The organism is Olleya sp. KJ81-1, assembly GCF_055808135.1.
The window spans coordinates 1,161,927-1,219,597 of the sequence record NZ_CM147854.1 but is presented as its reverse complement, the minus strand read 5'-3'; the positions used below and the strand labels follow the sequence as shown (position 1 = coordinate 1,219,597).

The 57,671-nt window shown below is 30.8% G+C and carries 59 protein-coding genes, 1 tRNA gene, 1 other RNA gene and 3 pseudogenes (2 of these 64 cut by a window edge); 37 read left to right on the top strand and 27 right to left on the bottom strand.

Going from position 1 to position 57,671, the window contains the following annotated elements; genetic code table 11:
• The 13 genes from AC0L3M_RS05765 to AC0L3M_RS05705 all read left to right on the top strand — a co-directional run.
• Positions 1-1,151 carry the 3' portion of a serine hydrolase domain-containing protein gene (locus AC0L3M_RS05765; protein ID WP_473432172.1) on the top strand. The gene continues 505 nt to the left of window position 1, outside the view, so only the last 1,151 of its 1,656 coding nucleotides appear in the window; its start codon lies beyond the left edge, outside the window; it ends in the stop codon at positions 1,149-1,151.
• A gap of 265 nt (positions 1,152-1,416) precedes the next feature.
• Positions 1,417-3,174, top strand: a complete 1,758-nt coding sequence (locus AC0L3M_RS05760) for an FAD/NAD(P)-binding protein (RefSeq protein ID WP_473432171.1) — start codon at positions 1,417-1,419, stop codon at positions 3,172-3,174.
• 56 nt (positions 3,175-3,230) lie between these two features.
• Complete coding sequence (locus AC0L3M_RS05755) at positions 3,231-3,842, top strand: outer membrane beta-barrel protein (protein WP_473432170.1); 612 nt, start codon at positions 3,231-3,233, stop codon at positions 3,840-3,842.
• A 111-nt stretch (positions 3,843-3,953) separates the two neighbouring features.
• Entirely contained in the window at positions 3,954-4,262 is a 309-nt protein-coding gene (locus AC0L3M_RS05750) for an iron chaperone (RefSeq protein WP_473432169.1), read from the top strand.
• A gap of 100 nt (positions 4,263-4,362) precedes the next feature.
• On the top strand, positions 4,363-4,734 hold the full coding sequence (locus tag AC0L3M_RS05745) for a hypothetical protein (RefSeq protein WP_473432168.1): 372 nt from the start codon (positions 4,363-4,365) through the stop codon (positions 4,732-4,734).
• Positions 4,735-4,772: 38 nt separating this feature from the next.
• Positions 4,773-5,042: a hypothetical protein gene (locus tag AC0L3M_RS05740; RefSeq protein ID WP_473432167.1), complete on the top strand. Its 270-nt coding sequence runs from the start codon at positions 4,773-4,775 to the stop codon at positions 5,040-5,042.
• 241 nt (positions 5,043-5,283) lie between these two features.
• A complete protein-coding gene (locus AC0L3M_RS05735; protein WP_473432166.1) occupies positions 5,284-5,469 on the top strand; it encodes a hypothetical protein in 186 nt (61 codons plus the stop codon).
• A gap of 31 nt (positions 5,470-5,500) precedes the next feature.
• Complete coding sequence (locus AC0L3M_RS05730) at positions 5,501-5,989, top strand: hypothetical protein (protein WP_473432165.1); 489 nt, start codon at positions 5,501-5,503, stop codon at positions 5,987-5,989.
• A gap of 334 nt (positions 5,990-6,323) precedes the next feature.
• Entirely contained in the window at positions 6,324-6,563 is a 240-nt protein-coding gene (locus AC0L3M_RS05725) for a hypothetical protein (RefSeq protein ID WP_473432164.1), read from the top strand.
• Between the two features lie 47 nt (positions 6,564-6,610).
• Entirely contained in the window at positions 6,611-7,177 is a 567-nt protein-coding gene (locus tag AC0L3M_RS05720) for a hypothetical protein (protein WP_473432163.1), read from the top strand.
• A gap of 345 nt (positions 7,178-7,522) precedes the next feature.
• The gene (locus AC0L3M_RS05715) at positions 7,523-7,825 is read left to right on the top strand and encodes an ArsR/SmtB family transcription factor (protein ID WP_292944564.1); all 303 of its coding nucleotides are present in this window, start codon (positions 7,523-7,525) and stop codon (positions 7,823-7,825) included.
• 43 nt (positions 7,826-7,868) lie between these two features.
• Complete coding sequence (locus AC0L3M_RS05710; RefSeq protein ID WP_473432162.1) at positions 7,869-8,138, top strand: CBU_0592 family membrane protein; 270 nt, start codon at positions 7,869-7,871, stop codon at positions 8,136-8,138.
• A 10-nt stretch (positions 8,139-8,148) separates the two neighbouring features.
• Positions 8,149-8,751: a short chain dehydrogenase gene (locus tag AC0L3M_RS05705; protein ID WP_473432161.1), complete on the top strand. Its 603-nt coding sequence runs from the start codon at positions 8,149-8,151 to the stop codon at positions 8,749-8,751.
• Positions 8,752-9,015: 264 nt separating this feature from the next.
• Here AC0L3M_RS05705 and AC0L3M_RS05700 read toward each other — a convergent pair whose 3' ends face one another.
• Together AC0L3M_RS05700 and fahA are read right to left on the bottom strand one after the other, a co-directional pair.
• On the bottom strand, positions 9,016-10,197 hold the full coding sequence (locus tag AC0L3M_RS05700; RefSeq protein WP_473432160.1) for a hypothetical protein: 1,182 nt from the start codon (positions 10,195-10,197) through the stop codon (positions 9,016-9,018).
• A gap of 118 nt (positions 10,198-10,315) precedes the next feature.
• Entirely contained in the window at positions 10,316-11,608 is a 1,293-nt protein-coding gene (gene fahA, locus AC0L3M_RS05695) for a fumarylacetoacetase (protein ID WP_292944575.1), read from the bottom strand.
• Positions 11,609-11,752: 144 nt separating this feature from the next.
• On the opposite strand from fahA, the gene glyA reads away from it, so the two are divergent.
• Entirely contained in the window at positions 11,753-13,027 is a 1,275-nt protein-coding gene (gene glyA, locus AC0L3M_RS05690; protein ID WP_473432159.1) for a serine hydroxymethyltransferase, read from the top strand.
• Between the two features lie 85 nt (positions 13,028-13,112).
• Here glyA and AC0L3M_RS05685 read toward each other — a convergent pair whose 3' ends face one another.
• From AC0L3M_RS05685 to AC0L3M_RS05665, 5 genes are all read right to left on the bottom strand, one after another.
• On the bottom strand, positions 13,113-13,313 hold the full coding sequence (locus AC0L3M_RS05685) for a YgaP family membrane protein (protein WP_473432158.1): 201 nt from the start codon (positions 13,311-13,313) through the stop codon (positions 13,113-13,115).
• A 97-nt stretch (positions 13,314-13,410) separates the two neighbouring features.
• On the bottom strand, positions 13,411-14,964 hold the full coding sequence (locus tag AC0L3M_RS05680; protein ID WP_473432157.1) for a hypothetical protein: 1,554 nt from the start codon (positions 14,962-14,964) through the stop codon (positions 13,411-13,413).
• Between the two features lie 71 nt (positions 14,965-15,035).
• Complete coding sequence (locus tag AC0L3M_RS05675; RefSeq protein ID WP_473432156.1) at positions 15,036-15,419, bottom strand: acyl-CoA thioesterase; 384 nt, start codon at positions 15,417-15,419, stop codon at positions 15,036-15,038.
• A 27-nt stretch (positions 15,420-15,446) separates the two neighbouring features.
• Positions 15,447-16,199: a hypothetical protein gene (locus AC0L3M_RS05670; protein WP_473432155.1), complete on the bottom strand. Its 753-nt coding sequence runs from the start codon at positions 16,197-16,199 to the stop codon at positions 15,447-15,449.
• Between the two features lie 109 nt (positions 16,200-16,308).
• A complete protein-coding gene (locus tag AC0L3M_RS05665; RefSeq protein WP_473432154.1) occupies positions 16,309-17,346 on the bottom strand; it encodes a glutaminyl-peptide cyclotransferase in 1,038 nt (345 codons plus the stop codon).
• An 88-nt stretch (positions 17,347-17,434) separates the two neighbouring features.
• Between AC0L3M_RS05665 and ffs the strand changes: the two genes are divergently transcribed.
• The 3 genes from ffs (at position 17,435) to fsa (ending at position 19,420) form a co-directional block, all read left to right on the top strand.
• Positions 17,435-17,533: signal recognition particle sRNA small type (ffs, locus tag AC0L3M_RS05660), an RNA gene on the top strand.
• A gap of 149 nt (positions 17,534-17,682) precedes the next feature.
• Positions 17,683-18,483, top strand: coding sequence for an SDR family oxidoreductase (locus AC0L3M_RS05655; protein ID WP_473432153.1), 801 nt, complete (start codon positions 17,683-17,685; stop codon positions 18,481-18,483).
• A gap of 283 nt (positions 18,484-18,766) precedes the next feature.
• Positions 18,767-19,420 carry a fructose-6-phosphate aldolase gene (gene fsa / locus AC0L3M_RS05650; protein WP_473432152.1) on the top strand — a complete coding sequence of 218 codons (654 nt, stop codon included), beginning with the start codon at positions 18,767-18,769 and terminating at the stop codon, positions 19,418-19,420.
• 91 nt (positions 19,421-19,511) lie between these two features.
• On the opposite strand, the gene AC0L3M_RS05645 is transcribed toward fsa, so the two are convergent.
• From AC0L3M_RS05645 to AC0L3M_RS05605, 9 genes are all read right to left on the bottom strand, one after another.
• A complete protein-coding gene (locus AC0L3M_RS05645; RefSeq protein WP_473432151.1) occupies positions 19,512-19,928 on the bottom strand; it encodes a hypothetical protein in 417 nt (138 codons plus the stop codon).
• Positions 19,921-20,361, bottom strand: coding sequence for a DUF2452 domain-containing protein (locus tag AC0L3M_RS05640; protein WP_473432150.1), 441 nt, complete (start codon positions 20,359-20,361; stop codon positions 19,921-19,923). Before AC0L3M_RS05640 ends, AC0L3M_RS05645 begins: the two co-directional genes overlap by 8 nt.
• 35 nt (positions 20,362-20,396) lie before the next feature.
• On the bottom strand, positions 20,397-20,906 hold the full coding sequence (locus AC0L3M_RS05635) for a peptide-methionine (S)-S-oxide reductase (protein WP_473432149.1): 510 nt from the start codon (positions 20,904-20,906) through the stop codon (positions 20,397-20,399).
• Positions 20,907-21,271: 365 nt separating this feature from the next.
• Positions 21,272-22,834, bottom strand: a complete 1,563-nt coding sequence (locus AC0L3M_RS05630; RefSeq protein ID WP_473432148.1) for a protein adenylyltransferase SelO — start codon at positions 22,832-22,834, stop codon at positions 21,272-21,274.
• Positions 22,835-22,982: 148 nt separating this feature from the next.
• Positions 22,983-23,675, bottom strand: a complete 693-nt coding sequence (locus AC0L3M_RS05625) for a patatin-like phospholipase family protein (RefSeq protein ID WP_473432147.1) — start codon at positions 23,673-23,675, stop codon at positions 22,983-22,985.
• 8 nt (positions 23,676-23,683) lie between these two features.
• Positions 23,684-24,184, bottom strand: coding sequence for a universal stress protein (locus AC0L3M_RS05620; protein WP_473432146.1), 501 nt, complete (start codon positions 24,182-24,184; stop codon positions 23,684-23,686).
• Between the two features lie 11 nt (positions 24,185-24,195).
• Positions 24,196-24,525, bottom strand: coding sequence for a universal stress protein (locus tag AC0L3M_RS05615; RefSeq protein ID WP_473432145.1), 330 nt, complete (start codon positions 24,523-24,525; stop codon positions 24,196-24,198).
• Positions 24,526-24,614: 89 nt separating this feature from the next.
• A complete protein-coding gene (locus tag AC0L3M_RS05610) occupies positions 24,615-25,664 on the bottom strand; it encodes a response regulator (RefSeq protein ID WP_473432144.1) in 1,050 nt (349 codons plus the stop codon).
• Positions 25,664-26,800 (bottom strand): PAS domain-containing sensor histidine kinase, encoded by a 1,137-nt coding sequence (locus tag AC0L3M_RS05605; protein ID WP_473432143.1) that lies wholly within the window; start codon positions 26,798-26,800, stop codon positions 25,664-25,666. The genes AC0L3M_RS05610 and AC0L3M_RS05605 overlap by 1 nt, the downstream gene beginning before the upstream one ends.
• A gap of 132 nt (positions 26,801-26,932) precedes the next feature.
• On the opposite strand from AC0L3M_RS05605, the gene AC0L3M_RS05600 reads away from it, so the two are divergent.
• The 9 genes and pseudogenes from AC0L3M_RS05600 to AC0L3M_RS05560 all read left to right on the top strand — a co-directional run bounded on the left by AC0L3M_RS05600 (position 26,933) and on the right by AC0L3M_RS05560 (position 33,184).
• Positions 26,933-27,364 carry a hypothetical protein gene (locus AC0L3M_RS05600; RefSeq protein ID WP_473432142.1) on the top strand — a complete coding sequence of 144 codons (432 nt, stop codon included), beginning with the start codon at positions 26,933-26,935 and terminating at the stop codon, positions 27,362-27,364.
• A complete protein-coding gene (locus AC0L3M_RS05595; RefSeq protein WP_473432141.1) occupies positions 27,312-28,391 on the top strand; it encodes an efflux RND transporter periplasmic adaptor subunit in 1,080 nt (359 codons plus the stop codon). The genes AC0L3M_RS05600 and AC0L3M_RS05595 overlap by 53 nt, the downstream gene beginning before the upstream one ends.
• On the top strand, positions 28,391-29,653 hold the full coding sequence (locus tag AC0L3M_RS05590) for an ABC transporter permease (protein WP_473432140.1): 1,263 nt from the start codon (positions 28,391-28,393) through the stop codon (positions 29,651-29,653). Before AC0L3M_RS05595 ends, AC0L3M_RS05590 begins: the two co-directional genes overlap by 1 nt.
• A 2-nt stretch (positions 29,654-29,655) precedes the next feature.
• Positions 29,656-30,330: an ABC transporter ATP-binding protein gene (locus AC0L3M_RS05585; protein ID WP_339809397.1), complete on the top strand. Its 675-nt coding sequence runs from the start codon at positions 29,656-29,658 to the stop codon at positions 30,328-30,330.
• An 82-nt stretch (positions 30,331-30,412) separates the two neighbouring features.
• Entirely contained in the window at positions 30,413-30,625 is a 213-nt protein-coding gene (locus AC0L3M_RS05580; RefSeq protein WP_473432139.1) for a hypothetical protein, read from the top strand.
• Positions 30,626-31,514, top strand: a pseudogene (locus AC0L3M_RS05575) (DnaJ C-terminal domain-containing protein).
• 2 nt (positions 31,515-31,516) lie between these two features.
• On the top strand, positions 31,517-31,813 hold the full coding sequence (locus AC0L3M_RS05570) for a chaperone modulator CbpM (RefSeq protein ID WP_473432138.1): 297 nt from the start codon (positions 31,517-31,519) through the stop codon (positions 31,811-31,813).
• Between the two features lie 7 nt (positions 31,814-31,820).
• Complete coding sequence (locus AC0L3M_RS05565) at positions 31,821-32,729, top strand: mechanosensitive ion channel family protein (RefSeq protein WP_473432137.1); 909 nt, start codon at positions 31,821-31,823, stop codon at positions 32,727-32,729.
• A 5-nt stretch (positions 32,730-32,734) separates the two neighbouring features.
• Entirely contained in the window at positions 32,735-33,184 is a 450-nt protein-coding gene (locus AC0L3M_RS05560; protein WP_473432136.1) for a pyridoxamine 5'-phosphate oxidase family protein, read from the top strand.
• Between the two features lie 78 nt (positions 33,185-33,262).
• Here AC0L3M_RS05560 and AC0L3M_RS05555 read toward each other — a convergent pair whose 3' ends face one another.
• On the bottom strand, positions 33,263-34,033 hold the full coding sequence (locus AC0L3M_RS05555) for an RNA polymerase sigma factor (protein ID WP_473432135.1): 771 nt from the start codon (positions 34,031-34,033) through the stop codon (positions 33,263-33,265).
• Positions 34,034-34,226: 193 nt separating this feature from the next.
• On the opposite strand from AC0L3M_RS05555, the gene AC0L3M_RS05550 reads away from it, so the two are divergent.
• Positions 34,227-35,603 (top strand): sugar porter family MFS transporter, encoded by a 1,377-nt coding sequence (locus tag AC0L3M_RS05550; RefSeq protein ID WP_473432134.1) that lies wholly within the window; start codon positions 34,227-34,229, stop codon positions 35,601-35,603.
• A 255-nt stretch (positions 35,604-35,858) separates the two neighbouring features.
• Complete coding sequence (locus AC0L3M_RS05545; protein WP_473432133.1) at positions 35,859-36,602, top strand: hypothetical protein; 744 nt, start codon at positions 35,859-35,861, stop codon at positions 36,600-36,602.
• Between the two features lie 133 nt (positions 36,603-36,735).
• Here the strand turns inward: AC0L3M_RS05545 and AC0L3M_RS05540 are convergent.
• Positions 36,736-36,820 (bottom strand) — tRNA-Ser (locus AC0L3M_RS05540).
• 206 nt (positions 36,821-37,026) lie between these two features.
• Here AC0L3M_RS05540 and AC0L3M_RS05535 point away from each other — a divergent pair.
• The 5 genes and pseudogenes from AC0L3M_RS05535 (at position 37,027) to AC0L3M_RS05515 (ending at position 43,274) form a co-directional block, all read left to right on the top strand.
• Entirely contained in the window at positions 37,027-37,659 is a 633-nt protein-coding gene (locus AC0L3M_RS05535; RefSeq protein ID WP_473432132.1) for an NAD(P)H-dependent oxidoreductase, read from the top strand.
• A 67-nt stretch (positions 37,660-37,726) separates the two neighbouring features.
• A complete protein-coding gene (locus tag AC0L3M_RS05530) occupies positions 37,727-38,194 on the top strand; it encodes a thioredoxin family protein (protein WP_292944669.1) in 468 nt (155 codons plus the stop codon).
• Positions 38,195-38,301: 107 nt separating this feature from the next.
• Positions 38,302-39,494 (top strand): annotated as a pseudogene (locus AC0L3M_RS05525) (DegT/DnrJ/EryC1/StrS family aminotransferase).
• Positions 39,495-39,534: 40 nt separating this feature from the next.
• Positions 39,535-39,918: a hypothetical protein gene (locus AC0L3M_RS05520; protein ID WP_473432131.1), complete on the top strand. Its 384-nt coding sequence runs from the start codon at positions 39,535-39,537 to the stop codon at positions 39,916-39,918.
• Between the two features lie 59 nt (positions 39,919-39,977).
• Positions 39,978-43,274 carry a DUF3857 domain-containing protein gene (locus AC0L3M_RS05515; protein WP_473432130.1) on the top strand — a complete coding sequence of 1,099 codons (3,297 nt, stop codon included), beginning with the start codon at positions 39,978-39,980 and terminating at the stop codon, positions 43,272-43,274.
• A gap of 71 nt (positions 43,275-43,345) precedes the next feature.
• Here the strand turns inward: AC0L3M_RS05515 and ribB are convergent, their stop codons facing one another.
• The 6 genes from ribB to tpx are packed head-to-tail and all read right to left on the bottom strand — an operon-like array spanning position 43,346 to position 50,719.
• Entirely contained in the window at positions 43,346-44,500 is a 1,155-nt protein-coding gene (gene ribB / locus AC0L3M_RS05510) for a 3,4-dihydroxy-2-butanone-4-phosphate synthase (RefSeq protein WP_473432129.1), read from the bottom strand.
• Positions 44,501-44,550: 50 nt separating this feature from the next.
• Positions 44,551-46,659 carry an LptF/LptG family permease gene (locus tag AC0L3M_RS05505; protein WP_473432128.1) on the bottom strand — a complete coding sequence of 703 codons (2,109 nt, stop codon included), beginning with the start codon at positions 46,657-46,659 and terminating at the stop codon, positions 44,551-44,553.
• Between the two features lie 60 nt (positions 46,660-46,719).
• The gene (lolA1, locus tag AC0L3M_RS05500; protein WP_473432127.1) at positions 46,720-47,355 is read right to left on the bottom strand and encodes an outer membrane lipoprotein periplasmic chaperone LolA1; all 636 of its coding nucleotides are present in this window, start codon (positions 47,353-47,355) and stop codon (positions 46,720-46,722) included.
• 12 nt (positions 47,356-47,367) lie between these two features.
• Positions 47,368-49,791: a DNA translocase FtsK gene (locus tag AC0L3M_RS05495; RefSeq protein ID WP_292944686.1), complete on the bottom strand. Its 2,424-nt coding sequence runs from the start codon at positions 49,789-49,791 to the stop codon at positions 47,368-47,370.
• A 60-nt stretch (positions 49,792-49,851) separates the two neighbouring features.
• On the bottom strand, positions 49,852-50,220 hold the full coding sequence (locus tag AC0L3M_RS05490) for a diacylglycerol kinase (protein ID WP_473432126.1): 369 nt from the start codon (positions 50,218-50,220) through the stop codon (positions 49,852-49,854).
• Complete coding sequence (gene tpx, locus AC0L3M_RS05485; RefSeq protein WP_292944692.1) at positions 50,213-50,719, bottom strand: thiol peroxidase; 507 nt, start codon at positions 50,717-50,719, stop codon at positions 50,213-50,215. Before tpx ends, AC0L3M_RS05490 begins: the two co-directional genes overlap by 8 nt.
• A 214-nt stretch (positions 50,720-50,933) precedes the next feature.
• On the opposite strand from tpx, the gene katG reads away from it, so the two are divergent.
• Together katG and AC0L3M_RS05475 are read left to right on the top strand one after the other, a co-directional pair.
• Positions 50,934-53,165: a catalase/peroxidase HPI gene (gene katG / locus AC0L3M_RS05480; protein ID WP_473432125.1), complete on the top strand. Its 2,232-nt coding sequence runs from the start codon at positions 50,934-50,936 to the stop codon at positions 53,163-53,165.
• Between the two features lie 174 nt (positions 53,166-53,339).
• Positions 53,340-53,810, top strand: coding sequence for an ankyrin repeat domain-containing protein (locus AC0L3M_RS05475; protein ID WP_473432124.1), 471 nt, complete (start codon positions 53,340-53,342; stop codon positions 53,808-53,810).
• Positions 53,811-53,845: 35 nt separating this feature from the next.
• Here the strand turns inward: AC0L3M_RS05475 and AC0L3M_RS05470 are convergent, their stop codons facing one another.
• Positions 53,846-54,751 carry a LysR family transcriptional regulator gene (locus AC0L3M_RS05470; protein WP_473432123.1) on the bottom strand — a complete coding sequence of 302 codons (906 nt, stop codon included), beginning with the start codon at positions 54,749-54,751 and terminating at the stop codon, positions 53,846-53,848.
• Positions 54,752-54,837: 86 nt separating this feature from the next.
• Between AC0L3M_RS05470 and AC0L3M_RS05465 the strand changes: the two genes are divergently transcribed.
• Positions 54,838-55,425, top strand: coding sequence for an NAD(P)H-dependent oxidoreductase (locus AC0L3M_RS05465; protein WP_473432122.1), 588 nt, complete (start codon positions 54,838-54,840; stop codon positions 55,423-55,425).
• Between the two features lie 231 nt (positions 55,426-55,656).
• A complete protein-coding gene (locus tag AC0L3M_RS05460) occupies positions 55,657-55,803 on the top strand; it encodes a hypothetical protein (RefSeq protein ID WP_473432121.1) in 147 nt (48 codons plus the stop codon).
• A gap of 63 nt (positions 55,804-55,866) precedes the next feature.
• On the opposite strand, the gene AC0L3M_RS05455 is transcribed toward AC0L3M_RS05460, so the two are convergent.
• Both AC0L3M_RS05455 and AC0L3M_RS05450 read right to left on the bottom strand, forming a co-directional pair.
• Positions 55,867-57,369: an aldehyde dehydrogenase family protein gene (locus tag AC0L3M_RS05455; RefSeq protein ID WP_473432120.1), complete on the bottom strand. Its 1,503-nt coding sequence runs from the start codon at positions 57,367-57,369 to the stop codon at positions 55,867-55,869.
• 207 nt (positions 57,370-57,576) lie between these two features.
• Positions 57,577-57,671, bottom strand: a pseudogene (locus tag AC0L3M_RS05450) (helix-turn-helix domain-containing protein); it runs 738 nt beyond the window's last position.

The window sequence follows — 57,671 nt, the reverse complement described above, 5'->3', positions numbered from 1 at the left end:
GAGAGCATTTTTATTATTCCAATGCCAATTATATACTACTAGCATCTATTATAGAAAAAGCTTCTGGCGAAACGTATAGCAATTATCTACAAAAAAACATTTTCAATCCACTTAATATGTCTAATACAACTATTAAGGACAATATTTATAAGTCCATAAAAAATAGAGCAATTGGGTATATAGAAGATGATGGTCAGTATTATAAAACACATTTTCATGCTGTAAAATTTGTTGGAGATGGACAGATTTTGACAAACCCTGATGATATGCACAAATGGCACCTTAATTTAAGAAACGCTACAATTGGTTCGCCAGAATTATGGAAAAAAATGCACACAAAAGCCACATTAAATAATGGTAAAAAAATAAATTTTGGTTTAGGTGTAGAGTTTGAAACCTATAATGGACATGAAGCTGTCGGATTTGATGGAATGAGTGCTGGTGGCTTTGTTTCTAAATATCTTTATTTTCCAACCTTAGAAATCGCCTTTTTTACTACTCAAAATAAATTTGAAGACGAATTTAGAGATACTTTTTTTGATTTTGTAGACTTATATGTAACTCCAAATCCTAAAAACGAAACTTTAGACGAAACATATAATTTTATAACACTTTCAAATGACCAATTAAAGCAATATGAAGGACACTACTTATATTACTATAATGATGACGATAAGAAAGCAAATTCAATTCAAGTAAAAAACGATAAACTTATTGCATATACATTAGATGGAGATAAAATTGCAGAGCTAAAACCTATCGGAAATAATGAATTTATATTTTTAATGGGTAACAGTAAAGCGCTTGTTAAGTTTAATTTAGAAAAGGGAAATACCTATTTTACTTATAATGAATTTAATAATGATAAGCCTTGGGTATTTAACCAATTTAAGCCTTATGCACATTCTGAAAAAGAATTAAGTCAATTTGAAGGAGAATACTATAATGCAGACTTTCAATTAGCAAAAAAAATTAGTTTAGATAATGGGTCGTTATATTTATATTATAAAAATGGAGCATACAAAACAGAATTGACATCAATTTCTAAAAACCTATTAGAAATATCTATTAGCCCAATAGCATTTGAAAGAAATGAGAAAAACGAAATTATCAGTTTTACATTAATGGGAATCCAATTTGAAAAGCTATAAAGACTGTGGTTAACATCATTTATACTTTTTGTAACTATATATACTAGTCAACAAATTCCTCGTGGATATTTATCTGTTTTTTTCTAAGTTATAAAAAAAACAAAACAAGAAATAATACCATAAAAGTGCGATTTAGGTTAATATTTCAATTTTAAAAATAAGTCTGAAGGAGTCTGTTATAATTAAATAGCAATTGTATTATGAATAAAATTATTCTTTAAGTATCTTACAATTCATTAGTGCCTTTTCAATTTTAAAATTATAAATGAGTACACCAAAAACTACAGCAATTGCTATCATTGGATGTGGACCAAGAGGTCTTTCAGCATTGGAAAATATAATGATTGCATTATCAAATACTAAATTAAAAACACTTCCAAAAATTTTAGTTTTTGAAAAATCTGCTCAACTAGGTTGTGGTTCTATATATAATTTAGATCAACCAGATACTAACTGGTTAAATATTTCGGAACGTGCTTTAACTATCGCTAAAAGACCTGTAATACAAATTAAAAACACTAAAATTGAAGGCTTTATGTCTTACCATGATTGGACAGGTAAAAGCCAAGATGCTATTTATAATAATAAACATGAAGTGTTTCCTAAACGTTCTGATGTTGGTAAGTATTTAAAAGCGCGCTACACTAGTATTGCTCAAACGTTACAAAAACTTGATGTACTGACCGTTTTTAATTCTGAAGTTACAGCAGTAAAAAGTAACAATCAATCCTTTACAATTACTGTTGACAATGGTAACAATTATAATGCAGACGAGGTCGTATTGACTATTGGACATCAGGAAACCAAAACATCCAAACAATTAAAAGATTGGATAAATTATGCTCAAAATAATAACACAGTTAATTTGTATTTAAAAGCGTATCCTATAAAACACTTACTATCTATAGATTATAAAAACAAAGCTCATACAGTTGGATTTAGAGGTTTTGGACTAGCAACCATAGATGTTATTAGGGCTATAACCAAAGCAAATGGTGGTTTTTTTGAAGTTATTGATACCAACACAAACAAAATGAATTATCATCCAGGAAAAAGCACCTTAAAACTTATACCTTTTTCATTGGATGGTTTACCTATGGCTTGTAAACCTTTAAACTCCAAAATTGATGCGTTATTTACACCAAGTGATGCTGAAATTTTAAGTTTTAAGTCAGAATTATTACAAATTAAAGAGGATGAAAATTATAATAATGGCAACACTTTTTTAATTAAAGCTATTGCGACTATAGTTGCCAATCAATACTTAAAATTAGGAAATCAGGCTTACCAACATAATTTTTCTGTTTCAGCATTAAAAACAATAACAGAAGCCTATCTAAAAGACGAAAATTTTAAACACGAGTTATTACTATCTCACGATAATGCGCCAGAGGTTATTATTCAAGCTTATGTAGATATGGCTACTGCAAAACAGCCAATAAGTTTAGATTATTGCTTAGGTCAAGTTTGGCGTCATTGCCAACCAACATTATACGCAATGATGTCTCACTCAGCTTTACAAGAGGATATAATAAGCAAAGTTATCGCGCTTGATGAGCGTATAAAACGTTACGCTTTTGGACCACCTATTGAAAGTTTACAACAGATATTAGCCTTAACTTATCAAGGTACATTAGATTTAAATTTTGTCAACGATCCTGAAATTAATTTAACAGATAATGGCTGGCAATTGCAAAAACATAACCAAGAAATTACAGTAGACACCATGATTAACGCTGTTTTAGACAGTCCAAAAATCGAAAAAGTAATTTCGCCAATTGTAACCAATTTATTAAATGATAATTTAATACAAGCCATACATAGTAAACTTGGCGTAGACACAAAACAAAATGGATTAGTAGTCTCTAAAAATAAAAAACAAACACTTAATCTAGCAGTTTTAGGTAGGCTTGCAAAAGGAAGCGTTGTTGGTGTTGATGCTATTTTAGAATGCTTTGGACCCAGAATTAAAGATTGGGCAGACGGTTTAGTAGAAAGATTAAAAACAGATCATCCAGCTTAAAATATTTGATCCACATTGACGATTAAAATTATAGATCAAAAAAATAAAAATATGATATGAAATATGTAATCTGCTTTGGCTTTTTAATTAGTAGTTTATTTAGTTATGGACAAACGACAGAAAAAGGAGATATAGAAGTTACTCCAATTATAGGATATAGTGATTCTTACCAATTTTATTCTTTCCTTTTTGGCTCATCATCTGTTTCTGGTATTCAATTAGGAGTTTACGGAAATTATTATTTTAACAACAATTGGAGTTTACGCTCAGGTTTGCTTTATCAAAAAATGGGAACTAACAATGCTGACTTTTTAATTTTTTCTGACAAATATTCCGAAAGGACAAAGTACATTACTGTTCCATTAACTATTAATTATCACTTTGGAGCAAAACAAAACTGGTACATAAATTATGGAATTAGTGTTGGATTTTTAACTGAAGCAGAAGCAAATTATAATGATGGAAATGGTTTTATTAGTATAAATGACTTGGCTAAATCAACTCAATTTGGAATTAATGGAGGTATTGGATATAAATTTCAAATATTACCCAATTTTTTAATGGTCGTTGAAAATTTTAATCTGATTGGACTTACCGACACTACTGAACAAAGAGGTGGAAAGAATTTTTATATGAGTTTTAATGTTGGTGCTGTTTTTAAAATCTAAAAATCACTAATTAACTCTGTGTGACAATTACACAAGCTAATTGACAGAATTTTGAAATTTAATAAACAAATTAAAAACTAAAAATTTAAAATAAATGGAAAAAAAGGACCAATGCCAACCTTTAAAACTATAGATGACTATATTGATAGTCAAGTATTAGAAGCACAATTAATTTTGCGCGATCTAAGAAGTTTAATAAAAGAAGCTGTTCCAGAAACAGTGGAAATCACTAACTATAAAGTGCCTTCTTTTACCATTATTCCAAAAGTAAAACCACAGCAACAAATCATGATAGTTGCTTATGCTAAACACATAAGTTTTTATCCTTATCAAGCAACAGTAGACCACTTTTCAGACCAGTTAAAAGATTTAGAAGTAGGTAAGGGGACAGTCGTTTCCGTTAAACAAGCCTTTACCTAAAGACTTAATTAAACGAATGGTAATTTTTAGAAAAGAAGAACTTTTAGGTAAATAAATAATCCACAATAGTGCATACTAAAAGCACGAGAAATAGAGGTCTATGAGAATAATAATTTTACTTTTAATGGTTATTTTTACTTTACAATCCTGTAATAAAAATGAAGCTAAATTAAGGGATGAAAACTTAAAATTAAATGATGAAATATCTATTTTAAAATCACAAATTGATTCTTTAGGAAATTTACCAACGATACAATTCGAGAAATTAATTTCAGAAGATTTTTCGTTAGACGCTTTAAGGAAGAAAAACTTTTCAGAGTATGTATCTTATTTAAAAAACAACGAATTAAAAACAAAAGATTCAATTTTAATAGAAAAATACTTAACGTTTGCTAAACAGAATAAAGAGTCCTTTTATTCAATGTACGCAATAGATAGAATAAGAGGGATTAATTATCAAAACCACAATTAAACATAAGTCAAATAATTGGAAAATGGCAATGGGAAACTATGACAAATCTCTTACAACCCTTTAAAGGAAGTAAGGATGAACAGATACTATTTCAAAAAGATAAAACACTAAAAATTTTCAATAATGGTAAATTAGTTTCAAATGGTAAATTTGAGCTTATCAGACAAGGTTGGGGAAATTATTATATTGAATTTGAATGTAATAAACTGTATTCAATACAAGTCAAACAAAATGGACTATTAACTTTAACAAAGGGTAAAGGATTTTGTATTGACTGCGGAACAGATGTGTATAGGAAAGTTGAATAAAAAAATCATGATCCATTTCGTGTAAAATTAATTTTTTAGTTTAAGAGTACTTATTTAAATCTTCACAAATATTCTATCTGTAATTTATTTGTTAGTTTTAGTGTATAAATATGCTATTAAATCATCCACAAATTAGTGCTAACTTACTATGTCGTAACTTTTATCCAATTTTCTTGTAAAATTTTATAATACATGTCAAACAACAACCAGTATATTAACAGGGTAGCAAATATTTAACTGAATGAATAAATTAGGAATTATAATTGGACTGTTAATAGGATTGGGTCTTTTTGGTGCCTATAATGTAAAAACCAAAGCAAAACTAAAATCAAATCAGGAGGTATCAGCAACTCAATTTGTGACAAAAATTGAGGAGTTGGGTTATTATAAATACACTGAAAAAAAATATAGACAGTTTAAAAAATGAACTAATTAAAAATTATGATCCAACAAACGAGTTGGTTTCCATTTGGGATGATCAAACTGGTGTTCCTCTTGATTATAGATATTATTGGTGTGATGGCGAAACCGTCTTTGAACTTGGTGGATTTACAGAACTATTAGAACAAGTTAAACCAACTTTTAATAAAATTGGGTTGACAATAAATATAACGGACCATATTGAAGAATGGGATGATAAAAATAAATGGTTAAATCATAGGATAACAATAAACGGAACTAAATATGTAATTTTTAAAAACTTTAAAAATTATGGTTGGGGAGAATCAGTGATGAGATTTGCTCAAATAATAAACCAAGAAGCAGAAAAACAAGGCATTAACGAAAGGGTTTATTTAGCTTCTGGCGCAAATGATGGTCGACTAATCTTTTTAACTAAAGCCTTGTACGATTATATTTATAAAATTTACACCAATAAGCATTGGAAACCTTTAGAAGTGACAGAGTGGATTAAAGTTATGGAAGTTAAACCAATGGAAATAAATTAAAAAACTAATGTCTAAACTATGTATATACAATGATTGTGCTTTATGTCAAAACGAAAGGACAAGTTTTGAAAACGGTCTGACTTGTATTTTGACTCAAAAAAAGCCTAACTTTATAAATACTTGCTCCAAAATTAAATTTGATGAAAAATTTCTAGAAAAATTAGAAAGGACAAACCTAGAGTTGGTAATATTAAGTAATAATAAAAACTCAATTCATCTCACTATATTTTGGACTAGTATTAGTGGGTTTTTATTAATAATTGGAGGGTATAATTTTTAAAAATGGACAATACATAGCGTGTTTATATGGTCAGTAAAACTTGGAATTATTGTAATGGGTTTTACTTTTTTAGGAATGGCGTACTCTAAACTTAAAGCGTTTAAAAAACAAGAAACTAAAGCAAAATTTGAGAAATTAAAAATCGACGAAATATTAAAAAAATACAAAATTGACTATCATCCTACTTTTACTTTTGAAAATAAAACTCACGGAATTCAAGAAGTAAAGGTTAATTTAGAATTTAAGAATTGGATAAAAAATCGAACGACAACTGCGTATAAAATTAATGTTTAAATTTATCCTTAATAAATTATAGTAAAAGAGTCTAATTATCTGATCTTATGAAAGAATATCATAATAGTTTTGAATTTCAAATAAATTATAACGCAGTAACAAAGGACAAGCTTATTCACTATTTTGAAAAAAATAATCTTAAAATTATAAAGGATGAAACCGATCTTGTTTTTGAGAAAAAAGGGTCAATTTTTGATGGCTGGAAACTAAATGTTCTAAATTGGGAATCTAATATTAGAGTCAAAAGTGCTGATAATCATAAAATTGTTATCCATCATACAGTTAAAACCTATGGTTTTGGAGTTATTACACCAATAGCTTTTTTATCTATTTTTGAAACATATATAGACAATTTAAAACAGTATATTATTAGTAATGAATCTTTTGAAAAAAAGAATAATGAATTAGTAAAATTAGGAAGAATTAAATTACTAAAATATTTAGTCATTTTGATCTTAGGTATTTTAGCTGGTTTATATTTTGGAACTGTTTTGAAAAATTTGACTCATATGAAACTATTTGGATATCTCGGGATTTTTTGTGGCGCTTTAATTACTCAAATAGTAATTAACAGTTACCTAATTAAAAATAATAACTCAAAACACCTTGTTTAGCTTTCTGCTAATTAGGGATTAAGCTTAGCTTTCAGTAAGACTTTTAGTTTATACTTAATGATGGCTATGTATGTTGTAGCTAATTTTTAGTTTTCTTGCACAAATTAACCTAATAGGAGTTTAATTACTGACAAGGCTAAAAAGCCATATTAATAGTTACTATTACTAAAGCATTACTAAGTATCCCAAAGGATTTTATAGGCAATTTATATAGTCAGCCAGATGTTTAAAGTGTTCAAATGCCACTTCAAATATATCATTGATTTAAGGGATAGTAAATTAAACATTTTTTAAATAATTACGTTTTCATTTTTATATATCTAGAATTTTCGATATGTTAGCATTATGAATTTGAAAATAGCAACAGAAATTGGTAAATGCTTATCTAATCAAATCCGATTTCAAATATTAGAATGGCTAAAAGAGCCAGAAAAACATTTTCCGCCACACGAAACATTAAAGCATTTTAATGATGGTGTTTGTGTTACCTATATTCAAGAAAAAACAAAATTATCTCAATCTACTATTTCAACGTATTTAACAAATATGGAAAAATGTGGTCTTTTAATAGCTACAAGACATGGAAAATGGTCCTATTTAAAACGAAACGAAAAGACCATTAAACAGTTCACGGAATTTTTAATTTAAAAAAATTAAGCTGTCATATCTATATTTCGCAATATAACAAACTATGAAATTACTAATTGATATTTTAGGTTGGACAGGTTCAGGATTTATAATCTTGGCATACGCATTAACCTTATTAAAAAATAAAAAATGGTTAGATTATGGTAAGTATTTAAATTTGGTTGGAGGCCTTTTTATAGCCATAAACTGTTATTTCTATAATGCAATACCTCCATTTGTGACCAATTTACTTTGGAGTGTGATTGCTACTTTGTCCATTTACAAGTCAAGAAGTAACAACGATAATTGCAATAAAAATCAATGTTTAACTTAAAAAACAAACTATGAAAATTTTAATAATAGGAGGAAACGGAACAATAGGAAAAACTGTTGTTGCGCATTTTAAAGAAAACAACCAAATAATAATCGCTGGACGAAGCAATAGCGATGTAACTGTGGATATTGTAGACAGCAAGTCAATAAAAGCTATGTTTGAACAAATTGGAAAATTAGATGCCATTATTTGTATTGCAGGAGAGGCAAAATGGGACGATTTTAATAATCTTACTGAAGACGATTATTATATTGGATTAAAAAGTAAATTAATGGGACAAGTTAATCTGGTGCGTATTGGACAACAGTATTTAAACCCAAAAGGATCAATAACCTTATCCACTGGTATTTTAGCAGACGATCCTGTTGTTAAGACAACAAGTGCTGCTATGGTAAATGGTGGTATTCATAGTTTTGTACAAGCTGTGGCTCTAGAAATTGAAAACGGAATTAGAGTAAATGTGGTGTCTTCAGGAATGGTAGAAGATGCTTATAAAAAATACAAAGACTATTTTCCTGGCCATAATCTAATCCCTATGAATAAAGTTATAAATGGCTATGTTAGAAGTGTAAATGGAAAGGGAAATGGCGAAATAATTAGAATTTACAACTAACATAAATCAAGTTAATTCCCATTTTTTAAATGAATAAACTAATAATTACACTTATACTTTTAATTAATAACGTCTCATTTGGACAAGATTTTAAAGTTATTAGTAAATATTAAAAATCAGGACAGTTATTCAACATAATAAAAGAAAGGCAAGGGTCGATAAACTGTTGTACAACCTTCCTGTTAATATTAAAAATCAAGTAGTAGCAATAATAAAAAACTCCCAAAGTTATTTGGGAGTTTTGTTTTGGTATAGCACATAAGTTTAACCTCTAAAACTATATCTTGTTATAATATCTTTTAATTTGTATTTTAAGTCTTCTCCAGTGTCATAAACCATTTGTTCATTACTAGGAAAGTGTATAAGTTGGTTTTTTAATAATTGTAAATCTTCAGTATTTAAAGCTCTGCGATCACCTTTTACAGTTCCAAAAGTGTTTTCAAAAACAAACTCACTATCTATTAAAAAATTATCTATTATTTGATTTTGCTTTAAATCTGTATAAACAACCTTAGCAATAACTTGCGTAGATTTAAGTTGATTAACTTCAAAAAATCTAGCTTTAATATTTATAATTTTATCTTGTTTAACATCATTACCTAAACTGTCTTTTACAACATTTCCGTTACTGTCTAAAATATACTCCCAACCATCAATAATATCTTTTTGACGTAATAATTGTCTTTCTGTAATATGCTCTGGAGAGATATTTATACGTTGTAATTGTAGCTCCATTGCATAATCGTAATCAATGGTATGATCTTGATTAGCATGATATGCTGTCCAAAACTGATTAAGGCCATAAGTATCAAAATTTAATAAATCGGCTTCCAAACGTTGTGGTAGTATCTGACGTGTCTGGTTTTGTACAGTAACTAAAACAAAATCTGTCCCATTTAAATGTGCCTCACTTAATAAATCTCTAACATTTTTGTAGTTAGGATTAATCGCTTCAATGGACTGTAACAACTCATAAGCATCACGATTGTAAAACTTATTATCTGTCGTCATTAATTGCTTAGCTTGTCCGTATTTATACTCAGATACTTTAGTTTTATAGTTAATTATTTCATCACTATAATCATTAAAATTAAGTTCTAAATTTTGTCCACTAATTTGTAAAGGTAAAACACGTTTGATTGCATTTTGACGACTATCTAAATCTAAATAGGTGTTATATATCGTTTCATACAACTCTGGATTTCCATCTTTAGTTAAATGGTTTAAATTAGTATGATCTTCGTCAACCACTTTGTAATAGGCATCTTGAAGCATCATTACGTAGCTTTGCTTACGCTTTTTATCTTTGTTGTTTTCTAACTTTTTTAAAGCATTACTAATGGCTAAATCGTAATCACCAGAATGTAATTGTTTCTCGATTTGTTTTCTTCCAACACAAGATGTAAGTACTAGAAGAACTACTGAAATAAGTGTAAATTTTCTCATCTTTTTTGGATTTAATTGGTTTCTATATATATAGAAATTCAATTTACGTGCCAAACCCAAAAAAGAAACCCTTAAATTTTTAAATTTAAGGGTTAACTATTTGATATTTAATAAGTTGTTATTTTGCCTTTTTAGGCTCAAACACTGGTAATAATTTTGTTTTAACTTCTCCAAATCCAATTCTAGTACCATCTTTTTCGCAGTAACCTCTCATAATAACGGTATCATTATCATTAATAAATTTACGCTCTGTACCATCATTAAGTTTTACAGGTTTTTCACCTCTCCACGATAATTCTAACATCGATCCATAAGTATCTGGTGTTGGTCCTGATATAGTACCACTTCCCATCATATCTCCAGAGTTAACTGGACATCCATTTACAGTATGATGCGCCAATTGTTGCGACATACTCCAATACATATGCTTAAAGTTAGATTTACTAACCACAGTTTCTTTAGCCTTTTCAGGTTGTATAGCAACTTCTAAATTAATATCGTAACTCTTTTTACCGTTTTGTTGTAAGTAAGGTAAAAGCTTTTTAAGTGGTTTTGGGCTGTCAGCTTTAAATGGCTGTAACGCGTCTAAAGTAACAATCCAAGGAGATATTGATGACGCAAAGTTTTTAGCTAAAAATGGTCCTAATGGCACATATTCCCATTTTTGGATGTCACGTGCAGACCAATCATTAAATAATACTAAACCAAAAATATATTCTTCAGCTTCATTAACCGGAATTGGTTCTCCTAAATCATTCGCATCAGTAGTAATAAAAGCCATTTCTAACTCAAAATCTACTAATTTACTTGGTCCAAATACTGGCTCAGTTGCTCCAGCAGGTAAGGTTTGACCTTGTGGTCTGTGCACTGGTATTCCAGATGGGATGATGGAGCTGCTTCTACCATGGTAACCAACAGGTATGTGTAACCAGTTTGGTAATAAGGCATTGTCAGGATCTCTAAACATGGTCCCAACATTAGTAGCATGTTCTATACTAGAATAAAAATCTGTGTAATCACCAATTTGCACTGGTAACTGCATTTCAATTTCGTCTAATCTAAATAAAACAACTTCTTTATGTTTTACATTATTTTTAAGCGAGTCATTGTCAGCATCAAATATTTCAGCAATTCTATTTCTAACCAAACGCCACGTTTTGCGTCCATCAGCAATAAAATCGTTTAAGGTGTCTTGAAGAAAAATATCATCTGTTAATGGGATGCCTTCAAAATAACCTAATTGGTGTAAAGCGCCTAAATCAATTGCTGTGTCTCCAATTCGTGTTCCAATGGTAATAATGTCGTCTCTAGTTAAGAAAACACCAAAAGGAATATTTTGAATAGGAAAGTCAGAGTTTTTATCGACGTGTAACCATGATTTTCTGTCTGGATTATTTGCGGATAATGGCATATATATAATTGTTGATTTGTTGTTTATAAATTCTAAGTAAATATATGTTTTTTCAATTATTTACAAGCAGTATTTCTTATTTTTGATAAATATTTAACGATAAAACTATTTTCGCTTAAAGCGGAAATTTAAAAACATACAATTATGCAACGCGACGAACAAATTTTTGAACTAATTCAAGCAGAAAAAGAACGCCAACTAGATGGTATAGAATTGATTGCATCCGAAAACTTTGTCAGTGACCAAGTTATGGAAGCAGCTGGATCTGTGCTAACTAACAAATATGCCGAAGGGTATCCTGGTAAGCGCTATTATGGTGGTTGCGAAGTGGTTGACGAGGTAGAACAAATCGCAATTGACAGAGCAAAAACATTGTTTGGTGCAGCATATGCAAACGTGCAACCACACTCTGGAAGTCAAGCAAATACAGCAGTTTATCATGCAGTATTAAAACCTGGTGATAAAATCTTAGGTTTTGATTTATCTCATGGTGGACATTTAACACATGGCTCTCCAGTTAACTTTTCAGGTAAACTTTACAACCCAGTTTTTTACGGAGTAGAAGAGGCTACAGGTGTTTTAAACTATGACACGATTCAAGAGATAGCAACGCGTGAAAAGCCACAATTAATTATCGCAGGAGCATCTGCATATTCTAGAGATATAGATTTTAAACGTTTTAGAGCAATAGCAGATAGCGTTGGTGCTTTGTTATTAGCAGATATATCGCATCCAGCAGGATTAATTGCAAAAGGTATTTTAAACGATCCGTTACCACATTGTCATATTGTAACAACTACAACACATAAAACGTTACGTGGACCAAGAGGAGGTATGATTTTAATGGGTAAAGATTTTGAAAACCCATTTGGATTAAAACTTAAAAACGGAAATTTAAAAATGATGTCATCACTTTTAGATTCTGGTGTATTTCCTGGTAATCAAGGTGGTCCATTGGAGCATATAATTGCAGCAAAAGCAATTGCTTTTGGAGAAGCATTAACAGAGCCATTTATGCATTATATGCTACAGGTTAAAAAAAATGCATCAGCAATGGCAGATGCTTTTGTTAAGCGTGACTACAAAATTATATCTGGTGGTACAGACAACCACATGATGTTAATTGACCTACGTAACAAAAACATTACAGGTAAAGATGCTGAAAAAGCTTTAGTAAAAGCTGACATTACAGTTAATAAAAACATGGTGCCTTTTGATGATAAATCACCATTTGTAACCTCAGGAATTAGAATTGGTACTGCAGCAATTACAACAAGAGGTTTAAAAGAAAACGAAATGGAAGCTATTGTAGAGCTTATTGATCAAGTAATCATGAATCATGAAAACGAAGAGTTATTAGATGAAGTTGCAATTAAAGTTAATGCAATGATGAGTGAATTACCATTATTTGTAGCTTAATTAAATAGATGATTTCGCTTTCGCGGAAAAAAAGCCAGCTAAAAAGCTGGCTTTTTTTATATAAAATCACATATTAATGAGGACGTTATAGATAGTCTTCAGAGTCAGAAGTAGAAATGTTAGTCGATTTGTAAAATGGGCAAAAAGCTGTAACACTAGCAAATAAAAACATGGCGGAAACGATTATAATTATAAAAGCTATCAGACCATTAAATTCTCCAACATATAATATTGCTATAAGCAGTAAAACCACAATAAAACGGACTAATCTATCAAAATTGTTCATATTTCTTTTTAATTTTATCATGACTAAATAATTGAGGGTTGTTATTTAGTTCAAAACTAATTGAAAAAGCTAGTCCTATTTTATTCTTTCGCTCAATCTAAAAAGTGATATGTTGAAATGCACCTAAGTCCGGACTAGTGGTTCTGTTAACGCCTAAAATATCATTTGGGACTTGTGCAGCAAATGCGGTGTTACCTTGACCATTAGCAGCTGAGTTTTCACCAATAATCATATCGTTTTCAAAAACATCTCTAAAATCAGGATCTTGGTTAAAAATCATGTTTTCATAATGTGTGGCATCATCAAAATCATAATTAGGACTAGAAAAGAAATTACTAGAATCTTGAAAACGTAGTAAACAATTAGTAAACTTAAAGTTAAAAACTACAGATGCGTCTTCAATTTGATCAATTAATAACTCAGGATTATCATTTCCGTAAATAATACAATTACTAAAATTAGCTTCGGTTAAATCCGAAATAAACGCAGTGTTTTCTTCATCGATAACAAAATTATTAATTAATAAAGCTGGAAATTGTCTAAAACTACTGTTCCAATAATTAGCAATAGTGGAGTGGGTGACATTGTATTTTCCACCTAAAGTGGCACCAAAACTAGCTTGTCCAGCATTATTTAAAACAATATTATCTGCTTTAATCGACGTGTTTCGTCCTAATATACCAAACGTACTTATGTTAAATATCTGAGAGTTTGTAATGGTTAATTTATCGGTTACAGCATCTGCATTACCATCGGATAACACACCTACGGTTGCATTTTTAATTGTAGCATGATTAATAGTATTATTTTGACTGCCTTCAAATAACCAAATAGTTCCCCATTGTCCAGGTACATCACTGTATATTGGCTCTAAACGGTCACCTTCAAAAATGACTTCGTTTTCTAATACTTCTGGGTCACTACTTAAAGTACCATTAACATTTAAAGTAGCACCTTCGGATACTAATAAACCTGAGTTTGCATGAAAATGAACGCGTGCACCAGCATCTATGGTTAGTGTTTCTCCATTTGGTACAGCTGCATAGCCATAAATAACGTATGGTTTTTGATTAGTAAAAGTTAATTCTTCAGGTAGTAACTCGCGACCTTGTATATCTGTTGCAACAGATTCACCATCAATAGTTAAAGTCAAGGTTTCAATTATGCCAGTTGTATTGTCCTTATCAGGATAAATAAAAATAGCGTCTTTAACTAAAGTTACTAAATCTACATCTTGAAGATTATCTCCAGAATCAAACAATATTTTATCTGTATATACAAACTGATTATCAATAATAGGTGAGTTGTTTGTATTAAAAGTCGTTTCGATAAATATAAAAAGACTGTCTTTTGCTAGGATTTGCACGTCTTGAAAACTTTTTCCAGCTTGACCATCTACATTTAAACGATATCCAGAGTTTTCTCCGTTTTGTAAAGATACATTAGGTATAGATATATCGTCATCACTAGTGTTGTATACCTTTAAGTTGTACGTACTTGATCCAATATTTGCAAAAATAGTGTCTAAATAAATGGTGTCCTTAGAAAAACCTAAACTTCCAGTACTAGCCTGAAATTCAAAATCCTTACGACATGAACTGCAAAATAATATAAATCCAAGACAGCAAATAAAATATAGCGTACGCTTCATAAAATGTAATTGTAACTTTGGTTGACTAAAATATAACTTTTTTGAGGGGTAAATAGTATATGACTTTAAAATTATTGAAAAATAGAAATTATGTCGTTTGTGATTCTTGCAGGTTTATTAGTCTCCGCATGTATTAAACACCATTTGGTTTCGGAATACGCACAAATTTTATCATCAACCAAAACCTCTACAACACGAACAGATTTAACACCTTGGCAAGATTTAATGTAGGTTTTAAGTGTTACTGTATCACCCAAAACAATTTGATGTTTATAGTCAATATGGTGTGACAGTAATACCCAATAAAAATCATTTTGCATTTTAGTTGGTGCTTCTTTTTGCCAATGTGTTTTTGCAATGTGATTTACCCATTCAATATAGCGCACATTATTAACGTGATTTAGCGCATCTAAATCATCAAGAGTAACTATTAAATTTTTATTATAGGTTTTCATATTTTTAATTAAGTACTAAAATACCACTTATTGTTGGTTTTTAAAGTCAGCAATAATTTTATTAAAGGTCTTTCCTTTTTGCACAAAAAGCTCTATCAAATCTACTTCTTTATCTTTTTTTAAAAGCTCGCTATCAAGCCTGTTTTTAATAACAAATTCAAAAAACATAGGAATGTATTCCTCTTCAATTTCTAAATCTTGAGTTAAAAAGCGTCTGTTAAATACTCTAGAATTTTCAAACACTGTTTCTAAATCTTCGTAAGTCATCTCAATAAAAGGTGGCTCGACATATTTGTCCTTATTTTCAAACAATTTAGCAATCAGTCCAATAACTTGTATAATATCAATTCCACCAGTTGTAGGTTGTTTAGAGTACAAATGAGGATTATTTTTTATGTCTGCCAAAATCTGGTTTTTAAGCTCAATTTCAACAACATTAATATCCGCTAAAATCTCTTTATAAGGTTCAATAAGTTTAACCTCGTCTAGGTTATTAAAAACCTGTTTAAGCTCAATAACTACACTTTCGTGGAAATGATGCCCTTTTAAAACTAACTTTTGCTCATTATAAAATAAAGAACTAACATGAAGCGTGTCTCCAATGTTTCCTGCTATTGAAAATGTTCCGTTAGCATCGGAAGCTGTCATTTTTTTGGAAGTTAAGTTAGTTATTTTAATATTTTCTATGGTAGAAATGGAGTCGTAAACAATACCATTTACCGTTTGTGCGGATGCAAAATAGCTTGTCAAAAAGACTAATAAAAGCGTAAAATTTTTCAATAGTTGGTTGGTTGATTAGTCTCAAATTTAGATTTATCAATGACATGAAAAATTTAATTAAGAGACTTTAACACCTAATTTATAATCTTTTAACTTTTATAAGACGACGTTAATTGTCCAAGATTTTAACCTCAAATAATTTGTCCCAACGTTTTCCAGTTAAGAAAAACGTTTTTGTTTCTGGATTATATGCAATACCGTTTAAACAGTTTTCGTTAATAGAAAAATTAGGAATTTGTTTGGTTAAAATAGTACAGTCAATTACAGCCTCTACAGCACCATTTTTAGGATTGATAATTGCAATTCCGTTTTTCTCCCAGATGTTAGCGTATAATTTGTTATTTGCGAATTCAATTTCGTTTAATCTTCCAATTTTTCCTTTTGTAGTGCACACTTGTATGTGGTCTTCTTCAATTAGCGTATCAGGATTTAGGCTCCAAATTAAACTAGTCCCATCACTTTTATACAGGTTAGTTCCGTCGTTAGCAAATCCCCAACCTTCTTTACTTTTTCCGTAATTAAAGCTGCTTTTCTTTTCAAGGGTAGTGGCATCATAAGTAAATCCTTTTTGACCTTGCCAAGTTAAATGGTAAACGGTATTATTAAGTACAGTTATACCTTCTCCAAAAAAAGCATCAGGAATGGCAACTTGGGTAATGACGTTACCAGTTTTATAATCTATTTTTCTAATTTTAGATTCGCCACGTTGTCCAGTACTTTCATAAAGCACACCATTATTAAACTCTAAACCTTGAGTAAAAGAAGTGTTATCATGCGGAAACGTATTTATAATTTCTATCGTTAAAAATTTTGGAGCCACATCACTTAACAATGCAATAGTTTGATTGATTTCGGCAGTTTCGCCATCAAAATTAATGGTAGCTTTTAAATTATGTTCTCCTAATTTAAAGTCAGAAAGCGGTTGTTTAGCCTCAATTGGTTTGCCATCTAATTGATAACTTGCAGAGGTTATTGGTATGTTTTTAGGATTTTTTAAAGACACTTCTAGCGTTTTGTCAATGCTAATTGTACCATTTTGAGCGTTGGTTGTTACCGAAAAGCTCTTTTTTTGCGCTTCTACGTCGTCACCACAAGAAAATAATGTGATTGCTAAAAATATGATTGTAAGGTATTTAAATGCTTTCATTTTGTAAACTTATTTGAGAGCAAGTTATTTATTAAAATTCATTATAAAAAATGATTGCAAGAAAATAAAATGTGTGTATCTTTGCACCTGGCAAGTCCTACACAACCAGCTCCTGTTGAATCCTCCAGGTCGGGAACGAAGCAAAGGTAGATGGTCGTAGCGGTGTGATGTAGGTAGCTTGCCTTTTTTTGATTACTCTAAATCCTTTTTTAAAAAGAGATTTAAAAACATAAAATAAAGATTTGTTAGTTAATTCTAGCAAATCTTTTTTGCTTTTACGATGTTTTCTCAGAAGCATTATTAATTTTACAGTTCTTAATTTATTATTTACAAATCATGTCTAAAGTTGTATTAATTACAGGAGGTTCTTCTGGAATAGGAAAATCTATTGGTGAGTTTTTAACCGAAAAAGGGTGCATTGTTTATGGTACCAGTCGTAATCCGTCTAATTACGCCAACAGTAAATTTAAGTTGGTAGCTTTAGATGTTAATGATACGGTTACTATTGCAGCTGCTGTAAAAACAGTAATAGACGCAGAAGGTAAGTTGGATGTGTTGGTTAATAATGCAGGTGTTGGTATAAATGGTGCGATTGAAGAAATTCCGCAAGAGCAAATCCAACATAACTTTAATACTAACTTTTTTGGACCTATAAATGTTATTAAAGCGGTGTTGCCTCAAATGCGAGTGCAACAGTCTGGTTTGGTTATAAACATTACATCCATTGCTGGATATATGGGATTGCCATATCGTGGTATTTATAGTGCTAGTAAAGGAGCTTTAGAGCTTGTAACAGAAGCGTTACGCATGGAAACTAAGGATTTTGGAGTTAAATTTACTAATATAGCTCCTGGTGATTTTGCTACAAATATTGCTGCCGGACGTTATCATGCACCAGTTTTAAAAGACTCGCCTTACACCAAATATCCAGACGTACTTAAAGATATTGACGATCATGTAGATAATAGCAGTAGTCCAATTGCTGTGGCTAAAAAAGTGCATTTGGTTATTAATACTAAAAATCCGAAAATACATTATAAGGTTGGCGCGCCAATGCAAAAATTTTCTATTGTTTTAAAGTTTTTATTACCTGATAAAATGTACGAGAAACTATTATTGAATCATTATAAATTATAGGAAATCCCAAATAACAAATTCGAAATTTCAAGTTCCTAAATTAATTTAATCGGTTGGAATTATTTTTAACTTCGTAAAAACATTTGACTTTGAGTAAAATGTTAATATCATTTGATATCATTATTTTACTTGCAAAAGTTAAATTGTAACTTTGCATTGCGTTAAGGATGGAAGTGGCATCCTTTTTTTGCTGCCATAAATGGCAAAAAAAGATATAACGGACAGCCTGACCCTTGTGGTAACGCCCAAATAATTAAATATACACAACTTAAATATTTTTTAAATGAAATTTTTTATTGATACTGCCAATTTAGACCAAATTAGAGACGCTCAGGATATGGGTATTTTAGATGGTGTTACAACTAACCCGTCTTTAATGGCTAAAGAAGGGATTACTGGACATGATAATATTATGAAGCATTATGTTGACATTTGCAATATTGTGGATGGTGATGTTAGTGCGGAAGTAATATCTACTGACTTTGAAGGTATGGTTAGAGAAGGTGAGGCACTTGTGGAATTACATGATCAAATCGTGGTTAAATTACCAATGATTAAGGATGGTATTAAGGCTTGTAAATATTTTAGCGATAAAGGTATTAAAACTAATGTAACGTTAGTATTTTCTCCTGGTCAAGCATTATTAGCTGCTAAGGCTGGAGCAACTTACGTGTCTCCGTTTATTGGACGTTTGGACGATATCTCTACGGATGGTTTAAACTTGATTGCTGAGATTAGACATATCTATGATAACTATGCTTTTGAAACTGAAATTTTAGCTGCATCTGTACGTCACACAATGCACGTTATTGACTGTGCTAAATTAGGTGCTGATGTTATGACAGGACCTTTAAGCTCTATTGAAGGGTTATTAAGACATCCTTTAACGGACAGTGGTTTAGCTAAGTTTTTAGAAGATTACAAAAAAGGAAACTAGTTTTAGGACTTATTAAATAGTGGGCATTTTTGTTGCTATTTATTACCATAAAAAAAATCCCATGTGTTATACTTGGGATTTTTTATGCTTTTTATTTTGCTATTGTAATTAGGTTAATTATAAATAATAATGTCCAAATTGCTGTTCTGATCCAGTTTTTGGATACTAAATCTTGTAGTGTTTTTTCTGTACTTTTCCCGTTGTTAATTGTGTTGTGTAACGGAACAAATATTGCAAAAGTGGCTATCCAAGCACTAATAGTTAAAGCACTTCTAATATAAATAGAGGTGTTGGGTTGCGTAAATACTAGATATAAATACAGTATTAGCTGTCCAAACATTAACGGTATGACAATACTGGCGATTCTTACCGTGTATTTGGCATGCCATTTTAAAAGCGCTTCTTGATTATAGTATTTAAAGCTTGGATAAATTATAAGTTGTACCATCCAAATTAATACGACTAATCCAAAATCAAAGAGTAAACTTATGATGTGTAGATTACTCATTATCAATTAAGTCGTTGTTTGTAGCTTCTTCGTCGGTTCTTTTCCAAATGTGTTCCGAGTTTAAATAAAAACTGCCAATAAAGTCAAAATTGCATTGCTCTGGAGCAATAATGGATAAAAAGGGTTGTCCTTTTTTATCTCTATATAAATGATACGTGTCGCCAATTATGGGCTGAAAACTAAACTTAGCATTATAAACTAGATTATTATATTCTAGTTCTGCCATCATTTTTTCGTATTCGGCTTTTAACTCTAAATACTTGGCTTTAATTTGCTTATTGGCTTTGTGTACGTTTTTGTTTTTCCAGGTAACGTTTTCTGTTACTTTTATGGCAGGCGCACCAACGTTTGTTGCATACGGTTTTAAGGACGCATCGTATTTTTGTGTCTCTGGATTAAAAACAATATTATCAGGTTTTTTAGTGTCTGACATTCTTTTTCTTTTTTAACAAAGATACTAAATAGCTATTATTTAATAGATTTACGCTGTATGTTATCCGTTAAATGTTTGCTAAACTTTTGTTGTAATAACTTAAGTTTTGGATTAATATAAGTTTTACAAAACGGTTTATTTGGATTGTTTTTATAGTAGTTTTTAAATTGAATTTCTGACGGTTTAAAGTCTTTAAAAGGAAGTGTTTTGGTAATTAGTGGTGTATCAAATTCTGATTGTAACTTAATTAGAAGTAGGGAAGTAGCTTCTTTTTGAGCTTCTGAAAAATAATAGATAGCCGATCTGTATTTTGTCCGCATTGAATGGTTAGAGCTACTTTTATGCGTGTATAAATGTATTTGAATTAAGATATCAAGTGTAATTATTTCCGAATCAAAATGAACAATAACAGCTTCTGAGAAAGTTGTGTTACTTTTGGTTGAAGCTATAAAACCTTGGTCGACTTTATTTACACCTTTTAAGGCTTGAAATACTGCTTCTGTACACCAATGACAACCACCTCCAAATGCTATTTTATTGTTCATTGTTTTCTTTTTTTATTTAGCTCTCCTCTTATTTTAAGAGGAGAATGAATTTCTGCTTTGAAAAAAAGCAGGAAGAAAGAGGAGTTAGATTGTTATTTGTGTTTATTTTTTGTTGTTTTAAAACTGCTGCGCGTTTTAGGTCAAACTCTCCGATTTTTTCTGAAGTAAAAACCACCTCTCTTTAGCTAAAGAGAGGAGCTGTTTGCTATTTTGTTTTTGGTTATAGTTTTAGCTTTTGTTATTGCTTTTGTAATATCGTTACTCTATTCTTTTTTTGTTTTTCTCATTTTTTTTAGAGGAAAATGAATTTCTGCTTTGTAAAAAAGCAGGAAGAAAGAAGCGTTAAACATAATATATTTATAAAACTAAGAGCTACAAGATAACATGGAGCAACCAACCTTGTGTCTAGCCCATTCTGGTCGTTTTGCAAACCATTTTTCGTGTTTTGGCTGCTCTGCGTAAGGTTGTTTTAATAAGTTGAATAAGTCATCAATAAGCTTGTAATCACCTTTGTTAGCATCGTCTATTGCTAATTGCGCCATGTAATTACGTAAAACGTATTTTGGGTTTACGCTGTTCATGTTTTCTTTTTTCGCTTTCGCTGAAATTGGGTCGCGTTCCAAACGGTCTGCATAACTATCAAACCATAAATTCCATCTGTCTTTTACAGCTTCTGTTACAGATTTTATGTCGTAAAAAGAATCACGAATAATTTGTAATCCATTAGTCGGATTTGCACCATCAAAATCTGATAGATTACGGAAAAAGATAGTCATATCTGTTTCTGTTCGTTGCAGACAATCTTCTAATTCTTGAATCAGGTTGGCGTCTAATTGTTCTTCGGATGACAATCCAATTTTACTACGCATCATTTGCAGGTATTGCATGTCTTTTTGCTCGGCATAATTTGCTAGTACTGCTTCTAAACCTTCTGCCTCTTCAATTAATGGATATAACGCATTTGCTAATTGGTATAAATTCCAAAGGACAATATCTGGTTGTGATCCATATTGGTAGCGTTTGTTTTGATTGTCTGTCGTATTTGGCGTCCATCCAGGCTCAAAACCTTCTAACCAACCGTATGGTCCGTAATCTATGGTTAAACCTAGGATTGATAAGTTATCGGTATTCATAACACCATGCACAAAACCAACACGTTGCCAATGGATAACCATGTCTAAACTACGCATGGCTACGTCATTAAAAAACTGAACGTAAGCTTGTTTGTTTGGTGTGCCTAAATGCGAAAAATGATTTTTTATAGTATAGTCTACTAGTGTTTTTAAGGTTTCTGTATCCTGTCTTGAGGCTAAAATCTCAAAACTTCCAAAACGTAAAAAGCTTGGTGAAATTCGGGACACAATTGCGCCTTTTTCGTAAGCAGGATTACCATTATACATGACGTCACGTAATACTTGGTCTCCTGATAATGCTAAGCTTAAAGCGCGTGTAGTTGGTACACCTAAATGATACATGGCTTCGCTACATAAATACTCTCTGACTGAGCTTCGCAAAACAGCTAAACCATCTGCTGTTCTAGAATACGGAGTTTCACCAGCTCCTTTTAATTGTAGTTTCCAGTTTTTATTATTGTGTTCGACTTCAAATAAATTAATAGCACGTCCATCGCCTAATTGTCCGGCCCAATGTCCAAATTGGTGCCCACCATAACACATCGCATATGGCGTTGTGCCTTCAAACACGTTATTACCTGTAAACACATTTAAAAACTGTTTTGTTTTAGCATCGTTTTCTGACAAACCTAAGGTGTCCAACATCTCTGGAGAGACATGGATTAACTCTGGTTTTGCAGTCTGTTTAGGAGTCACAAAACTATAACAGGCTTTAGTGACTTGACGTCTACTATTGTCTGTAATTGGGTCTGCTGGAAGTTGTGTAGTAAATGTGTTTTTTATGTTCAGTTTCATGTCAAGCCTTTATATGACAAAGATACGGAATTGCTTGTCATAATAAGAGGTGTGCATTTTATTGCTTAACGGAATATATTTTAAGTCTTTGATATTTGGTTTTTTAAGACGTCTTTCATACTATCGTAACCAATTTTATAAATAGCATCTATATTTTTTTGTCAAAAAGTGCAAATTGACTTAGTGCTTGAGGTGCTATTAAAATATCACAATTTGAAAACTTTTCCATATCTGTTTTTACAGCACCTAATGTAATGGAACGCTCAATAATATTATGAAAATGTTTTAATTGCGCTTCTGTTTTTGTGTTATATAAATTTAAATAAACGCCAATAATTTGATCGCATTCTTTTTGTAGCACGTCCACAGGAAAGTTGTTAAGTACACCACCATCGACGTACAAGCCCTGTTTCATTTTTATTGGAGAAAATAATCCAGGAAAAGCTGCCGATGCTAAAACAGGTTTAATTAATTCACCTTCATTAAATACTTCTAAATCACCACTTAAAATATTTGTAGCAGTTATAAAAAGCTGTTTGTTTAATGCTTTAAAATTATCCTCTGGAAACTGTTTTTTAAAGTAGTTATAATATTTTTCGGCATCAATAAAACCAGGTTTACTAATAGCAAATTTTTTGTAGTTAAAAAGTTGGGTAGTTTTTAAAAATTCCATCATTTGTTGGCACGAAAAGCCATATGCATATAATGAACCAATTATAGCTCCTGCGCTTGTACCTGCAATATGTGTAGGGAAAATATTGTGTTCTTCTAATGCTTTAATTGCACCAATATGTGCAGCACCTCGCATACCACCACCAGAAAGAACTAAGCCTATATTCATCTTTTAAATTATTCGTGAAGCACTAAAAAGGGTACATCTGTTTGATAGCTAATGTCTTCAACTTTACTATGAAAAAGTATTTGTTGAAAATAGTTTAGATTTTTAGCTACCATAGCAATCATATCAATGGAATTTTCTTGTACAAAGGATTGTATTGCAGCTTCAATTTTTGTGTTAGTAAGGTAATGAAAACTATGCTTGTTAGCACTAAAGTAATCTGAAACAAACTCTTTATTCTTTTTTTGATCATTATTTAATACAGAGTTTTTCTTTGTAATATGAAGTACTCTTAATGCTGCATTAAATTTTTCTAAAATATCTACAACAGGTTGTAATGTTGTTATACCGTAAAATTGTAGAAAATCTGTAGGAAATGCAATCTGACTGAGAGTTTTAAAGGTTGCGTTTTCAGGTACCACTAAAGTATTGCATTTTACTTTGGTAATAATATCTGCGGAGTTGCTACCTAGGATTAGCTTTTGTAATCCGGAAGCTCCTTTTGTACCCATAACTATAAGGTCTATCTTTTTTCTAAAACTTGTTTTCTAACAGCGTCTATAAAAAAATCGACTTCGTTTATAGTATAAAAAGCATGATTTGGGTTATTTGGATATTGATTAGCTATTTTTTTTAAAAATGCGGTTAATTGTTTTTTAGCAGTAGCAGTATACGTCTCTTCAATAACAGCAGTATTAATGTTGTAATCCATTGTGTCCACAGAAACTTCTGCTAATCTATTGACATGCATTAAATAGAATGTACATGGTGTGTTTGCACAAAACTTAATTGCATATTCAATAGCGTTCCAAGAGTTTTTTGAAAAATCTGTAGGTAATAATATAGATTTCATTTAATTTTTATCTTATTAAAAACAAATCTATGCGTAACACTTGTTTTAAAAAATGATAAAAATCATATACCCTTTATTTAATAAGGCTATTAGTTAACTTCTTTAAGTTTTTCGATATCAATAATTTTAATGTTTCGACCTTCAATTTCTATTAATCCTTGTTTTTTAAAGGATGAAATAGTCCTAATTAAGGTCTCTGTTGCTATTCCAGCTACACTTGCTAAATCGTTTCTAGAAATTTTAATGGGCTCTTTAGGTTTGCAATTTAATTTGTCCGCAAATTTTAAAATTGTAGTTGCTGTTTTTTTGTAAACAGAACTGTAAGCCATTTCTAATAATTGATTTTTTACACCAGAAATATCATCTGTAAGTAATTGTATTAACTCTAAAGTTAATTTATGATTGGTATTTAAAATATTGGTTAATTCGTTTTTTGAAAGCCCAACTAATGATGTTTCACTTATAGTTGTTGCGGTTTCTTGATATGGTATGTTTTGTGTAAAAGAGGTATAGCCAAACAAGTCATCTTCTTTATGTAAAGCAGTGGTCAGCTCTTTTCCTTTTTCGTCTAATTTATGGCATTTTACTATACCTTTAAGTATTAAATAAACGTAGTTAGAGTTTTGACCTTCTTTGTAAATCTGCTCATCTTTACCATAATCAAACAGGTCTCCATTATCATCAAAAAAGTTTTTTAAGTCATTTAAATTTCTAAGCGTATCTGTTTTATCTGATTCAGGGTTTTGGGCTTCACGACGATCTTTTAAAATAGCAGCTTTAGCTAATCTACTTTCTATAGCGCTTATTATTTCATCCTCTTCAAAGGGTTTTGTAATATAGTCATCTGCACCTAAATCCATACCTTTTCTTACATCTTGTCTTTCGGTTTTTGCACTTAAAAAAATAAAAGGAATGTGCATTGTTTTTTCTTGCTTAGACAAGCCATCTAATACACCATATCCATCTAGTTCTGGCATCATTATATCGCAGATAATAATGTCTGGTGTGGTTGTTATTGCAGCTTCTAATCCTAATCTTCCGTTTGATGCAGTAGTCACGTGGTAGTCAGAAAGCTCTAAAAGTTCTTTAGTGTTTTCTCTTAAAACAGCGTCATCTTCAATTAAAAGTATGGTTTTCATTAGTTTGGTTGGTTTGGTATGGTAATGGTAAATGTGGAACCTATATTTTCTTCACTTTTAAAACCTATCGTTCCTCCTAGGTTTTCTAAATGTGTTTTCACAATATTTAATCCTATTCCTGTGCCTTGATTTAACAACGCATTTTCAGCCCTAAAATAACGATTAAAAATGTTTTTTTGATCGTTTTCTGGAATTCCAATTCCGTTATCAATAATTATAAAAGTTGTATTGATTGGATCTTGTTTTACTTTTAACTGAATGGTAGTATTTTCTGGCGAATATTTAATTGCATTATGCACTAGATTAGACAATGCTAATTCCAAAGTTTTCTCATCTTGAATTAGTGACATATCATCAATATCTTCTGGATAATTTATTTTTTGACCTTCTTTTAAAAGCATATTCGCATTATAAATAACTTCATTTATAACCTTACTTAATCTAAACTCTGTAAACCTATAATTTACTTTTCCAGATTCAAGTTTTTCTACAGATAAAAAGTCATTTAAAATATTATTAAGGTAGTGTACTTTACTATTAATGGTATTTATATGCTTGTCTCGTTTATCTTGTTGTTCTGCTAATTTGTATTTGCTTAGTAGCATAGACGAGGTTAAAATTCCGGTTAAAGGTGTTTTAAACTCATGTGAAACAAGAGATAGAAACTTTGTTTTTAAATCATTTAATTCCTTTTCTGTAGCTAAAGCTTCGGTAAGTTGTTTTGTGCGTTCGATAACTGTTTTTTCAAGTTTATCGGTATAATTTTTACGTTCTGTAATATCAATAGCCAATGCCATTACATATTTTTTTTCAGAGACATTAAATGGATTTAAACCAACTTCAACAGGAAAAGTACTGCCATCTTTTCTTGCAGCAAAAAGTGCGCGTCCTTTACCCATGGTACGTTTTTCGCTGTTTTTATAATAATTATTAAAATGCTGTCCATGACCTTTATGGTAGGTCTTAGGTATTAAAGTTTCTAGTGGTTTGTTGTTTAACTCATCTTTTTCATAGCCAAACATCTCTTCAGTGGACGAGTTTACAGCTATAATAATTTGGTTTTCGTCCACTATCAAAATACCTTCAGATATGGCTTCAGACAGTATTTCAAAAACATCTTGATTAGTTTTAAGCATACAGTGTTTTAAGCGTATTTATTAATGAAAATAAAATTACAAAAAAAAGTGGGAGTGCTCTACTTTTTGATGATTTATATCATGAAATAAGTTAAAGATTCGGCTTAATTTTCCGGTGTAATATTTTTGAATATGAAAAATGAAGATCATACCCTGAAACTATTTTATCAAAACCTTGGTAAGTTGTTTTACGCTATTGCTTGTATAGATGGGACAATTGAAGTTGATGAAATTAACGCTTTAAAATTTACAGTAGAAAAGGAATGGAAATTAACCGAAGATACATTTACAATCATTGATAGTTTTAGTTGGTTACATAGGGATCATGATTACAATGCAGACACCTGTTTTAAAAGTTTTTTGAATTTTATGAACACTAACAAAACGCTATTTACTGAATCACGAAAAGCATTAATAGTAAAAACAGCAAATGCAGTAGCAAGTAGTTTTTCTAATCGTAATAAATCAGAATTAATGCTGTTAGCTAAATTAGATATTGAATTAAAAAAATATGAAAAATCTTGTATTAATAGGTCTTGTTTTATTGCTTTTATCTTGCAATAGTAAAACAGAAAAGATGTTTCCGATAGCTCAAGATTTAACCCAATCTGTATACACGTCTGTAACAATACAACCGGATAGTCTATATCAAGCGTATGCTATTGTTGCAGGTATTTTAGATAAAAATTTTGTTGAAGAAGGTGATGTTGTTAAAAAAAGCCAAGCGATAGCTCAAATAATAAATAATGCACCAGTTTTAAATACACAAAATGCTAAACTGTCTTTAGATTTAGCAAAGGAAAATTATAATGGGAGTGCAGCTATTTTATCAGGGATTAAAGATGAAATTGAAGCAGCAAATTTGAAGTATAAAAACGATTCGATTAACTTTTTTAGGCAGCAAAACCTTTGGACACAAAATATAGGCTCTAAAGCCGATTTTGATGCAAAACAACTTAACTATCAACTGTCACAAAATACTTTAACATTACTTAAAAATAAATATTACCAAACTAAAAATCAATTAAATACAAGTGTAAAACAAGCGCAAAATAATTACCAAACGTCTTTAATAAGTACTAAGGATTTTACAGTAAAAAGTGCTGTAAATGGTAAAGTTTATGCGCTTTATAAATCCTCTGGCGAGTTGGTTAATACCATGGAACCTGTGGCATCTATTGGAAGTGCTACAACTTTTATTATTGAAATGTTAGTGGATGAAGTGGATATTGTAAAAATTGTAAAAAATCAAGATGTATTAATCACTCTAGATGCGTACACAGGAAAAGTATTAGAAGGTAAGGTGTCTAAAATATATCCTAAAAAGGACGAACGTAATCAAACATTTAAAGTCGAAGCCATTTTTGTAAATCCTCCCGAAGTGTTATATCCAGGACTATCAGGAGAAGCTAATATTGTAATCTCTAAAAAAGAAAACGTGTTAACCATTCCAAGAAATTACCTGATTAATAGTAACCAAGTAAAAACAGCAGAGGGTTTAATTACCATCAAAACAGGTTTACAAAACATGGGATTTGTGGAGGTTATTGACGGAATTACTAAAGAAACCTACATCTATAAACCAGAATAATGGTAAACTGGACCATCATATTAAATATTGCAAAAACGCATTTGCTAACAAAATTTAAGCAAACTGCAATTGCAGCCTTAGGTGTTACTTTTGGTATTGGAGCGTATATAACTTTAGTTAGTTTTATGACAGGTTTAAATGCTATGTTAGACGATTTAATTTTAAATCAAACACCACATATTCATGTTTATAATGAGATTGAACCCTCTAAAAAACAACCTGTAGAGCTTTACGATGCTTTTAAAAATAGCATTAACGTAGTACATTCTATTAAACCAAAATTAAGTCAGAAAAAAATACACAATGCTTTACCTATTATTAAATTTTTAAATGAAAAGGAAGACGTAAAAAGTGCCATTCCGCAAATAAAAACGCAAATATTTTATATTTCAGGATCCATTGAAATTGCTGGTAATATTACTGGTATCCAACCTGTAGAGGAGGCACGACTATTTAACTTTAGAGATTATATTATTGAAGGCGCTCCAGAAAAACTAAAAAATACAGAAAACGGAATTTTATTAGGTTCTGGAATAGCAAAAAAAATGTCCTTACAATTAGGAGACCGAGTGCAAGTTAGTACAATAAAGGGTGATATTTTTCCTTTAAAAATTGTTGGAATTTATCAAAGTGGTGTTGCAGATATTGATGCTATCCAAAGTTTTGTAAACCTAAAAACAGTCCAACGGATTTTAGGAGAAGCCGAGAACTATATTACAGATATTAATGTCAAGCTTTTTGATATTGATAAAGCTTTACCATTATCCAAAAAAATAGAGCAACAATTTAATTTAACTGCTATTGATATTAACACAGCAAATGCTCAGTTTGAAACAGGAACAACCATTAGAAACCTAATTACCTACGCTGTATCAATAACGTTATTAATAGTTGCAGGCTTTGGTATTTATAACATTTTAAATATGCTTATTTATGAGAAAATGAATGATATAGCTATTTTAAAAGCCATAGGATTTTCAGGAAAAGATGTACAGTACATTTTTATGAGTCAAGCTATGATTATTGGTCTGGTTGGTGGTGTTTTAGGGCTATTAATAGGATTTGTTTTTACTAACATAATTAGTACAATTCCGTTTAAAACAGAAGCTTTGCCAACCGTAGATACTTATCCAATAAATTTTAATGGTTGGTTTTATATTATAGGTATTGTATTTGCTATGATATCTACCTTTTTTGCTGGTTACTTACCATCCCGAAAAGCTAAAAAAATAGATCCAGTTAAAATAATAAGAGGTCAATAATTATGAAAACAGTTCTGGAAGCAAAAAACATAAATAAATACTTTAAAAAGCCTGTGCTTTTTCATGTTTTAAAAGATATTAATTTTAAAATTAATGAAGGCGAATTTGTTTCCATAATGGGAAAATCTGGTTGCGGTAAGTCTACCTTATTATACATTTTGTCTACCATGGATTCAGACTATGAAGGTGATTTATATTTAAATGACGATTTATTAACAGGTGATAGTCCTAATAAATTATCTTATGTAAGAAATAAACATATAGGCTTTGTCTTTCAGTTTCATTATTTGCTTTCCGAATTTACAGTGCTAGAAAACGTAATGCTTCCAGCTAAAAAATTAGGAGAAAAAAGTTTAAAAGAGATTGAAAAAGATGCACTAGAAAAATTAAGAATTTTAAATATCCAACATTTAGCTTATAAACGTGCTTCTCAAGTTTCTGGTGGCGAAAAACAACGTGTAGCAATAGCTAGAGCACTTATAAATAATCCGTCTATAATTATGGGAGACGAGCCAACTGGTAATTTAGATAGCCATAATGCAGATAACGTGTTTAATATTTTTAAAAAACTAAGTGTAGAAGAAAACCTTTCATTATTAATCGTAACACATGATACAGATTTTGCAAATCGAACAGATCGGATAATCACTATGGAAGATGGTCAAATAATTAGCTAATTATTAATGCCTTAAAACTGATTTTAATCATATTATTCTTGTAAATTTAAGAGTAAATTTATTGTTATTAAATAAGTTAGGTATGATAACAAAGCAAGAGCTATTAACCCAAATCACACAATTAACATCTAATATAGAAACCAATTATCCCGAATTGTACACCTTTTTGTTGGAAGAACCAATTACGATTCCTTCTGAAAAACATCCACATATTGATATTCCAGAATTACAGGACTATTTAAACACCTTAAAACAGGAGCTTAAACACCATATAGAAAATCATAAAACTAAATAAATGGCAGTTATAGATTATTACAAAACGTTGGGTATTGCCAAAACAGCTTCGGAAAAGGACATAAAAAAGCCTACAGAAAACTAGCGCGTAAGTTTCATCCAGATTTAAATCCAAACGATAAAGAAGCTGAAAAAAATTTAAGGAGATTAATGAAGCCAATGAGGTATTAAGCAATCCGGAAAATCGTAAAAAATACGATCAATATGGAGCGCATTGGCAAAATGCTGAAGCCTATGAGCAGGCAAAACAGCAACAGCAACAACAAAGAGCATATCAAGGACAAGCAGGAAATTCTGGTAGTTATAGCGAACAAGATTTTGAAGATATGTTTGGTAGTATGTTTGGTGGTCAAGCATCTGGAAGACAAAGAAACACTAGATTTAGAGGTCAAGATTTTAATGCAGAGCTTCATTTAGATTTAAAAGATGTTTATACCGATCATAAACGCACACTTACTGTTAATAATAAAAACATCAGAATCACCATTCCTGCTGGAGTAGAAAATGGACAAACCATTAAAATTAAAGGTCATGGAGGTAAAGGGGTTAATGATGGACCAAATGGTGATTTATACATTCAGTTTTCTATTCAAAATCATTCAAAATTTAAAAGAGATAAAGATAACCTTTACACAACTGTAGATTTAGACTTATACACTGCTATGTTAGGTGGAGATTTAATGGTGGATACTTTTAATGGTAAAGTAAAATTAACGGTTAAACCAGAAACTCAAAACGGAACAAAAGTTAAGTTAAAAGGTAAAGGGTTTCCTAAGTATAAAAAAGCAGAACAGTTTGGAGATTTATATATAACCTATCAAATAAAAACACCGACAAACCTTACAGATAAAGAGAAAGATTTATTTACCCAACTTCAAAAATTAAGATAATTATGGAAGTAACAGATTTAATTTCTATAACAACTTTTTGTACGCATTACAACGTGCCTACAACGTTTATAAATGATTTAAAAGATTATGAACTAATTGAAATTGTGGTTTTAGATAATGATAATTACATTAAAATAACACAAATTAGTGAGGTTGAAAAATTGATGCGTTTACACTTTGATCTTAATATAAATTTAGAAGGTTTAGATGCAGTTTATAATTTATTACAACGTGTAGAGGACATGCAAAATCAAATAACATCGCTTAATAATAAACTAAGATTATACGAAGATTTATAGTTGAATAATGGAGAAAATAAATCAATGGTTTTTAGAGTATCCACTATTGCAAAGTATAATTAAATATATTGTAATAGTTGTTTTTGTATTGCTTTGTGTACAATTTATTAGACGCTTTTTAAAAAAGAATATTGCTAATACTTCTGTTAGATATAAATCTCAAAAAGGGATTGAGCTAATAGGTTATTTTCTGTTAGCTTTTATTACAGTTTTATACTTTACAGGAAGCATTAAAGATTTTACAGTTACGCTAGGTTTATTGTCTGCTGGTTTAGCATTTACTCTGCAAGAATTAATTTTAAGCATTGCAGGATCCGTGTATATTTTTGTTGTAAAAGTGTATGAACCAGGAGACAGAATAGAAATTAACGGAATCAAAGGAGACGTCATTGATGTAGATAGTATTTATACCACAATGATGGAAATTGGGCAATGGGTAGAAAGCGATAATTATACAGGCCGAATTGTAAAATTAAGTAATGCATTTGTCTTTAAAGGACCTGTTTATAACTACTCTAAAGATTTTCCATTTATTTGGGACGAGTTTAATTTACCAATACGTTATGGTTCTGATATTGATTTAGCAAAATCCATAATTATAAAAGCAGCAACAACAACATTAGCAGAATATACAAAAGCATCTAAAGATCAATGGAAAGAAGTCGTTAATAAATATTATATAGAAGATGCAATGGTAGAGCCTACTTTAGCAACCACACTTACAGATAATTGGATTAAATTTAATTTAAGATATATCGTAGATTATAAAAAACGAAGAATAACAAAACACATATTAAATGATTTAATTAGGACAGAAATTGAAGCAACCAATGGTAAAGTTGTTTTAGCTTCTCAAACTATTGAGTTAATTAAAATACCTGATTTAAAAGTAGAAACAAACACTAAAAAACACTAAGCATTATGTTTAAAAATCTAGAAGAAAAAGAAATAGAATACATTTTAGAAAACAATTATATTGGACAATTAGGTTATATATATAACAATACTCCGTTTGTAATCCCAATAACCTATTTTTTTGACAAAGAAAAGCATGCAATTATATGTTACTCTGGAGATGGTCATAAAATGAATGCTATGCGTAAAAATCCAACAGTGTCAATGTTAGTTTCTGATGTAGAAAATGTTACTAATTGGAAATCTGTATTAGTACACGGTAAATTTGAACAACACTTTGGTAGTGATGCTAAAGCCTATTTGCATAAATTTTCTTTGGGAATAAAAGATATTATTTTAGAAAAAGAACATAGTAAAGCTAACTTTATAAGTGATTTTTCTAGTAAAATTTATAAGGATGATATTCCTGCTGTGTTTTTAATTAATATAGAAGATATAACAGGAAAAAAAGACTAGACTTTAAAGCCTAATATTAAAATAGAATATAAAAAAAGAGCTATTAATAAATAGCTCTTTTTTTAAATTAAAATCGGATTAATTATTTAAATACCTATTAAATAAGCTAATTTGTAAAGCTTTTTTAGCATCGCTAAATAATTTTTTAACCTCAGTTATAGATAATTTTCTAACTACTGCAATCTCTTCAAAGGATAAATGCTCATTAGTAAATAACTCAAAAACTTGACGCATTGCATTTGGTAAATTTCCAACAACAAAAGCTGTGTGTTTTTTTGATTCATCTTGTTTTAAATGCTTATCAATTTTATTAATAAAATCGACTTCATTCTCTTCAATAAAAATAGGTTTTAATTCGTAGTCATTATGATTGTAAGAGCTATCAGACAACTCCTCAATTAGCAATAAATCACCATCTGCATCCTTAGTATATTTTTCTTCCATAGCATCCCATTCAGGTTTAGAATAGGTGTCAATATTTTTAAAAAAGAAGTCATTAAATTCTTCTTCAACTTTAATGTCTTCCATTATTTGATCGACTTTTAAGTACAACCAAGCATAAAAGTCTTTTTCATGTTTAACGTCTTCAATATGATCGTAAATTTCTATAAAAAGTTGATCTATTATATCATCACCTTTATATTTTCCTTTGGAAAAATGTCCTTGACTAATATAAACATTAAGTTGTCTATTAATGTAATTCCGTAAAACAGGTAATATTTTTAAAACTAAATTATTAAAGGCGTCTTTATCACCTTCATTTTTAAATTGAAGAAGATCAGAATGTGATTGTTTAACAAATAATCTAAATTCATTTTTACTTTGATAATACTTAATATTTGTATTCATAATAATAAGTTTACTATAAAATTACTTAAAATGTATACATTAAAACATGATATTAATCACATAAAATAATCTGTTAAGATTACTTTAATAATATAATGCTTACAATTAAAAAATACTAACCATACAAAAACCAAACATGTTGAATTTATTATCAATTTAATAGTATATTTATTGGCTAACAAAAATTATTTAAATGAAAAAAAGTGTTTTCTTACTTCTAATTGCAGCTGTATCAGCATTAGGAGGTTTATTATTTGGTTATGATACAGGTGTTATAAATGGCGCTCAATATTATCTTACAGAACATTTTCAATTAAGCGATGCTTTAAAAGGATGGGTTGTTGGTAGTGCACTATTAGGTTGCTTTGTTGGAGCAATAGTAGCAGGACCATTAAGTATAAAAACAGGTAGAAAATGGTCTTTAATTATTTCGGCATTATTATTTACACTATCAGCATATGGTTCTGGCTTACCAGAAATTTTTCCACAATCAGTTAGTATGCTAGTGTTTTTTAGAATTTTAGGAGGATTAGGTATAGGTGTAGCATCTATGAATGCACCAATGTATATAGCAGAAATTGCACCTTCTAACATAAGAGGTCGTATGGTAACGTACTATCAATTAGCGATAGTTATAGGCTTTTTTGTAGTGTTTTTAGCAACTTATTATATAGGAAACAATTTAACAGTAGCTGAAAATATAGAATTTGGATGGCGTCGTATGTTTTGGTCAGAGTTAATACCAAGTGGCTTATTTTTAATACTATTATTTTTTGTGCCTAAAAGTCCAAGATGGTTAGCTTTAAAAGGAAAAGATAAAGAGGCATTAATTGTATTAGAGCAAATTAATGATGCCGAAGTAGCGTCTAAAGAGATGTTACAAATTAAAAAATCTTTAAACCAAAATAATGATGGTATTAAGGTTAGTTATTTTTCTAAAGCTATATTAATAATCATAGCAATAGGTACTGCTTTGTCTATGTTGCAACAATTTACAGGTATAAATGCAGTGTTATATTATGGTGCAGATATTTTTGAAAAAGCCTTAGGTTTTGGAAAAGAAGATGTTTTAGCACAACAAATATTATTAGCATTTGTCAACTTAGTCTTTACTTTTGTAGCCATGTTTACGGTAGATAAATTTGGACGTAAACCTTTATTGTACATAGGATCAATAGGGATGATAATTGGATTTTTGCTATTAGGAGTTACATTACAACAAGAAAGTGTTGGTATGTTATCATTAATTGGTGTTTTAGTTTTTATTGCATCTTTTGCTTTATCAATGGGACCTGTTGTTTGGGTATTATTGTCAGAGATGTTTCCAAATAAAATACGTAGTGTGGCTATGTCAGTAGCTGTAGCAGCACAATGGGCTGCAAATTATGTAGTATCTCAATCTTTTCCAATGGTTATGGGAAGTGAGACTAATAACAGTGCTCCATGGAATGGCTCTTTACCTTATTTTATATTTATTGCTTTTATATTAATTATAGTGTACGTAACCTATAAATTTATACCAGAAACTAAAGGTAAATCTTTAGAAGAGATTGAAGGGTTTTGGGAGTAATGTCAAAACTTATAATTTTAAAAAGCCATAACAGATTAAACGTTATGGCTTTTTTTATATTTCAAAATCTAATAGAATAAATAGGATGGTTTTTATAAAGTATTAAGTCTAATGTTTTCATCGCATTTTTGTCACAACTTTTAAGTATGTTGTATTAATAAGCTTATTTAAGAAAATTTTAATGTAATATTTAAATTATTGATGCTTAAATACACTAATTTAAAGACTTAATTATAATATCTAAAACAACTTATTATGGATGATCAAATGCATTTGGCAGCTCAGTATTTAGCTGCAGCTGGAATTAGTTTTCTTGAAAAGAAAGACGACGACAGTCACACAAATTTTGGATTTAGTATAACAGATAAGTGTTTATATACGCATTCACTTTCTATAAACGAAGATGTCTTAGGTTTAGATTACGACAACTTCGCATTAGTATGGAAGTCTAAAAAAGGTAAAACAAGTTTTAGTTTGGATGGTGTCTCGCATAGCACTATACTGAAGTGGCTTTCGAATATGTCTAAAAGCAATCTTAATAAGTTGTACACCTATAAGTTTCATTATACGTTGCCATATAATATAAACGCAAGTTACACTTTTAAATTGTCTAATTTAGATCGTCTAAAAACATTGACAGCTCAACGTGTAATGGCAGAAAAAGTTATTGAAAGTATAAAAGCAAATTATAAATTGGCAGCACCTTGCAGAGTATGGCCTCATCATTTTGATACTGGTATTTATGCTAAGATACCAGATACTAATTTAACCATTGGTTTAGGACTAGCGATTCCGGATAATGTATCTAAAACCCACTATTTTTATATCTCTGGATATAAAAATGATAAAATAATTAAACCTTATAATTTTAATGAATTAACAATAGGAGAGTGGAGAACAGAAGATTTTACTGGTGCAATTTTAGAATTGTTGGACGTAAAAATAAATGATGCTATATCATTTTTTAAAGAAGCTATTAAACAATTTAAATCAAAATAGGTGTAATAAATATATCAATAACCATAAGTAAATAAGGGTAAAAGGTTTTTAAAAAAATATAGATCTCTGTATAATTAATAAAATCAAAAGTTGATACAATAAAAAAAGCCTTACATAAAATGTAAGGCTTTTGCGGAGAATGAGGGATTCGAACCCCCGGAGGTGTGACCCTCAACAGTTTTCAAGACTGCCGCATTCGACCACTCTGCCAATTCTCCTTGAGTGTCTCATTGGATATCCTCCAATTGCGAGTGCAAATATAGATATGATTTTAGTTATTTTCAAATAAAAAATGCATTATTTTTTAAAAAGTTGTTTATCAATATGATAACAAGTAATTAAATCTTACATTATTTAAAAATCTATAGGGCTTTATGTGTTTTGCATGATTGATAAGCTTTATTTTTGCTTAAAAAAGGATATTATGGATATAATTGAAAAACTTAACTGGAGATATGCCACCAAAAGTTTTGATTCAAAAAAAATAATTGCACAAAGTGATATTAAAACTTTAACTGAAGCGTTTAATTTAACTGCAACATCTTACGGTCTTCAACCAATAAAGTTATTAGTTATAAAAGATAAAACTTTACAAAAGCAATTAGTGCCTTTATCATTTAATCAAAAACAGGTGCAAGAAGCTTCTCATTTATTTGTGTTTTGCATTGATTCAAAAATGGATACACCTTTTGTTTTAGATTATTTTAATAGAGTTAAAGAAATTAGAAACACTCCTAATGAGATTTTGGATCCATTTAAAAATTTTTTAGTTCAGGATTTTGATGCTAAAACTCAAATTGATAAAGAAACTTGGGCCACTAAACAAGCTTATTTAGCTTTAGGAAATTTAATGACGGTTTGTGCGTTATTAAATATAGATGCTTGTCCTATGGAAGGGTTTTCGACTAAAGATTATGATGCTATTTTAAATTTAGAAAAGTTAAATTTAAAATCTGTCCTTATTATGCCAATAGGATATAGGGCTGAAGATGATTTTATGTCTAAACTTAAAAAAGTTAGAAAACCTATTGAAGAAAGTGTAATTATTTGGAAATAGAATTTCGTGGCAAGATTATTGTTATTTCAGTAAAAAGAATATTTTTGTAAAGCCTAACACACACAATATGAAAAAATTAATATTTTTATTTGTCTTATGTATCTCTTTCGCTGTTTCTGCTCAAGAAGAAGACGAAGACATGTCAAACTTAAATTGGTTGACGGATTTAAATGAAGCAAAGACTGAGGCTATTTCATCTAAAAAACCAATATTAATTTACTTTACAGGTAGTGATTGGTGTGCACCTTGCAAGATGTTGAAAAAAGACTTTTTTAATACAGAAGCTTTTGAAGAAAAAGCAGAACAGTTTGTGTTAGTTATGATTGATATGCCAAGACGTACAGATATAATTTCTGAAGAACAACAAAAGAAAAACAATACTGTGGTTAGTAAATACAATACCAATGGAGGTTATCCAAATTTAGTAGCATTAAACGATCAATTAAATATTATAGGCGAATTATCTGGTTATACCTTTTTACGTGAAACAGACAGACATTTTGCTTTTATTGAATCTATTTTAGAAAACTACTAGTAATATAAATACCATCTATAAATTATTAAAGCGTCTAAATTAATTTTTAGACGTTTTTTTATTGCTTATTTTCTGTTAGATTTGGAATATTAACAAATATTATACAGATGCCAGGATTTGAAAGCTTTGGAGCTTTAGAGAGAAAAGAAGTAGAGGATGTTTTAGATAATGGTGTTTTGATGCGCTATGGTTTTGATGCCATGAGAAATGGACATTACAAAGCACAATCTTTAGAAAACGAAATTCAACATACATTAGAAGTTAATCATGCACAATTAGTTACCAATGGTACAGCTGCTGTATCTGTTGCGTTAGCGCTAGCTGGTATTGGAGCAGGAGATGAAGTTATTATGCCTTGCTTTACATTTGTAGCTAGTTTTGAAGCTATTATGATGTTAGGCGCAATCCCTGTTTTGGTAGATATTGACGATACGTTAACCCTTAACCCTGAAGCTGTATCTAAAGCAATTACCAGTAAGACTAAAGCTATAATGCCAGTACACATGTGTGGAAGCATGGCTAATTTAGATGCTTTGATGGCTATAGCTAAAGATCATAATCTTAAGCTAATCGAAGATGCTTGCCAAGCTATTGGAGGAACTTATAAAGGAAAATATCTTGGTACTTATGGTGACTTAGGATGTTTTAGTTTTGATTTTGTAAAAACGATAACTTGTGGAGAAGGTGGAGCAGTAGTTACTAACAATGCACAATATGCTAAAAACGCTGATTTGTTTACCGATCATGGTCACGATCATATTGGTAGTGATAGAGGAGCAGAATTACACCCATATTTAGGATATAACTTCAGAATATCAGAGCTTAATGCAGCTGTAGGATTGGCTCAAATAAGACGATTAAAGGATTTTATCGCTATTCAGAAAAAAACTACACAATATTAAGGGAAGCACTGTCTGTGTTTCCTGAGGTGACTTTTAGAACGGTTCCAGAAGGAGGAGAAGAAAGTTACGCGTTTTTAAACTTTTTCTTACCTAATTTAGATACTGCCAGAAAAGTAGCTTCTACTTTTAAAGAAAGTGGTGTTGATGCTTGTTTTCATTATTATGATAATAATTGGCATTATATTAGAAAATGGGAGCATTTAAAAGATATTAAAACCTTGTATCCAGTATCTAACGACGTTAAAAATGGTTTAGCGTACTTACAAACTAAAACATTTGATGCTTCAGATCATTTTATTGGTAGAAACATATCTTGTTTGATAAAGTTATCTTGGACAGAACAACAAGTCCGTGAGCGTGCTCAACTTATGGTAGACGCTATAAAACAATCACTATAATCTTTAATTTATTATCACAATCCCTTAAACCAACCACTAAATGAAAAAATTCGCTATACTATTTATTTTGCTAAGCTTTTATTCGGCTTTAGCCCAAGATAATTATGATCAATTTTGGCAAGAGTTATTAAGTAATAATCGTGTTTCTGCTACTGAAACATTAAAGAATGTTAATGACAATACTATTCAAAATCTTATTGTTAATGAAATGCTTAGGGTAGAGAATGGTCAATTTAGAACCAATAAAGAGTTTTTGCCTGCATTTTTAAATGATGCAGATTATCAGTATTACTTATATGCACTTTGGAATGAAAATTATTTATTTAATACGTATCTAGAAACTGGTTTTAATAGCAAAAATATAGGAGCAATTCGAAGCGTTGCCAAAAAAATCCCACTCATAGCACTATCAAAGATGCTATAATTTACCTAGAGTCTGTATTAGCAAGAGACAGTAAAGACTGGAAGACATATAATTCTAAAATGAACAATATACCATCGTTTAGACATTGGCAGTATTGTGGTGTTTTTGAAAACTTAAATAAAAGTGGTCTTGATCGTGTATATGGTCCAGAAACAAACGCTAATAGTGATGCGCCTTTTGATGCAGAAAGTAATGGTTTTGTTAATTGGTACACTGCAAAAAACCAAGAAGAGGCTTATCAGTTTTTTACAAATCACGAAGAGTATGGCTCTGGTGTTAATTATGCGCAAACATTTGTTACTGCATCACAAGACGAAACAGTAATTTTACGTATTGGAAGCGGATCTGCTTTTAAATTATGGTTAAATGATGTAGTAATCTTTGAAAACAAACAAGACGTTGTTACAGACCTAGATGCGTATCAAGTCAAAGTAACGTTTCCAAAAGGTAATAATAGGTTATTAATAAAAACCGCAGAGAGTGATTATGGTAGCTACTTTATAGTTAGTCCATTAAATTTAGATGGCTCACATAATACTAATCTAAAAGATACTGCAAGTTATGCTGACTATAATAAAAGTACTGTAAGTCAACTAAATGCAAAACCAATTACTAATAGTTTTGAAGCTTATTTTTTAAACAAACTTGATCAAAACCCAAATAACTTTTTTAATGCCTATTGTTTAGTAAAAACGTATTTAAGAAACTCTAAATATGAAGAAGCTAAAAAAGTATTACAACCATTTTTAGAGCAATATCCAAAAAGTAGTTTGTTAAGAAAATTAATGATTTCTGTGTATTCTTTAGAAGAAGATTATACTAGCATACAAGAAATTAATAAAAATATGGAACTGGATGACGACTCCTATTATCTGCCAGTTTTATTAAAAGTTATGTTGTTTGACGAGTTGACTAGAATGAGTCTTACTGAGTTAGAAGAATATCTGGAGAAACTTAAAAAAACTATTGATTTAGAAATCATGCACGAAACTGCAGATTTTATCTACAATGCACGTCAAGAAAATAAAGCTAAAGTCAAAAAAAACCTAGATAAGTTAATGAAGATGGCAGATGGTAATACTAAGTTAGTATTACGTTATGCACCTTTATATGCGTCATTGTTTGAAGAGGAAAATAAGACCATTAGTATATTAGAAGATTTAGAAAAAAGCACCTTTGACTTAGCTTTAGTTAGACAGCTAGTGTCTTATTACGATAGACGCAATCAAAAAGATAAAGTCATGGATATGTTAACCAATGAGATTGAATATTTAGGGACAGATAATTATTACTTAAGATCAATTATTAATAAATTACATCAATATCAAAAACATAAAGAATCTTTAAAATATATTGATCAAGGATTATCAAATTTTCCAGACTCGTTTGTTTTTCAAGAGTTAAAAGGGGATGCTTTACTTCAAATAGATAAACAAAAAGCAATTACTGCGTATCAAGCATCATTGGCTCACAATAGCAACGATAAATCCTTAAGAAAAAAATTAAAAGATTTAAATAACGAAAATAACGTTTTAAAAGATTTAGTAACAGAAGATGCTTACGGATTAATTACGGACACTAGAGGTAAGATTTTAACCAATAATTATGGGTTTAATATATTACATGATAATAGTACTGTAGAGTTGTATAGTGAAGGTGGTGGTAATTATAGATCTGTTTTTATCTACGAAATTACTTCAGACAATGGAGTAGAACGTTTTAAAGAATATGATTTAGGTTTAAGCGGAACATATAATATTAATAAATCAGAAATTGTTAAACAAGATAAAAGCATCGTACCAGCAGATAAAAGTGGATCTAGCTTAGTATTTAACGGATTGTCAATTGGTGATGTTATTTATTTAGATTACGAATATTCGTTTTCTAAGTCAGGTCGTTTTTACAAAACGTATTCTGACCGTTTTATGTTAGGTTCTTTTCATCCTACTGCCTCTTCTTCAGTTAAAGTAATTGCGCCAAAAGATTATAAATTAAATTATAAAAGTGTTAACGGTAATACACAACCTAAAATTACAACTAAAGGCGATTCTAAATTATACGAATGGACTATTTTAAATAATCCAGGATTACCACAAGGTGAAGACTATATGCCAAGCGATAGTGATGTTGCAGAGTATGTTCACTTTAGTACAATAGATAGTTGGAACGAAATTTCTATATGGTATTCTGACCTAGTTAGAAGTGTTATGGAGGTTAACGCGACTGTGCAAGATACATTTGACGCATTATTTCCGGAAGGTTACAAGCATTTATCAGAAGACCAACGTGCTAAAATTATCTACAATTATATACGTAATAATTTTACCTATAGTTATGTTAGTTTTAGACAAAGTGGATTTGTACCACAAAAACCATCTAAAACTATCAAAACTAATTTAGGAGATTGTAAAGACTTTTCTACTTTATATGTAACGTTGGCTAAAAAAGCCGAGTTAGACGCTAATTTAGTACTTGTTTTAACCTCAGATTACGGTTATAACAGTTTAGTATTGCCAAGTACAGATTTTAATCACTGTATTGCAAAAGTTAAAATTGATGGAAAAGATCAGTTTTTAGAATTAACAGATAAGTATTTACCGTATAAATCTTTACCAACATCATTAAGAGGTGCTACAGCTTTAGAGATTCCTTTGGATAGAAATGATACTAAAACGTATGATTTATTTAAATTAAATAATTTATCAAGAGAGCAAGCGGTCTCTAAAAACTTAGTTACATTAAATATCGATAATTCAAAAATTGGTATGGTAATAGACTCAGAATATAGTGGTCACGTTAATTCTTATTATTCTAGTGTATTTGCAGAGCCAAATGCAGAGGTTGTTAAAAAATCTGTTTACGAAGATTATGATAATAGATTATCAGATGACTTTACTTTAAATAGTGTGAATAATATAGAAAGACTTAATGATGACATGTTGATTAAGTATACTTCAGATATGACATTAAATAAAAAAATAAATAAAATAGGATCTACTAATGTGTTGCAATTACCAATGGTATCTAATCCTTATACCAATAGTATTGTTAGTTTAGAAAAACGTGAGCATGTAATTGATTATACATTATACGAAAACATGGATGTTTACCAAGTAGATTATATTGTTAATATCCAAGCCGATCAGTCTTTTACTGAAATTCCTGAGAATGTTAGTCTAACTTTTAAAGACCATTCCTATAGCATAAGTTATAGTAAGTTAAAGGCTAATCAATTAAAGGTTGAAATCAAATCAAAGCCTTCAATGAAACGTATTCAAGCTGCTGACTATCCAGAATTTAAGACCTATGTAAAAAATGTATTAGATGCACAAGACACTTTTATAGGTTATAAGTAGTAAAATAACATCCAAAAAAAGCTCCAATTAATAAATAATTGGAGCTTTTTTTATTGTAATAAAGTTATTAATTAATAACCTACGTATTCTATAATTTCTAAACCATAACCAATCATACCAACACGTTTTGTTTGCTGAGAGTTAGATATTAATTTTAGTTTATGAATATTTAAATCATGTAAAATTTGCGCTCCAATTCCAAAGTCTTTACTATCCATTGCAATAGCAGGAGCTTTAGCAACAGTGTTTGGCTTTTGCGCGCTTTTTAAAACAGACAAGCGTTGTAGTAAATTCATAGATTCTGCTTGTTGGTTTATAAATAATATAGCTCCACGACCTTCGTCATTAATTACACGGAACATATCATCTAATTTCTCGTCTGCGTTATTGGTTAACGTACCTAATATATCGTTATTTACTAAAGTAGAATTAACTCGTGTTAAAACGGTATCTTCACTAGTCCAATCGCCTTTAGTTAAAGCTATATGTACTTGGTTATTCGTCGTTTGTTGGTAAGCTCTTAATCTAAAACTACCAAATCTAGTTTCAATCTGAAAATCTTCTTTTTTAGCAATTAAAGAATCATGATCCATTCTATAGGCAATTAGGTCCTCAATAGATACTAGTTTTAAATCAAACTTTTTAGCAACTTCAATTAGTTGAGGTAAGCGAGCCATAGTACCATCTTCGTTCATGATTTCTACAATAACTCCAGCAGGTTGTAAGCCTGCTAATCTTGCAAAATCTATAGCAGCTTCCGTATGACCTGTTCGTCTTAAAACACCACCTTCTTTTGCCACTAAAGGAAAGATATGACCTGGTCGTGCTAAATCAAAAGGTTTAGTGTCAGGATTAGTTAATGATAGTACGGTTTTTGCTCTGTCACTTGCAGATATTCCTGTGGTAACACCATTTCCTTTTAAATCTACAGATACTGTAAAGGCAGTTTCCATATGATCGGTATTGTTAGTAACCATCATATGTAAATCTAACTCTTCACATCTATGTTCTGTTAAGGGTGTGCAAATTAATCCTCTACCATGAGTAGCCATAAAGTTGATCATCTCTGGCGTAACTAATTCTGCAGCAGCTAAAAAATCACCTTCATTTTCTCTGTCTTCATCATCGACTACGATAATAACTTTTCCTGCTTTTATATCTTGAATTGCTTCTTCTATTGTATTTAATTGAAAAGAAGTTTCTCGTTCTGTTTTTGTAGTAATCATAACATTTGTGTTGTACTGCAAAGATATTGCATATTTCTTAGTTAGTATAACTAAGTGTCTAGTTTTTGAGTTCTAAAGTAATGCGTGTAAGGGTAAAAAACAGCTCCTAAAGCGGTAACTAATGGGTTGTCTTTTACTACTATTATTTTAAGTAGTTTTCTGTATTCAACGCTTGCTTTTATATAATTAAAAAGAAACACTAAAAATGAAATTGCACTTATCTGAATACTAGCTTGTGAGAATACAGGAAGCTTGTTGTTTTTAAACACAAAAAACAAAATAAATAATACTAACGCGATTGTAAAAAATACGTAACTTAATTTAGATATTATTTTATAATTTTTAATATCACTAGCTTCCAAGGTAATTGGAGTAGTGGTTGCTATGTCTTCTGTTGTGCTATTTGGTAAGATATTATAATCTGTTCCAATAGTAAGTTTTTGAACTCTTAATATATATATTAATGGATAAATAACTATACCTATAATGGTTTGTATTACAGGTTCTTTTTTATCAGAAATTAGGTTGTGTAACTTATTAAAGCTTAAAGTTGATTTTATATAATTAAATAAAAATACAATAAATGAAACTAAACTAATCTGTATACCAGCTAAAGCTACAACTGGTAATTTGTTGTTTTTAAATACAAAGTATAAAATAAATAGAGCAACACTAATTATGTAAAAAGTAATACTAAGTGTTGATAATGTTTTATAGCTAGCTTTTTCAGTTTCTGGCAGATAGATTGTATCAGAGCTTAATGTATCAGCTGTAATTTTAGTTTTACCAAATTTAGCATTGTACCAATTTTTAATAGGAACTGTAATATGGTCAAATTCAAAAATACCTCTATCTTGAGTTGCGCGTTTAGTCAAAAATATACTTAAAGGCAACATGATTAACGTTGAAAACCAAGCAGAGAGTACAGGGTTTAGTTTTCCGTTTTTAGCACTGTTTTCGGCAAATAAACCTATAAAGTGATAACTTAAAAACAAGACTATAGCAATAACCATTGGTAATCCTAAACCTCCTTTACGTATTAAAGCACCTAATGGAGCTCCAACAAAAAACAGAATAATGCAGGCTATACCTAATGCAAATTTTTTGTGCAATTGTATACCATGTTTATAAATATTAGAGTTCTTTATTTGTAAAGCTGTGGTCTTAGATTTTAATATCTGTTGAGTACTCGATACGCTATTAACAGCATAATCTAATACTTGTATTTTACGTTTGGTATTAAAAATGTCTAAAATATCTCCACCATAAATACTATCTTTTATGGATTTGATGGTCAAATTTAAAGTTGGTAAATTAGTCCTATTATATATGGTGTTGGAAAACTCGCTAACCACGCCATTACGTTCTGTTTTAAGCGAGTCTATTGTGTAATTTAACTCTGATACGTTAAGCATCGTGTATTTGTTCTCAACATTTTTTTGGTCTAAATCAATATTATTTAATTCAGATAAATCTAGAGATAAAATATGTTTTTTAAATTCTGCTTTACTAAAAGGTTTTTTGTTTCGTTCTTCCGCTTTTCTAGGTGGTGTATCATCATAATAATATCCATCATACAAAACTAAATTAAGCACGTTTGAATCCTCTTGGCTTGCCAATTCTCCATGGTCTGCAACAATTGTGGTAAAGTTACCAGACATGCGACTAGAGCCTTTTTTATGTATTGTTATACCTTTAAGAAATTTACCATTTTTACCAGACTTTTCTTCAACCTTAATATTAAAAGCATCACCAATATCATTAAATTGACCTTCTGCTATAATCATAGCAGGTTTTACATTAGCAATGTTTCTTCTTAAATTAAAACTATTATATTCTGCCCACGGAATAACATTATTACTGAAAAAGAAGGTTAATACACCTAAGCCTACAATAAATAGACCTAATCCAGACATGGCACGTTGTAATGAAATCCCTGTAGACTTCATTGCAGCAAACTCATAGTTTTCAGCAAAATCACCAAAAACCATAATGGACGCTAACAAAATTGTAAGCGGTAAAATTAACGGAATAAGGGTAGGAGTGATATACATTAAAAACTTTAAGACGGTAACAATGTCTAAGTCTTTTCCTGCTAACTCTTTAATGTATAGCCATATAGCCTGTAAAACAAAAATCAGCATGAGTATTACAAACACGCTGATAAAGGTTTTAAGATATGTAGTTAATATGTACCTATCTAATATTTTCACTTAGAATTAATCCAGTTTATTGATGTAATAGTCCTTAAATTTATTTTTGTCAAAGGTAAATAAGGATTTTGATAAAGTCTCATTAGTTTTAAAAGAATTAACAGTCAAAGTTGTTTTTGTTCCGTTATTTCCAACTTCTATTAATCTGTAGATGTGTTTCGTCTTAGTATCAATACCTAACAAAACATATTTAATTTCGGAGTTAGAATCCATTGGTGTTAGTTTAATATATTGGATTTTTCTACCATTAACATCTTGTACAATATCCATTTTAAAAGTAAAACCTTCCTTGTAAAACGTTAACATTTTACTAGGTGTAATCGTGCTTTCATCTTGATCACTTCCTTTAGATACAGTAACCTCTTCATCTTCTGGACTTATGCTATAAATGTTTTGACCATCATAAATACGCGTAATACCTAAAATATTTAAACGGTATTTATCACCTTGCATAACAACGTCACCTTTGGTTTCTTGTTTTATGTTTTCTTCAGTATTTTCTAAAACGTATTTAAAAGCAATAGAAATATTGTTGTAACTTTTAGCTTTGTTTGAAACTTCGTTTAGAAGCGTATTTGCTTGGTCATCCTGTGCAAAAATGCTACTTGTAGCTAATAAAAATAATACTAATAATTTTTTCATTTTAAGTGTAATTTATTTTTTTTCGTTTTCTAATAGTTGATCAAGAGCTACTAAATCTACAACTAAAACCTGTCTTGCTTTACTACCTTCAAATCCGCCTACAATTCCTGCTGCTTCTAATTGGTCAATTAAACGACCTGCACGATTGTAACCTAATTTTAATTTGCGTTGTAATAAAGAAGCAGACCCTTGTTGAGCTGTCACAATAATTTCGGCAGCATCTTTAAATAAAACATCTCTTTCAGATATATCTATATCAAGACTTGTGCCACTTTCTTCACCAACATACTCTGGTAATAAATAAGCATCTGGATAAGCCTTTTGATTACCAATAAAATCTACAATTTTTTCAACTTCTGGAGTGTCAACAAAAGCACATTGGATACGTATCATATCATTACCCTGTGTATATAACATGTCTCCACGTCCAATTAATTGATCCGCTCCACCTGCATCTAATATGGTTCTAGAATCTATTTTACTAGATACTCTAAAAGCAATACGTGCTGGGAAGTTAGCTTTAATTATACCTGTAATAACGTTTACAGATGGACGTTGAGTTGCAATAATTAAGTGAATCCCAATTGCACGAGCTAATTGTGCTAAACGTGCAACAGGTGTTTCTACCTCTTTTCCTGCGGTCATAATTAAATCTGCAAACTCATCGACTACTAAGACAATATAAGGTAAGTAAGCATGACCTTCGTTTGGATTTAATTTACGCGCTTTAAACTTGGTGTTATATTCAACAATGTTACGACATAGTGCGTTTTTAAGCATTTCGTAACGATTATCCATTTCTATACACAGCGAGTTTAATGTGTGTATCACTTTGGTATTGTCTGTTATAATAGCTTCAGCCTCATCCGGAAGTTTTGCTAAATAGTGTCGTTCTATCTTATTAAATAAGGTTAACTCTACCTTTTTTGGATCGACTAAAACAAACTTGACTTCAGCAGGATGCTTTTTGTATAATAACGATGTTAGTACTGCATTTAAACCTACCGATTTACCTTGACCTGTTGCTCCAGCCATTAGTAAGTGTGGCATTTTAGCTAAGTCAATGACTAAAGTTTCATTACTAATTGTTTTACCAATTGCTATTGGCAAATGCATTTCGGTTTTCTGAAATTTTTGAGATGCAATTACAGAGCGCATGGAAACGATGGTTGCATTTTTATTAGGCACTTCAATACCTATGGTTCCTTTTCCAGGAATTGGTGCAATAATACGTATACCTAAAGCAGACAGTGATAAAGCAATGTCATCTTCTAAATTTTTGATTTTTGAAATTCTGATTCCAGCTTCCGGAACAATTTCATATAACGTGACTGTTGGTCCAATGGTAGCTTTAATACTAGCAATTCCAATTTTGTAGTTATTTAAAGTGTCAACAATTCGGTTTTTATTTTCTTCTAATTCTTCTTGGTTTATGGTAACACCTTCGTTATCATACTTTTTAAGTAAGTCTAAAGGCGGAAATTGATATTTACCCAATTCTAAAGTAGGATCAAACTGCCCAAAGTCTTCTACTAACTTATTGGCAAGATTATCAGTTTCTGATATTTCTTCTGTAACGGATTCTACCTCAATTTCTACTTGAGGTTCTTCTATTTCAATCTCAGGCGTTGTTATTTCTGTTTTTATTTCTTTTGAAGACACCTCAGGCTTGCTAACTTCTTGCGTTAGTTCTATATTATTTGTGGTTTCTATTTTTGAATGGTTTGAAATTGTAGGTTCTACTTTTTTATCCACTTCAAAAGCAGACTTCATAGCTTCAGCTTCGTCTGAATACGAATTATCCACAGGAACAAAATCATCTTTAAAATCGTCCTTAATATTCTTTCTAGCATTTTTAAAGATAGCTGCTATGCGTTGTGGTGTAAATTTAAAACGAATGGCTAAATAGCTAATAAAAGCAAAAGCTAATAATAATATAGTACCAATTTTACCAATATAATCTTGGAAAAAGCTATTAATTTCAAACCCAATAGTTCCGCTTAATACATCATTTTTATGAGCAAAAAAGCCAAATAAAACTGAAAACCAAATAACAACTAAAATGCCCCAAAACCAATGTTTACGTAATTTAGTTTTGTTTAGGTCAGTAAGCACGTAGACTCCTGATAAAAAGGTAAGACCAGAAAATATAAAAGCTGCTATACCAAAACCACGTTGGATAAATAGATCGCTAATCCAAGCACCTAATTTACTTAACCAATTTTGGGTTTCTACCTCTCTAGAAGAAAATTCGGTTAAGGCACTTTGGTCAATTTTACCTGTAAATAAATAGGATAAAAAGGATATAAAAAACAAGACACCTAAAATTATTAAAAAGCTACCCAAGACTAGTTTTTGTTGACTAGTTAGGGTTAAGTCAGGTTTTTTAAAACCGACTTTCTTTTTTGTTTTAGTTTGTTTTTTTGCTTTCGCCATTTTTGGGTTTAATTTGCGTAAAAATACAAATAGTTAACGTTTATCCTAATGGATAATTGTTTAAAATAGCTTTGGGATATAAATAATCAAACCAATGATTGTAGCAGCTATGGATGCAATAAAAACAGCACCTGCAGCAATGTCTTTAATAAAACCAATTTTTTCGTGATGTCCTGGATGTATAAAATCTGCAATTGCCTCAATAGCAGTATTTACACCTTCTACACTCATGACCAAGCCTATTGCAAAGCATTGCATAATCCACTCGGTAGAGGTGATGTTTAAAACAAAACCAGCGATAGTAACAATAATAGCAATACAAAATTGTATTTGTATACTGGCTTCTGTTTTTAAAAGTAAGAGCATGCCTTTAAAGGCATACCCAACACTTTTTAAACGATTAATTATAAATGGTTCTTTTTTACTCATCTAATAATGCGTAAAGTGACGCTTTATAATTAGGCTCGTCAGCCACTTCTTGTACTTGTTCCGTATATTGTACAATTCCATTTTCATCTAAAACCACAACACATCTAGAGTGTAACCCTTCAAAAGGACCAGATGCAAATTCTAAACCGTAATCTTTACCAAATTGTCCCGTTTTAAAATCAGATAACATCATAACGTTATCAATACCTTCTGCACCACAAAAACGTGCTTGAGCAAATGGTAAATCTCTAGAGATACAAAGTACTTTAGTATTATCCATCTCTGCAGCTTCTTTATTAAATGATCTTACAGAAGTTGCGCATGTACCAGTATCTACACTCGGAAAAATGTTTAAAACCACTTTATGACCTTCAAAGTCCGATAATTTTTGAGTCGATAAGTCGCTAAGTGTTAAAGTAAAATCTGGAGCTTTTTCTCCGATTTTTGGTAATTGTCCTATAGTTTCAACAGGAGTGCCTCCTAATGTTATTTTAGCCATTTTTATTGATTTTATTGTTAAGCAAGTAAAAATAAGTAATAATGAGGTGTCATTATCAATGTTAGCAAAATATTATCAAATAATTTTAAACTATCGAATTTTATATAGTCGATAAACAAAACCTATTCTAAAATAGTAACAATCAATTTTTTTAATAGTAAATTTATAAGGTATATATCTAATTTTATCTCAAATTAAATCTAAAATAAATACTATGGAAAATAATCCTCATTCAAGTCATCAGCCAAATGGTAAAAACTTTGATATTAATGAAAGTTCAACAAATTGCCCTTTTTTAAGTGGAACAGTTAAACATACTTCTGGTGGTGGAGTAAAAAATAGAGATTGGTGGCCAAACGAATTAAAACTAAATATTTTACGTCAAAATGCTTCTAAATCTAACCCAATGGGAGACGATTTTGATTATGCCGAAGCTTTTAAAAGTTTAGATTATGAGGCCTTAAAAGCAGAACTTACAGCTTTTATGACAGACTCTCAAGACTGGTGGCCTGCAGATTATGGACATTACGGAGGATTAATGATACGTATGGCTTGGCATAGTGCAGGAACGTACAGAGTTGGTGATGGTCGTGGAGGAGCAGGCGCTGGAAACCAACGTTTTGCACCAATTAATAGTTGGCCAGATAATGGTAACTTAGATAAAGCTCGTTTATTATTATGGCCTATCAAACAAAAATATGGAAATAAAATTTCTTGGGCAGATTTAATGATTTTAGCTGGTAACTGCGCCTTAGAGTCTATGGGTTTTCCAACATTTGGTTTTGCAGGAGGTAGAGCGGATGTTTGGGAGCCTGAACAAGATATATATTGGGGAAGTGAAACAGAATGGGGAGCAAATGAAGATAGATATAAAGAAGGCGATCTAGAAGATCCTTTAGCAGCTGTAATGATGGGTTGGATTTATGTTAACCCAGAAGGTCCAAACGGAGTTCCAGATCCAATGGGTTCGGCACATGATGTGAGAGAAACCTTTGGTAGAATGGCAATGAATGATGAAGAGACTGTAGCTTTAGTTGCTGGTGGTCATACTTTTGGTAAAGCGCATGGAGCTGCAGATCCAAATAAATATGTTGGTAAAGAGCCTCATGGTGCATCAATCGAAGAAATGAGTACTGGTTGGAAAAATAGTTTTGGTACAGGTGTTTTAGACGATACTATTACTAGTGGTATTGAAGGTGCATGGACACCAAATCCAACACGTTGGGATGCAGATTATTTTGATGTATTATTAAATTACGATTGGGAATTAACTAAAAGTCCAGCTGGTGCACACCAATGGAAACCAACAGCAGAGTCTAATGCCAAACGCGCTCCAAAAGCAGGTGACGCTAACGGAAGACAAGATTTAATGATGACGACTGCAGATATTGCTTTAAAAGTAGATCCTAAATATTTAGAAATTTCTAAACGTTTTCATGCAGACCATAAAGCATTTGAAGACGCATTTGCACGTGCTTGGTATAAATTAACACATCGTGATTTAGGACCAACGTCTAGATACTTAGGACCAGAAGTGCCTAAAGAAGAATTATTATGGCAAGATCCAATTCCAACAGTGGATTATACATTAAGTGATGCTGATATCGCTAACTTAAAAGTTATGATTATCGATTCTGGTTTAACAGTTTCACAATTAGTAACAACCGCTTGGGCTTCAGCTTCAACATTTAGAGGATCAGATAATCGTGGTGGTGCTAATGGAGCACGTATTGCTTTAGAGCCACAACGTAGCTGGGAAGTAAATAATCCAACCGAATTAAATAAAGTCCTTGATGTACTAGAAGGTATTAAAACTAAATTTGAAGGCACTGTTTCTTTAGCAGATTTAATAGTGCTTGCTGGAAATGTTGGAGTAGAAAAAGCGTTAAAAAATGCAGGATACAATCAGGAAGTAGACTTTTTACAAGGTAGAGGAGATGCTACACAAGAGCAAACAGATATCGAGCAGTTTGGGTATTTAGAGCCTTTAGCAGATGGTTTTAGAAACTACATTAAAGGAAATTTAAAAATTGCTGCAGAAGATTTACTAATTGATAAAGCTAATTTACTAACGCTTTCTGTGCCAGAATTAACTGTTTTAGTTGGTGGTTTACGTGTGTTAGGTGCTAATTACGATGGCTCTAATAATGGTGTGTTTACAGATAATGTTGGTAGTTTAACTAACGATTTTTTCAAAAACATTTTAGACTTTACATACACTTGGAAAGCAACGTCTTCAGACGATAGATTTTTTGAAGGTAGTAACCGTAATACAGGTGAAGTTAAGTTTAAAGGAACTAGAGCCGATTTAATCTTTGGTTCTAATACAGAGTTAAGAGCAATAGCAGAAGTTTATGGTGCAAATGATGGTCAAGATCGTTTTGTAAAAGACTTCGTTGCAGCTTGGACTAAAGTGATGAATTTAGATCGTTTTGACGTGAAATAAAAGACGATGATATATAATATAAAGGAATGGATTTATGTAAAGTCCATTCCTTTTTTATTGATTATTAATAATTTAAATGAAGTTTTTTTAAGTTGAAACCTAAGGTTTTATATTTTGAATCACGTTAAGAATATAGATTCAAACAGCTTTTAATAACAGTAAAAATGAAACAAAATGAATACAGATAAAGTTTTTGAAAGCATAAAAAATAATGATACTGCTACCTTAAATGTATTATTAAATGAAAACCCAAAATTAGCCGAAGCAAAAGACCAACGTGGATTTACACCATTAATCTTAGCAACCTATTTTGATAACGAAGCTGCAACCAAAGTTTTAGTACAACATAATGCGCCTATTAACGCTAAAGATGCGTCTGGGAATACTGCTTTAATTGGTGTTAGTTTTAAAGGAAACGTCGCTTTTGCGAAGTTTTTAATTGAAAATGGAGCCGATTTAAATGAAGTTAATAACAACGGAACAACAGCATTAACCTTTGCTACACAATATAATAAAGTAGAGATTGTAAAATTGTTATTAGAACAAAAAGCAGATACTACCATTAAAGATAACGAAGGTAAAACAGCTTTAGATTATGCAAAAGCTAAGGATTTTAGTGAGATTGTTGCGCTTATAAGTAAATAGAAAAATATAAAAAGCACCGAAAATAAAGAAACAGCTTATTGCTGCATTTTCGATTTAAAAATATCTTGAAGTATTTCTAATTCTTTTTTATGTTTTAAATCCGTTCTAGAAGCAAAGTATAAAGTGTTTTCGGTGTTTACTTTACCATCCCAAATACGTTTAATAGATTTTGTTTTTACAGCTTCGTTACATAAAAAATCAGGTACTAAAGCTAATCCACTTTCATTAGCTAGACATCTAATAATAGAAGTAATGTTGGGTAAAATGTAATTGGGTTTAAAGGCAGGTTTTTTATTGAAATTCTCAAACCAAAAGCGTCTAAAGTGTTCCATTTCATTAGATGAGCTATACCACATGTGTTTTAGTAACTCTGCTTCTAATGCCTTGAATTCTTTAGTGTTTATAAGTAATTCAATAGTAGTAGTGTCTGTTTTATTTCCAGCAATAAGCACAATGCGTTCTTTGGAAAAGGCTGTATATTCTACCAACGATTTTTTTTCATTCTGCACCTTAGGAGTGATAACCAAATCTAAAATACCATTATTTAAATCTTTAATTAAATTAGTGTGATCGCCAAACCTAGCGACCAAATCAAATTCTAATTTAGCAATTTCAGGTTCCACAATAAGCTGAAACATTTCTGAGCACATTCCAATATTTAAGGATGGATTTTTGTCTTGCGTTGTTCTTTTAAAATGCTGTTCTGCAGTTTCTAGAGTTTTAATAGATTCAATAATATACTCATATAAAAATTTACCTTCTTCTGTAGGAATCATTTTTCTTGACGTACGTTCAAAAAGTTTTTTACCTACATAGGCTTCTAACGCGTTCAAATGTACACTGACACCTGGTTGCGATGCGTATAAAGCAACAGAGGCTTTAGTAAGTGTTCCATTTTCATAGATTTCCTTAAAGGTTCTGTACCATTCTAAATTCACCATAGTATTAAAATATTAATACAAATGTATGATTTATATTATTTTTATAATGATAAATAGTGTTTTAATTTTGCTGAAAACAAATACACATGAAACATATATTTATTATTAATGGAGGTCATCCTTTCGCACATTCCGGAGGAAAATTTAACCAAACCTTATATCAAAATACGATATCTCATTTTCAAGCTTTGGATGATTTTGAAGTGAAGCACACACAAGTTGGAGATGACTATGATCCAGCAGCAGAAGTAGAAAAATTTAAATGGGCAGATATTATTATTTATCACACACCAATTTGGTGGTTTCAAATTCCGTTTGGTTTTAAAAAATATATAGATGAAGTCTTTACAGAAGGTCACCAAAACGGAATTTATAGTAGTGATGGAAGAAGTCGGTCTAATCCAGAGATTAATTATGGGACAGGTGGATTAATGCATGGGAAACAGTATATTTTAACCACAAGTTGGAACGCTCCAAAAGCTGCTTTTACAAAAGAAAACGAATTTTTTGATCAGAAAAGTGTCGACGAAGGTGCTATGTTTGGTTTTCATAAAATGAATGCCTTTACAGGAATGACTTGTTTAGCAACCCATCATTTTCATGATATGGAAAAAAATGCAGATGTCCCATTGGAGTTGGAACATTATAATGCTTTTTTGAAATCAATAGTATAGAAATTAATAGCAAAGTTTTAAAACAAATAACCTCAGAATATTCTGAGGGTTTTTGCATGTCGTCTACTTGTATTAGTAGAGAGGCTATTTTAAAAAAATAACTATAGATTTAAACAGCGCAACGGTTTACAGAGTTTTAAATCGGTTTTGTGACGATGGTGTTTTGTATAAAGTAGTTGCCGAAGATGGAAAACAGTATTTTGCTATTTGTCTAAATTGTGAAGAAAAACAATGGAAGAACAGCATTTTCATTTTAAATGCACAAGTTGTAATACTATTGAGTGTCTTCCTGTTGCAGTAAATTTTACAGTGCCAAATGGTTATAAAGTAGAAGGGATTAATTGCACTGTAACTGGAGTTTGTAAGGCTTGTGCCTAGTTTGTAAAACAATAAAACCCCAGACAAGTCTGAGGTTTTATAAAATTTATAGTTGTTTCTTAATTAAAAGAAGCCCATTGGTTTCTTGTCGTAAGAGATTAGCATGTTTTTTACAACACGGTAATGATCTAATGCCATTTTATGGTTTTCACGACCAAATCCAGATTCTTTAACACCACCAAAAGGAGCGTGAGCAGGATACGTATTGTATTGGTTTACCCAAACTCTACCTGCTTGTATTGCACGTGGTACTTGGTATAATTCGTGAGCATCACGAGACCAAACACCAGCACCTAATCCATAAGGTGTGTCGTTTGCAATAGCAATCGCTTCTTCTGTAGTTTTAAACGTTGTTAAGGCTACAACAGGTCCAAAAATTTCTTCTTGGAAGACTCTCATTTTGTTATCTCCTTTTAAAACGGTTGGTTGTACGTAGTAACCATCGGCTAATTCACCTTCATAGTTACCAGCTTCACCACCAGCTAATACAGCAGCACCTTCTTCAATACCAATTTTAATATAGTTTAATATCTTTTCGTATTGTGCTTTAGATACCTGAGAACCAATCATCGTTTCTGGATCTAATGGGTTTCCTGGTTTTACTAATTTTAAACGTTCTTGCATTTTTTCAACAAAACGATCTGCAATATCTTCGTGCACTAATATACGAGAAGGAGATGTACAAATTTCACCTTGGTTTAAGGCAAACATTAAAGCGCCTTCAACTGCTTTACTAAAGAATTCATCGTCTTGATCTGCTACAGATGGAAAGAAAATGTTTGGTGATTTACCACCTAATTCCATAGTTACAGGAATAATGTTTTCGGCTGCATTATGTAATACTGTACGTCCAGTTTCTGTAGATCCTGTGAATGATAATTTAGCAATTCTGTTTGATGTTGCTAATGCTGCACCAGCTTCTTTACCAAAACCAGTAACAATGTTTAATACACCTGCTGGTAAAATATCACCAATTAATTCCATTAATGCCATAACACTTGTAGGTGTTTGTTCTGCTGGTTTTACAACCGCTGTACAACCTGCTGCTAAAGCCGGAGCAATTTTCCAGGCTAACATTAACATTGGAAAGTTCCAAGGAATAATTTCACCAACTACACCAACTGCTTCGTGTAATACAATACTAACCGTATCTTTATCGTGTTCAGAAATACTACCTTCATCTGCACGAATTACACCTGCAAAATAACGGAAGTGATCGATACAGTAAGGAATATCTGCAGCGCGAGCTTCACGAATTGGCTTACCATTATCAATAGTTTCTAAGGTTGCTAAATACTCTAAGTTATCTTCCATAACCTGAGCAATTTTTAATAACGCATTACTACGTTCTGTTGCCGACGTGTTACTCCAAGCAGGAAATGCCTCGTGTGCTGCATCTAAAGCAAGATCGATATCTTCTTGTGTTGATCGTGCTGCTTGTGTAAATACTTTACCATCTACAGGAGATCTGTTTTCAAAATATTGCCCTTTTACTGGGTCTACAAATTTTCCTCCAATAAAGTTTCCATATCTTTCTTTAAATTCGGGTTTTGTTACATTTGCCATAATTATAAGTTTTTTTAATGTGAATATATGCTTTGTGACAAGCATTTTAATTATGGTACAAAGATAGAATGGAGGAGAGGCTTTGTATTTATTGATACGGTTCAATAACTTATGAAAACAGTCCAAATAGTAAAAATCAGTGTTAATTAAATCTTAATTAATTATTAAAACATTGATTTTCAGTAATTTAAAATAAAATAGAAATATTTAGATTTCGGTTGGACTAATTCCGAATTTGTTTTTAAACGCCACACTAAAGTTAGATAGGTTGTTATAACCGACGTCTAAATAGATATCAGACG

Excerpts from the sequence above, each read along its gene's own strand:
- AC0L3M_RS05760 (WP_473432171.1), top strand. The coding sequence starts at position 1,417 with ATGAGTACACCAAAAACTACAGCAATTGCTATCATTGGATGTGGACCA.
- AC0L3M_RS05755 (WP_473432170.1), top strand. The coding sequence starts at position 3,231 with ATGAAATATGTAATCTGCTTTGGCTTTTTAATTAGTAGTTTATTTAGT.
- AC0L3M_RS05750 (WP_473432169.1), top strand. The coding sequence starts at position 3,954 with ATGCCAACCTTTAAAACTATAGATGACTATATTGATAGTCAAGTATTA.
- AC0L3M_RS05745 (WP_473432168.1), top strand. The coding sequence starts at position 4,363 with ATGAGAATAATAATTTTACTTTTAATGGTTATTTTTACTTTACAATCC.
- AC0L3M_RS05740 (WP_473432167.1), top strand. The coding sequence starts at position 4,773 with ATGACAAATCTCTTACAACCCTTTAAAGGAAGTAAGGATGAACAGATA.
- AC0L3M_RS05735 (WP_473432166.1), top strand. The coding sequence starts at position 5,284 with ATGAATAAATTAGGAATTATAATTGGACTGTTAATAGGATTGGGTCTT.
- AC0L3M_RS05725 (WP_473432164.1), top strand. The coding sequence starts at position 6,324 with ATGGGTTTTACTTTTTTAGGAATGGCGTACTCTAAACTTAAAGCGTTT.
- AC0L3M_RS05720 (WP_473432163.1), top strand. The coding sequence starts at position 6,611 with ATGAAAGAATATCATAATAGTTTTGAATTTCAAATAAATTATAACGCA.
- AC0L3M_RS05715 (WP_292944564.1), top strand. The coding sequence starts at position 7,523 with ATGAATTTGAAAATAGCAACAGAAATTGGTAAATGCTTATCTAATCAA.
- AC0L3M_RS05710 (WP_473432162.1), top strand. The coding sequence starts at position 7,869 with ATGAAATTACTAATTGATATTTTAGGTTGGACAGGTTCAGGATTTATA.
- AC0L3M_RS05705 (WP_473432161.1), top strand. The coding sequence starts at position 8,149 with ATGAAAATTTTAATAATAGGAGGAAACGGAACAATAGGAAAAACTGTT.
- AC0L3M_RS05700 (WP_473432160.1), bottom strand. The coding sequence starts at position 10,197 with ATGAGAAAATTTACACTTATTTCAGTAGTTCTTCTAGTACTTACATCT.
- fahA (WP_292944575.1), bottom strand. The coding sequence starts at position 11,608 with ATGCCATTATCCGCAAATAATCCAGACAGAAAATCATGGTTACACGTC.
- glyA (WP_473432159.1), top strand. The coding sequence starts at position 11,753 with ATGCAACGCGACGAACAAATTTTTGAACTAATTCAAGCAGAAAAAGAA.
- AC0L3M_RS05685 (WP_473432158.1), bottom strand. The coding sequence starts at position 13,313 with ATGAACAATTTTGATAGATTAGTCCGTTTTATTGTGGTTTTACTGCTT.
- AC0L3M_RS05680 (WP_473432157.1), bottom strand. The coding sequence starts at position 14,964 with ATGAAGCGTACGCTATATTTTATTTGCTGTCTTGGATTTATATTATTT.
- AC0L3M_RS05675 (WP_473432156.1), bottom strand. The coding sequence starts at position 15,419 with ATGAAAACCTATAATAAAAATTTAATAGTTACTCTTGATGATTTAGAT.
- AC0L3M_RS05665 (WP_473432154.1), bottom strand. The coding sequence starts at position 17,346 with ATGAAAGCATTTAAATACCTTACAATCATATTTTTAGCAATCACATTA.
- AC0L3M_RS05655 (WP_473432153.1), top strand. The coding sequence starts at position 17,683 with ATGTCTAAAGTTGTATTAATTACAGGAGGTTCTTCTGGAATAGGAAAA.
- fsa (WP_473432152.1), top strand. The coding sequence starts at position 18,767 with ATGAAATTTTTTATTGATACTGCCAATTTAGACCAAATTAGAGACGCT.
- AC0L3M_RS05645 (WP_473432151.1), bottom strand. The coding sequence starts at position 19,928 with ATGAGTAATCTACACATCATAAGTTTACTCTTTGATTTTGGATTAGTC.
- AC0L3M_RS05640 (WP_473432150.1), bottom strand. The coding sequence starts at position 20,361 with ATGTCAGACACTAAAAAACCTGATAATATTGTTTTTAATCCAGAGACA.
- AC0L3M_RS05635 (WP_473432149.1), bottom strand. The coding sequence starts at position 20,906 with ATGAACAATAAAATAGCATTTGGAGGTGGTTGTCATTGGTGTACAGAA.
- AC0L3M_RS05630 (WP_473432148.1), bottom strand. The coding sequence starts at position 22,834 with ATGAAACTGAACATAAAAAACACATTTACTACACAACTTCCAGCAGAC.
- AC0L3M_RS05625 (WP_473432147.1), bottom strand. The coding sequence starts at position 23,675 with ATGAATATAGGCTTAGTTCTTTCTGGTGGTGGTATGCGAGGTGCTGCA.
- AC0L3M_RS05620 (WP_473432146.1), bottom strand. The coding sequence starts at position 24,184 with ATGGGTACAAAAGGAGCTTCCGGATTACAAAAGCTAATCCTAGGTAGC.
- AC0L3M_RS05615 (WP_473432145.1), bottom strand. The coding sequence starts at position 24,525 with ATGAAATCTATATTATTACCTACAGATTTTTCAAAAAACTCTTGGAAC.
- AC0L3M_RS05610 (WP_473432144.1), bottom strand. The coding sequence starts at position 25,664 with ATGAAAACCATACTTTTAATTGAAGATGACGCTGTTTTAAGAGAAAAC.
- AC0L3M_RS05605 (WP_473432143.1), bottom strand. The coding sequence starts at position 26,800 with ATGCTTAAAACTAATCAAGATGTTTTTGAAATACTGTCTGAAGCCATA.
- AC0L3M_RS05600 (WP_473432142.1), top strand. The coding sequence starts at position 26,933 with ATGAAAAATGAAGATCATACCCTGAAACTATTTTATCAAAACCTTGGT.
- AC0L3M_RS05595 (WP_473432141.1), top strand. The coding sequence starts at position 27,312 with ATGAAAAATCTTGTATTAATAGGTCTTGTTTTATTGCTTTTATCTTGC.
- AC0L3M_RS05590 (WP_473432140.1), top strand. The coding sequence starts at position 28,391 with ATGGTAAACTGGACCATCATATTAAATATTGCAAAAACGCATTTGCTA.
- AC0L3M_RS05585 (WP_339809397.1), top strand. The coding sequence starts at position 29,656 with ATGAAAACAGTTCTGGAAGCAAAAAACATAAATAAATACTTTAAAAAG.
- AC0L3M_RS05580 (WP_473432139.1), top strand. The coding sequence starts at position 30,413 with ATGATAACAAAGCAAGAGCTATTAACCCAAATCACACAATTAACATCT.
- AC0L3M_RS05570 (WP_473432138.1), top strand. The coding sequence starts at position 31,517 with ATGGAAGTAACAGATTTAATTTCTATAACAACTTTTTGTACGCATTAC.
- AC0L3M_RS05565 (WP_473432137.1), top strand. The coding sequence starts at position 31,821 with ATGGAGAAAATAAATCAATGGTTTTTAGAGTATCCACTATTGCAAAGT.
- AC0L3M_RS05560 (WP_473432136.1), top strand. The coding sequence starts at position 32,735 with ATGTTTAAAAATCTAGAAGAAAAAGAAATAGAATACATTTTAGAAAAC.
- AC0L3M_RS05555 (WP_473432135.1), bottom strand. The coding sequence starts at position 34,033 with ATGAATACAAATATTAAGTATTATCAAAGTAAAAATGAATTTAGATTA.
- AC0L3M_RS05550 (WP_473432134.1), top strand. The coding sequence starts at position 34,227 with ATGAAAAAAAGTGTTTTCTTACTTCTAATTGCAGCTGTATCAGCATTA.
- AC0L3M_RS05545 (WP_473432133.1), top strand. The coding sequence starts at position 35,859 with ATGGATGATCAAATGCATTTGGCAGCTCAGTATTTAGCTGCAGCTGGA.
- AC0L3M_RS05535 (WP_473432132.1), top strand. The coding sequence starts at position 37,027 with ATGGATATAATTGAAAAACTTAACTGGAGATATGCCACCAAAAGTTTT.
- AC0L3M_RS05530 (WP_292944669.1), top strand. The coding sequence starts at position 37,727 with ATGAAAAAATTAATATTTTTATTTGTCTTATGTATCTCTTTCGCTGTT.
- AC0L3M_RS05520 (WP_473432131.1), top strand. The coding sequence starts at position 39,535 with ATGAAAAAATTCGCTATACTATTTATTTTGCTAAGCTTTTATTCGGCT.
- AC0L3M_RS05515 (WP_473432130.1), top strand. The coding sequence starts at position 39,978 with ATGAACAATATACCATCGTTTAGACATTGGCAGTATTGTGGTGTTTTT.
- ribB (WP_473432129.1), bottom strand. The coding sequence starts at position 44,500 with ATGATTACTACAAAAACAGAACGAGAAACTTCTTTTCAATTAAATACA.
- lolA1 (WP_473432127.1), bottom strand. The coding sequence starts at position 47,355 with ATGAAAAAATTATTAGTATTATTTTTATTAGCTACAAGTAGCATTTTT.
- AC0L3M_RS05495 (WP_292944686.1), bottom strand. The coding sequence starts at position 49,791 with ATGGCGAAAGCAAAAAAACAAACTAAAACAAAAAAGAAAGTCGGTTTT.
- AC0L3M_RS05490 (WP_473432126.1), bottom strand. The coding sequence starts at position 50,220 with ATGAGTAAAAAAGAACCATTTATAATTAATCGTTTAAAAAGTGTTGGG.
- tpx (WP_292944692.1), bottom strand. The coding sequence starts at position 50,719 with ATGGCTAAAATAACATTAGGAGGCACTCCTGTTGAAACTATAGGACAA.
- katG (WP_473432125.1), top strand. The coding sequence starts at position 50,934 with ATGGAAAATAATCCTCATTCAAGTCATCAGCCAAATGGTAAAAACTTT.
- AC0L3M_RS05475 (WP_473432124.1), top strand. The coding sequence starts at position 53,340 with ATGAATACAGATAAAGTTTTTGAAAGCATAAAAAATAATGATACTGCT.
- AC0L3M_RS05470 (WP_473432123.1), bottom strand. The coding sequence starts at position 54,751 with ATGGTGAATTTAGAATGGTACAGAACCTTTAAGGAAATCTATGAAAAT.
- AC0L3M_RS05465 (WP_473432122.1), top strand. The coding sequence starts at position 54,838 with ATGAAACATATATTTATTATTAATGGAGGTCATCCTTTCGCACATTCC.
- AC0L3M_RS05460 (WP_473432121.1), top strand. The coding sequence starts at position 55,657 with ATGGAAGAACAGCATTTTCATTTTAAATGCACAAGTTGTAATACTATT.
- AC0L3M_RS05455 (WP_473432120.1), bottom strand. The coding sequence starts at position 57,369 with ATGGCAAATGTAACAAAACCCGAATTTAAAGAAAGATATGGAAACTTT.